The 56451-nt window shown below is 64.5% G+C and carries 53 protein-coding genes (1 of these 53 only partly in view); 23 read left to right on the plus strand and 30 right to left on the minus strand.

The window, feature by feature from the left end; genetic code table 11:
• Positions 1-435: 435 nt before the first annotated feature.
• The gene (locus JQ603_RS21880) at positions 436-753 is read right to left on the minus strand and encodes a hypothetical protein (protein ID WP_245003775.1); all 318 of its coding nucleotides are present in this window, start codon (positions 751-753) and stop codon (positions 436-438) included.
• Positions 754-875: 122 nt separating this feature from the next.
• On the opposite strand from JQ603_RS21880, the gene JQ603_RS21885 reads away from it, so the two are divergent.
• The 4 genes from JQ603_RS21885 (at position 876) to uraD (ending at position 3491) form a co-directional block, all read left to right on the plus strand.
• Positions 876-1157 carry a hypothetical protein gene (locus JQ603_RS21885; RefSeq protein WP_212342474.1) on the plus strand — a complete coding sequence of 94 codons (282 nt, stop codon included), beginning with the start codon at positions 876-878 and terminating at the stop codon, positions 1155-1157.
• An 89-nt stretch (positions 1158-1246) separates the two neighbouring features.
• Positions 1247-1660 carry a DUF3830 family protein gene (locus JQ603_RS21890; RefSeq protein WP_008134648.1) on the plus strand — a complete coding sequence of 138 codons (414 nt, stop codon included), beginning with the start codon at positions 1247-1249 and terminating at the stop codon, positions 1658-1660.
• Complete coding sequence (gene puuE, locus JQ603_RS21895) at positions 1661-2596, plus strand: allantoinase PuuE (protein ID WP_212342476.1); 936 nt, start codon at positions 1661-1663, stop codon at positions 2594-2596.
• Between the two features lie 7 nt (positions 2597-2603).
• Positions 2604-3491, plus strand: coding sequence for a 2-oxo-4-hydroxy-4-carboxy-5-ureidoimidazoline decarboxylase (gene uraD, locus JQ603_RS21900; protein ID WP_212342478.1), 888 nt, complete (start codon positions 2604-2606; stop codon positions 3489-3491).
• Here the strand turns inward: uraD and JQ603_RS21905 are convergent.
• Together JQ603_RS21905 and JQ603_RS21910 are read right to left on the minus strand one after the other, a co-directional pair.
• On the minus strand, positions 3488-6214 hold the full coding sequence (locus JQ603_RS21905; RefSeq protein ID WP_212342480.1) for a molybdopterin-dependent oxidoreductase: 2727 nt from the start codon (positions 6212-6214) through the stop codon (positions 3488-3490). The genes uraD and JQ603_RS21905 overlap by 4 nt on opposite strands.
• Positions 6211-7035, minus strand: coding sequence for an FAD binding domain-containing protein (locus JQ603_RS21910; protein WP_212342482.1), 825 nt, complete (start codon positions 7033-7035; stop codon positions 6211-6213). The genes JQ603_RS21905 and JQ603_RS21910 overlap by 4 nt, the downstream gene beginning before the upstream one ends.
• Positions 7036-7187: 152 nt before the next feature.
• Between JQ603_RS21910 and JQ603_RS21915 the strand changes: the two genes are divergently transcribed.
• Positions 7188-8537 (plus strand): 8-oxoguanine deaminase, encoded by a 1350-nt coding sequence (locus JQ603_RS21915; protein ID WP_212342484.1) that lies wholly within the window; start codon positions 7188-7190, stop codon positions 8535-8537.
• A 110-nt stretch (positions 8538-8647) separates the two neighbouring features.
• Here JQ603_RS21915 and JQ603_RS21920 read toward each other — a convergent pair whose 3' ends face one another.
• The 4 genes from JQ603_RS21920 to JQ603_RS21935 all read right to left on the minus strand — a co-directional run bounded on the left by JQ603_RS21920 (position 8648) and on the right by JQ603_RS21935 (position 13352).
• A complete protein-coding gene (locus tag JQ603_RS21920) occupies positions 8648-9724 on the minus strand; it encodes a BMP family ABC transporter substrate-binding protein (protein WP_212342486.1) in 1077 nt (358 codons plus the stop codon).
• Positions 9725-9801: 77 nt separating this feature from the next.
• Complete coding sequence (locus tag JQ603_RS21925; protein ID WP_212342488.1) at positions 9802-10719, minus strand: ABC transporter permease; 918 nt, start codon at positions 10717-10719, stop codon at positions 9802-9804.
• Entirely contained in the window at positions 10706-11797 is a 1092-nt protein-coding gene (locus JQ603_RS21930; protein WP_212342490.1) for an ABC transporter permease, read from the minus strand. The genes JQ603_RS21925 and JQ603_RS21930 overlap by 14 nt, the downstream gene beginning before the upstream one ends.
• Complete coding sequence (locus JQ603_RS21935; protein WP_212342491.1) at positions 11781-13352, minus strand: ABC transporter ATP-binding protein; 1572 nt, start codon at positions 13350-13352, stop codon at positions 11781-11783. The genes JQ603_RS21930 and JQ603_RS21935 overlap by 17 nt, the downstream gene beginning before the upstream one ends.
• 582 nt (positions 13353-13934) lie before the next feature.
• Between JQ603_RS21935 and JQ603_RS21940 the strand changes: the two genes are divergently transcribed.
• On the plus strand, positions 13935-15041 hold the full coding sequence (locus tag JQ603_RS21940; protein WP_212342492.1) for a hypothetical protein: 1107 nt from the start codon (positions 13935-13937) through the stop codon (positions 15039-15041).
• Positions 15042-15239: 198 nt separating this feature from the next.
• Here JQ603_RS21940 and JQ603_RS21945 read toward each other — a convergent pair whose 3' ends face one another.
• The 6 genes from JQ603_RS21945 to JQ603_RS21970 are packed head-to-tail and all read right to left on the minus strand — an operon-like array spanning position 15240 to position 21118.
• Positions 15240-15725 (minus strand): nucleoside deaminase, encoded by a 486-nt coding sequence (locus JQ603_RS21945; RefSeq protein ID WP_212342493.1) that lies wholly within the window; start codon positions 15723-15725, stop codon positions 15240-15242.
• 13 nt (positions 15726-15738) lie between these two features.
• Positions 15739-17271: an ABC transporter ATP-binding protein gene (locus JQ603_RS21950; RefSeq protein WP_212342494.1), complete on the minus strand. Its 1533-nt coding sequence runs from the start codon at positions 17269-17271 to the stop codon at positions 15739-15741.
• Entirely contained in the window at positions 17268-17951 is a 684-nt protein-coding gene (gene biuH, locus JQ603_RS21955) for a biuret amidohydrolase (RefSeq protein WP_212342495.1), read from the minus strand. The genes JQ603_RS21950 and biuH overlap by 4 nt, the downstream gene beginning before the upstream one ends.
• 17 nt (positions 17952-17968) lie before the next feature.
• Positions 17969-18895, minus strand: a complete 927-nt coding sequence (locus tag JQ603_RS21960; RefSeq protein WP_212342496.1) for an ABC transporter permease — start codon at positions 18893-18895, stop codon at positions 17969-17971.
• 1 nt (position 18896) lies between these two features.
• Positions 18897-20009 (minus strand): ABC transporter permease, encoded by a 1113-nt coding sequence (locus JQ603_RS21965; protein ID WP_212342497.1) that lies wholly within the window; start codon positions 20007-20009, stop codon positions 18897-18899.
• On the minus strand, positions 20006-21118 hold the full coding sequence (locus JQ603_RS21970) for a BMP family ABC transporter substrate-binding protein (RefSeq protein WP_212342499.1): 1113 nt from the start codon (positions 21116-21118) through the stop codon (positions 20006-20008). Before JQ603_RS21970 ends, JQ603_RS21965 begins: the two co-directional genes overlap by 4 nt.
• Positions 21119-21513: 395 nt before the next feature.
• On the opposite strand from JQ603_RS21970, the gene JQ603_RS21975 reads away from it, so the two are divergent.
• Both JQ603_RS21975 and JQ603_RS21980 read left to right on the plus strand, forming a co-directional pair.
• Positions 21514-22785: an allantoate amidohydrolase gene (locus tag JQ603_RS21975; protein ID WP_212342500.1), complete on the plus strand. Its 1272-nt coding sequence runs from the start codon at positions 21514-21516 to the stop codon at positions 22783-22785.
• Between the two features lie 95 nt (positions 22786-22880).
• Positions 22881-24254: a hypothetical protein gene (locus tag JQ603_RS21980; protein ID WP_212342501.1), complete on the plus strand. Its 1374-nt coding sequence runs from the start codon at positions 22881-22883 to the stop codon at positions 24252-24254.
• Positions 24255-24262: 8 nt separating this feature from the next.
• Here the strand turns inward: JQ603_RS21980 and JQ603_RS21985 are convergent, their stop codons facing one another.
• The 4 genes from JQ603_RS21985 to JQ603_RS22000 form a co-directional block, all read right to left on the minus strand.
• Complete coding sequence (locus JQ603_RS21985) at positions 24263-25582, minus strand: dicarboxylate/amino acid:cation symporter (protein WP_212342502.1); 1320 nt, start codon at positions 25580-25582, stop codon at positions 24263-24265.
• 105 nt (positions 25583-25687) lie between these two features.
• Complete coding sequence (acnA, locus tag JQ603_RS21990; protein ID WP_212342503.1) at positions 25688-28348, minus strand: aconitate hydratase AcnA; 2661 nt, start codon at positions 28346-28348, stop codon at positions 25688-25690.
• 21 nt (positions 28349-28369) lie between these two features.
• Positions 28370-29689: an MFS transporter gene (locus tag JQ603_RS21995; protein ID WP_212342504.1), complete on the minus strand. Its 1320-nt coding sequence runs from the start codon at positions 29687-29689 to the stop codon at positions 28370-28372.
• A gap of 131 nt (positions 29690-29820) precedes the next feature.
• Positions 29821-30705 (minus strand): GntR family transcriptional regulator, encoded by an 885-nt coding sequence (locus tag JQ603_RS22000; protein ID WP_212342505.1) that lies wholly within the window; start codon positions 30703-30705, stop codon positions 29821-29823.
• 132 nt (positions 30706-30837) lie between these two features.
• On the opposite strand from JQ603_RS22000, the gene JQ603_RS22005 reads away from it, so the two are divergent.
• Complete coding sequence (locus tag JQ603_RS22005) at positions 30838-32079, plus strand: lactonase family protein (RefSeq protein ID WP_245003776.1); 1242 nt, start codon at positions 30838-30840, stop codon at positions 32077-32079.
• Positions 32080-32104: 25 nt separating this feature from the next.
• Here JQ603_RS22005 and JQ603_RS22010 read toward each other — a convergent pair whose 3' ends face one another.
• On the minus strand, positions 32105-33118 hold the full coding sequence (locus tag JQ603_RS22010; protein WP_212342506.1) for a formamidase: 1014 nt from the start codon (positions 33116-33118) through the stop codon (positions 32105-32107).
• A 220-nt stretch (positions 33119-33338) separates the two neighbouring features.
• On the opposite strand from JQ603_RS22010, the gene JQ603_RS22015 reads away from it, so the two are divergent.
• From JQ603_RS22015 to JQ603_RS22025, 3 genes are read left to right on the plus strand one after another with little or no spacing between them, the layout of a single operon-like run.
• Positions 33339-34007 (plus strand): TetR/AcrR family transcriptional regulator, encoded by a 669-nt coding sequence (locus tag JQ603_RS22015; protein WP_212342507.1) that lies wholly within the window; start codon positions 33339-33341, stop codon positions 34005-34007.
• Between the two features lie 8 nt (positions 34008-34015).
• Complete coding sequence (locus JQ603_RS22020) at positions 34016-35881, plus strand: adenine deaminase (protein ID WP_212342508.1); 1866 nt, start codon at positions 34016-34018, stop codon at positions 35879-35881.
• 11 nt (positions 35882-35892) lie between these two features.
• Positions 35893-37284 carry an NCS2 family permease gene (locus tag JQ603_RS22025; RefSeq protein WP_212342509.1) on the plus strand — a complete coding sequence of 464 codons (1392 nt, stop codon included), beginning with the start codon at positions 35893-35895 and terminating at the stop codon, positions 37282-37284.
• A gap of 8 nt (positions 37285-37292) precedes the next feature.
• Here JQ603_RS22025 and JQ603_RS22030 read toward each other — a convergent pair whose 3' ends face one another.
• Positions 37293-37514, minus strand: coding sequence for a hypothetical protein (locus JQ603_RS22030; RefSeq protein WP_212342510.1), 222 nt, complete (start codon positions 37512-37514; stop codon positions 37293-37295).
• Between the two features lie 348 nt (positions 37515-37862).
• Here JQ603_RS22030 and JQ603_RS22035 point away from each other — a divergent pair, with 348 nt between their 5' ends.
• Positions 37863-38045, plus strand: a complete 183-nt coding sequence (locus JQ603_RS22035; protein ID WP_212342511.1) for a hypothetical protein — start codon at positions 37863-37865, stop codon at positions 38043-38045.
• Positions 38046-38066: 21 nt separating this feature from the next.
• Here the strand turns inward: JQ603_RS22035 and JQ603_RS22040 are convergent, their stop codons facing one another.
• The 3 genes from JQ603_RS22040 to JQ603_RS22050 all read right to left on the minus strand — a co-directional run bounded on the left by JQ603_RS22040 (position 38067) and on the right by JQ603_RS22050 (position 40743).
• On the minus strand, positions 38067-39443 hold the full coding sequence (locus JQ603_RS22040; RefSeq protein WP_212342512.1) for a vWA domain-containing protein: 1377 nt from the start codon (positions 39441-39443) through the stop codon (positions 38067-38069).
• Positions 39444-39448: 5 nt separating this feature from the next.
• Positions 39449-40396, minus strand: a complete 948-nt coding sequence (locus JQ603_RS22045; protein WP_212342513.1) for an AAA family ATPase — start codon at positions 40394-40396, stop codon at positions 39449-39451.
• Between the two features lie 146 nt (positions 40397-40542).
• Positions 40543-40743: a hypothetical protein gene (locus JQ603_RS22050; RefSeq protein ID WP_018319162.1), complete on the minus strand. Its 201-nt coding sequence runs from the start codon at positions 40741-40743 to the stop codon at positions 40543-40545.
• 225 nt (positions 40744-40968) lie between these two features.
• On the opposite strand from JQ603_RS22050, the gene JQ603_RS22055 reads away from it, so the two are divergent.
• Positions 40969-41943, plus strand: coding sequence for a quinone oxidoreductase family protein (locus tag JQ603_RS22055; RefSeq protein WP_212342515.1), 975 nt, complete (start codon positions 40969-40971; stop codon positions 41941-41943).
• Between the two features lie 39 nt (positions 41944-41982).
• Here JQ603_RS22055 and JQ603_RS22060 read toward each other — a convergent pair whose 3' ends face one another.
• Both JQ603_RS22060 and JQ603_RS22065 read right to left on the minus strand, forming a co-directional pair.
• Positions 41983-42258 (minus strand): hypothetical protein, encoded by a 276-nt coding sequence (locus tag JQ603_RS22060; RefSeq protein WP_212342516.1) that lies wholly within the window; start codon positions 42256-42258, stop codon positions 41983-41985.
• Positions 42259-42359: 101 nt separating this feature from the next.
• Positions 42360-42968: a S24 family peptidase gene (locus JQ603_RS22065; RefSeq protein ID WP_035705094.1), complete on the minus strand. Its 609-nt coding sequence runs from the start codon at positions 42966-42968 to the stop codon at positions 42360-42362.
• A 166-nt stretch (positions 42969-43134) separates the two neighbouring features.
• On the opposite strand from JQ603_RS22065, the gene JQ603_RS22070 reads away from it, so the two are divergent.
• A complete protein-coding gene (locus JQ603_RS22070; RefSeq protein ID WP_212342517.1) occupies positions 43135-43668 on the plus strand; it encodes a GcrA family cell cycle regulator in 534 nt (177 codons plus the stop codon).
• Positions 43669-43713: 45 nt separating this feature from the next.
• Complete coding sequence (locus tag JQ603_RS22075) at positions 43714-44283, plus strand: hypothetical protein (protein ID WP_212342518.1); 570 nt, start codon at positions 43714-43716, stop codon at positions 44281-44283.
• Positions 44284-44328: 45 nt separating this feature from the next.
• On the opposite strand, the gene JQ603_RS22080 is transcribed toward JQ603_RS22075, so the two are convergent.
• Positions 44329-44685 carry a hypothetical protein gene (locus JQ603_RS22080; protein ID WP_212343287.1) on the minus strand — a complete coding sequence of 119 codons (357 nt, stop codon included), beginning with the start codon at positions 44683-44685 and terminating at the stop codon, positions 44329-44331.
• 194 nt (positions 44686-44879) lie between these two features.
• On the opposite strand from JQ603_RS22080, the gene JQ603_RS22085 reads away from it, so the two are divergent.
• The 3 genes from JQ603_RS22085 to JQ603_RS22095 all read left to right on the plus strand — a co-directional run bounded on the left by JQ603_RS22085 (position 44880) and on the right by JQ603_RS22095 (position 46386).
• The gene (locus JQ603_RS22085) at positions 44880-45344 is read left to right on the plus strand and encodes a hypothetical protein (protein WP_212342519.1); all 465 of its coding nucleotides are present in this window, start codon (positions 44880-44882) and stop codon (positions 45342-45344) included.
• Positions 45345-45719: 375 nt separating this feature from the next.
• Positions 45720-45905 (plus strand): hypothetical protein, encoded by a 186-nt coding sequence (locus JQ603_RS22090; RefSeq protein ID WP_018644785.1) that lies wholly within the window; start codon positions 45720-45722, stop codon positions 45903-45905.
• 139 nt (positions 45906-46044) lie between these two features.
• Positions 46045-46386, plus strand: a complete 342-nt coding sequence (locus JQ603_RS22095; RefSeq protein ID WP_183239727.1) for a phasin — start codon at positions 46045-46047, stop codon at positions 46384-46386.
• Positions 46387-46577: 191 nt separating this feature from the next.
• On the opposite strand, the gene JQ603_RS22100 is transcribed toward JQ603_RS22095, so the two are convergent.
• The 4 genes from JQ603_RS22100 to JQ603_RS22115 form a co-directional block, all read right to left on the minus strand.
• Positions 46578-46898 carry a c-type cytochrome gene (locus JQ603_RS22100; RefSeq protein ID WP_212342520.1) on the minus strand — a complete coding sequence of 107 codons (321 nt, stop codon included), beginning with the start codon at positions 46896-46898 and terminating at the stop codon, positions 46578-46580.
• Between the two features lie 34 nt (positions 46899-46932).
• Positions 46933-47094, minus strand: a complete 162-nt coding sequence (locus tag JQ603_RS22105) for a hypothetical protein (RefSeq protein WP_158646960.1) — start codon at positions 47092-47094, stop codon at positions 46933-46935.
• A gap of 77 nt (positions 47095-47171) precedes the next feature.
• The gene (locus JQ603_RS22110; protein WP_212342521.1) at positions 47172-48002 is read right to left on the minus strand and encodes an alpha/beta fold hydrolase; all 831 of its coding nucleotides are present in this window, start codon (positions 48000-48002) and stop codon (positions 47172-47174) included.
• Positions 48003-48152: 150 nt separating this feature from the next.
• Positions 48153-49949: a ShlB/FhaC/HecB family hemolysin secretion/activation protein gene (locus tag JQ603_RS22115; RefSeq protein WP_212342523.1), complete on the minus strand. Its 1797-nt coding sequence runs from the start codon at positions 49947-49949 to the stop codon at positions 48153-48155.
• A 130-nt stretch (positions 49950-50079) separates the two neighbouring features.
• Here JQ603_RS22115 and JQ603_RS22120 point away from each other — a divergent pair, with 130 nt between their 5' ends.
• Both JQ603_RS22120 and JQ603_RS22125 read left to right on the plus strand, forming a co-directional pair.
• Positions 50080-51297 carry a FecR family protein gene (locus JQ603_RS22120; RefSeq protein WP_212342525.1) on the plus strand — a complete coding sequence of 406 codons (1218 nt, stop codon included), beginning with the start codon at positions 50080-50082 and terminating at the stop codon, positions 51295-51297.
• Positions 51298-51359: 62 nt separating this feature from the next.
• Positions 51360-54098 carry an EAL domain-containing protein gene (locus tag JQ603_RS22125; RefSeq protein ID WP_212342527.1) on the plus strand — a complete coding sequence of 913 codons (2739 nt, stop codon included), beginning with the start codon at positions 51360-51362 and terminating at the stop codon, positions 54096-54098.
• Positions 54099-54110: 12 nt separating this feature from the next.
• On the opposite strand, the gene JQ603_RS22130 is transcribed toward JQ603_RS22125, so the two are convergent.
• Positions 54111-54371 (minus strand): hypothetical protein, encoded by a 261-nt coding sequence (locus tag JQ603_RS22130; RefSeq protein WP_212342529.1) that lies wholly within the window; start codon positions 54369-54371, stop codon positions 54111-54113.
• 259 nt (positions 54372-54630) lie between these two features.
• Between JQ603_RS22130 and rocF the strand changes: the two genes are divergently transcribed.
• Together rocF and soxC are read left to right on the plus strand one after the other, a co-directional pair.
• Entirely contained in the window at positions 54631-55608 is a 978-nt protein-coding gene (gene rocF / locus JQ603_RS22135) for an arginase (RefSeq protein ID WP_212342530.1), read from the plus strand.
• Between the two features lie 165 nt (positions 55609-55773).
• A protein-coding gene (gene soxC, locus JQ603_RS22140; RefSeq protein ID WP_212342531.1) for a sulfite dehydrogenase crosses the window boundary here: on the plus strand, positions 55774-56451 show its 5' portion. 594 nt of this gene lie beyond the right edge of the window; the window shows 678 of its 1272 coding nt (coding positions 1-678); the start codon lies at positions 55774-55776; its stop codon lies off the right edge, out of view.

Below are 56451 nucleotides of genomic sequence, written 5' to 3' on the forward strand. Positions count from 1 at the left end.
AGCACGGCATAAGCCGTCCGACCATCGCGCAGGGAAGGCCGTGTGTTGGGCTTCACCTGTATGCTGCTGTGCGGTTCCTTTGCGCTACATTTTTGCGCAGCGGACCGCGGGTGCCAGCCGGCACCCGGCCTTCCCTGCGCCCTCTTGGACAAGAGGGTGGAAAGATGAAGCAAAGCTCGGGCGAAATCAGCCGCGAGGATGCGGAGGCGTGTCTCTTGTTCGAGAGTTCAACGCGCCATGAACCGTCACCCTGAGGTGCGCGCTCTGCTGCGCGTAGCGCTGCAGAGCAAGCCTCGAAGGGCGACGGCCCGGCTGCATCTCGGCCGTGCATCCTTCGAGGCTCCCGATGGGGCACTCCGCGCCCCATCACTCGCACCTCAGGATGACGGTCCAGCAATGACGATGTCGAAGCCGTTGTGCTCTACGCTTCGCGTATCACCGTCCCGCCGGTGCCGACATCGCGCCATTGGAATAGCGCGACCAGTCGGGCGCGGTCGGCTGCGACGGCCAGAGTGCGGCATTGGAGTCGCGTACCGATTGAGTGATGGGAGCGGGTTGCGCTTTGCGAGCGTGGTGGCGGTCGCTTGCGGCGGCGGTCTGGACGGTGGCGGCGGCAATCAGTATGGCGCCGAGAAAAGCGAAGGACTTTTGCATCGTTGTTTCTCCCGTGACGACGCTCCGGCTGTGAGAGATGTTGTCGTCGTCGCGGCTGACATGGCGATGTGGTTTGCCGAATATCAGCGGCGCCGCCATCACGTTGGAGCGAGCAAATTTTTTGGTCCCGGCTAAATATTCGGCAGCCGGTCCACGGCGCCGATGGACTTGCCCGCCGCAATCCGGTTCAATGGGGTGAATTGGCTTTCCAGGCGACAACGATGTCGAAATATCTGCTGGTCCTTCTCCTGATCGCCGCGCCGGCGGCGGCGCAGGTCAAACCCTCGCCGAAGAGTTCGGCGGCGCATCCGGATCCCTGCGCTCCGATCGGGCGGACCGCGGACGGCAAGCTGGTCTATTCCATGAAATGCGAGAACCTGCCGGCACCGCCTCCGCCACCGCCTCAGGCGGAACTGAAGGAGGCGCCGCCCGCGGCAGCCGCCGAGCCGGAGCCGGAGGTGCGGCGGAGCGGCATTTTCGGCTGGTCCTACGACCGCAGGTGATGCGGCTTCGCCCTTGCGCGAAGCCCGATGGAGTGCTTTTTGCTGAAAGTTCCCCGCGGGGCGCATCGCCCCCGATCCAGAGAGATGAGATGAGCAAACTCGTTATCCGCGCAGGCGACTACACCTTCGATGCCCGCTTCGAGGAGCAGGCAGCACCCAAGACCGTTGCCGCGTTCCGCAAGGCCATGCCGTTCGAAAGCCACATCATCCATGTGCGCTGGAGCGGCGAGGCGGTCTGGATGCCGCTCGGCGACCTCGATTTCGGCGTCGGCTACGAGAACCACACCAGCTATCCCGCGCCGGGCCAGATCATCCTCTATCCCGGCGGCATCAGCGAGACCGAGATCCTGATGGCCTATGGCGGCGTGAGCTTCGCCAGCAAGATGGGCCAGCTCGCCGGCAACCACTTCATCACCGTGACCTCGGGGCTGGAGAACCTGGCGACGCTGGGCAAGAGCGTGCTGTGGAAGGGCGCGCTGCCGATCCGCTTCGAGGAAGTCTGAGTGACTGACGCCCGCTACCCGCGCGATCTCCGCGGTTACGGCCGCAACCCGCCGCATCCGCAATGGCCTGATAACGCGCGGGTCGCGGTGCAGTTCGTCGTCAATTTCGAGGAAGGCGGCGAGAACAACATTCTACACGGCGACCGCGCCTCGGAAGCGTTCCTGTCCGACGTGCTCGGCGCACAGCCCTGGCCGGGTCAGCGCCACGCCAACATCGAATCCATGTTCGAATATGGCTCGCGCGCCGGCTTCTGGCGGCTGTGGCGGATGTTCAATGAACGGAAGTGGCCGACCACCGTGTTCGGCGTCGCCACTGCGCTCAAGCGCAATCCGGAAATCGTAGCTGCCATGAAGGAGGCGGGCTGGGACATCGCCAGCCACAGCCTGAAATGGATCGAGCACAAGGACATGACGAAGGCGCAGGAGCGCGCCGAGATCGTCGAGTCCATTCGCGTCCACACCGAAGCGACCGGCGCACGGCCGCTCGGCTGGTACACCGGGCGCTCCTCGATCAACACCAATCGGCTGCTGATGGAGGAAGGCGGCTTCCTCTATCTCTGCGACTCCTATGCCGACGATCTGCCCTATTGGGTCAAGGGTGCGAAGGGCAAGCAGCTCATCATTCCCTATACGCTAGATGCCAACGACATGCGGTTCATCAACCCGCAGGGCTTTGCCGAAGGCGAGCAGTTCTACACCTACCTGAAGGACGCCTTCGACGTGCTCTATGCGGAAGGGCAGACCGCGCCGAAGATGATGTCGGTCGGCCTGCATTGCCGTCTCGCCGGTCGGCCCGGCCGTGCTGCGGGGCTGATCCGCTTCCTGGATTACATCGGCAAGCATGAGCGCGTCTGGGTGCCGACCCGGCTGCAGATCGCGCAGCATTGGCACGACAAGCATGCGCATCTTGCCGCCGATGCGTTCGAGATCGGATGAAGGTGTGATGTCGCAGATTTCGCTCGCCGATCTCAATGCTGCAAGCAAGGCAGATTTCGTCGCCGCCCTCGCCAACGTCGTCGAATACTCGCCGTGGATCGCCGAGAAAATCGCGGCGCAGCGACCGTTCACCGGCATCAATCAATTGCACGCCGCGCTGATGGCGGCGATCCAGGCTGCCGAGCCCGACGTGCAGCTCGCGCTGATCCGCGCGCATCCGGATCTCGCCAACAAGACCCAGCGCGCGGCGGGCCTCACGGCGGAATCGACCGACGAGCAGAACAGCGCCGGCCTCGACCGGCTGTCGGATGCCGAATACGCCGCGTTCGAGCGCGTCAACAACGCGTACCGCGAGAAGTTCGGCTTCCCCTATATCGTCTGCGTGCGGCGTCACACCAAGGATTCCGTGCTGCGCGATTTCGAGACGCGGCTCCTCAACATCGCCAAGACCGAGACGCGTCGCGCGATCGAGGAGATTGGCCGTATCTCGGCGCTGCGGCTCGATCAGCTCGTCGTCGCCGACGACAGGCTGAAGGTGCACGGGCGCCTCTCCACGCATGTGCTGGACAACCACGCCGGCAAGCCCGCGCCCGGCATCCCGGTGGAGCTCGTCGAGCTCTCCGCGCTCGGCGAAAACCGCATCATCGCGCGGACCGTCACGAACGCAGACGGTCGCACCGACCAGCCGCTGATCGGCGGGCGTCCATTGCCGATCGGCCGCTACGAGCTTCGCTTCAGCGTCGCCAAATATTACGCCGAGCGCAACGTGCCGCTGTCGGACCCGCCGTTCCTCGACGAGATCCCGCTGCGCTTCGCCGTCAGCGAGCCGGAAAATCACTACCACGTGCCGCTGCTGGTGACGCCCTGGAGCTACGCGACCTATCGCGGCAGCTAGCTGCCGAACTTCTCGTGTAGCGCCGGAAACAACCGGTCCGGCTTGAAGGGCGGCGCGGTGAAGCGGATGCCGGTGGCGTCCGCGATCGCATTGCCGAGTGCCGCAGCGACCGGATTGTACGGACTCTCGCTCATCGACTTGGCGCCAAGCGGGCCGATCGTATCCGACGTCTCCGCGAACAGCACTTCGGTGCGCGGCACGTCGGCGAAGGAGGGAAGGTGGTAGTCGCGGAACTTCGGATTGGTGACGCGGCCGGTCGCGTCGATCACCATCTCCTCATAGAGCGCAGCACCAAGGGCCTGTGCGACGCCGCCTTCGACCTGACCGCGACATTGCATGGGGTTGGCGACGATTCCGGCGTCCGCGGCCTGCACGCTCCTGAGAATCCTCAGCTCGCCGGTGCCCTTGTTCACCGCGACGCGAAAGCCCTGCACGTTGAAGCCGACCGAACGCGGCGTGCCGCCGGAATTGCCGCTGCCTGCGAACGGCTGGCCGCTCTCGCGGGCAAGCTTGGCCAGTTCAACAAAGGACATGCGTCGCACGCCGCTGACGACTGTCTCGCCCTCGAGTGCGCAACCACCGACGTCGCACAGCCAGGCCTCTGCGGCGGCCGCCTTCAGCTCGGTTGCAAGCTGCGTGGCGGCGGCCTGCGTCGCCTTGCCGGCGACGAAGGTGCCGGCGCTGCCATAGGCGCCGGTGTCGTGGCCGCCATGGGCGGTGTCGGACTGGCGGAGGCGAATCCTGTCGACGGTGGTCGCCAGAATCGTCGCCGCGATCTGGCGGTGGACGGTGCTGGTGCCGTTGCCGAACTCGGCGGTGCCGACGGTGAGATCAAAGCCGCCGTCGTCGTTGAGGGCGATCATGGCGTCCGCGATGTGGCCGGCCGGGGGCACGGTGTCGATCATGGTCAGCGCGACGCCGTCGCCGATCAGCCATTCCGGCGACAGCTCCGGCTGCGGGCCATCCGCCTGCATCGCGCGCTCGACGAGGTCGATGCATTGGTCGAGCCCATAGGAGCCATAGAGCACGTCGTGAAATTCGGACGGCGGCGGCGACAGCATGGGATCGCCCAGCCTGACGATGTTGCGTCGGCGCATCTCGTAGGGGGTGATGCCGAGCTGCTTCGCCAGCTCGTCGATCGCGGCCTCGATCGCGATCAGCGTCTGCGGCAGGCCATAGCCGCGAAACGCGCCGGCCGGCACCGTGTTGGTGTAGACGGCGTAGCCGTCCACCCGCTTGTTCGGGCAATTGTAGACTGCGATGGATTCGGACAGCGAGTGGAACATGACCGGACCGGCGTGATTGCCGTAAGCGCCGGTGTTGGAGAGCACGTCGAGCTGAAGCGCGGTGAGCTTGCCGTCGGCATCGGCGCCGGCCTTGATGTGGACCCGCATCGGATGTCGCGTCGAGGTCGCGATGAACTGCTCCTCGCGGGTGAGCTCCAGCTTCACCGCCCGCCCGGTCCTGAGCGCGGCGAGCGCAAGGATGTCCTCGACGAACATCTCCTGCTTGCCTCCAAACCCGCCGCCGACGCGTTCGCAGAACACGCGGACCTTGTCCATCGGAAGCTCGAAGATGTCGGACAGCGCGCGCCGGGTCAGGAACGGCACCTGTGTCGAGGTACGGACATTGAGAATGCCGGCGTCGTCGAGCCAGGCGAGACCGCCATGGGTCTCCAGCGCGGCATGCTGCACGCGATGGCTGTGGAAGGTGGCCTCAAAGGTGACGGCGGATGTCGCGAGCGCCGCCGCGACATCGCCGTACTCGCCGTGTGTCTCGGCCGCCAGATTGCGCTGGGCGTCGGCGATGCGGTTCGCCGTGGTGCGGTCGGGATGAATGATCGGCGCACCCGGCGCCATCGCCTGCTCCGGATCGATCAGCGCAGGTAGGATCTCGTACTCGACCTTGAGCCGGCGGCAAGCTTCCTCGGCCGCGCCCTCGCTCTCGGCCACGACCGCGGCGACTCTCTGTCCGATGAAGCGCACGACGTCGTCGAGGACGCGGGTGTCCTCGGGGTCCATCCAGTCCTTCTCGTGTCGCGCGGTCGAGATCAGGACGGACGGCGCGTCCTCATGCGTCAGCACCGCGTGCACACCGGGAACGCTCAGGGCCGCAGACTTGTCGATCGCGACGATTCTCGCGTGCGCGTGAGGCGAGCGCAGCAGCTTGATATGCAGCAGTCCATCGATCTGCGTGTCGAACGTGTAGCGCGCTTTGCCGCGCACGACATCCGGACCTGCGGGAGCCGGCAGGCTGCGGCCGAAGGCGGCGCCGGCCTCGACACTCTCCTCGACATTGGACTTGCCGAGCAGCGCGTCCTCGATCGAGCGATAGCCGGTGCAGCGGCAGATATTGCCCTTCAGCGCCGCGCCGAGGTCGGTGCGTTGTGCCTGGTTCAGCGAGGCGCAGGTCAGGATCATGCCGGCGGTGCAAAAGCCGCATTGAAAGCCCTGCGCGTCGAGGAAAGCCTGCTGCATCGGATGCGCGCCATGGTCGCCGGCGAGGCCTTCGATCGTGGTCACGGCGCGGCCCTCGGCGCGGAAGGCCGGGATCAGGCAGCTATGCACCGGCTCGCCGTCGAGCAGAACGGTGCAGGCGCCGCAATCGCCGGCGTCGCAGCCCTTTTTCACGCCGAAATGGCCGAGCTCGCGCAGGAACGTGCGCAGGCACTGACCGGCGCGCGGCTCCTGCGCGAACCTCGTTCCATTGACCTCGAAGCTCATGATGTTGCCCCCAGGAGCTCGCCGCGGATCTCCTCGGCGAGCCGCAACGTCATGTGCTTGCGCCAGAGCGGCTTGCCGTGGATGTCGGTGTGGTAGAGGTCATCGGTGATCTGCTGCATGATCGAATCGCGCAGCGCGTTCGCATCGGGCGGCGTGGGGAACGACAATCGGATCGGTCGCACCGTCGATGCGGTGACCGTTAGCGCCAGCGTGCCATCGCCATCGAGGCTGCCGATGAGGAGCACCGCCGAGCGGCCGACCGGCGCCAGCGAGATCTGGCGAAACGCCGTGCGGCGCCTCAAGGCCGCGATCGGGATGTCGATCTGCCTGAGCAGGTCGCCCGGCGTCAGGCGATTGCGCTGGTTGCCGGTGACGAAATCGATGACCGGAATCTTCTGCTCGCCGCCGCCGGCCTTCCAGATGGTGCAGACGCCGTCGAGCGCGGAGGTGAGGGAAATCATCGGTCCAGCCGGCAACGACATGCAGAGATTGCCGCCGACGGTCGCCGTCTTCCAGATCTTGAACGATGCAAGGAAGGCGCGGCAGCACTGGTTGATCAGCGGCGCAGCGAGCCAGTCGGGCGGACAGGTGAGCCCATCGATCTGCGCGACGGTGCAGGTGGCGGCGATGGAGAGGTGGCTATCCGTGATCGTCAGCGCAGGCCATTTCAGATCGGCGAGATCAATGAGCCGCGTGAGGTGCGCTTGCGGCTCCGAGAACAGCCAGGTGCCGCCTGCGAGCCAAGCATCACCTGGCGTCCAAACGGGCAGCTGCGCGCGCGTTTGCGGATGGGCGACCGCTGTGATGGTATTCAAATCCATGGCTGCGCCAAGAGCTTCCGCCGGTGAATCGTGCGATAGAGTCTTGCAAGACCGGAGCCAAGTCGCAACAAGCAAAGTCGTAGTATGAACGCGTTCGGACTGGCGTCTAGCTTGCAGGCTTGTCGTCAGCAGATGTGAGGAGAAGCAGGCTCATGAGCGATGCAAAGCCAATCTGGATCAGGGATCCGCTGGCCATCCTCGCCGACGGCGCCGAGCGCGGAGTTGTGGTCAGGGATGGGCGGATCGTCGAGCTCGTGCCGGCCGGCGGCACGCCTGCAACCACGGATGTCGCGGTGTTCGGCGCGGGCGAGCACGTCGTCCTGCCGGGCCTCATCAACACCCATCATCACTTCTACCAGACGCTGACGCGGGCGCTGCCGGCGGCGATGGACCGCGAGCTGTTTCCCTGGCTCCAGGCGCTCTATCCGGTGTGGGCGACGCTGACGCCGGAGCGGCTGGAACTCGGCGTCACCGTGGCGATGTCCGAGCTGCTGCTGTCGGGCTGCACCACCACGACCGATCATCACTATGTCTTCCCGGCGGGGCTCGAGGAGTCCGTCGATATCGAGGTCGGCGTCGCAAAGCGGCTCGGCATGCGCGTGCTGCTCACGCGCGGCTCGATGAACCTGTCGCAGCGCGACGGCGGGCTGCCGCCCGATAGCGTCGTGCAGGACGAGGACACCATCCTCGCCGACAGCGCGCGCGTGGTCGCAAAACATCACCAGCGCGGCGCGGATGCGATGGTGCAGATCGCGCTGGCGCCGTGCTCGCCGTTCTCGGTGACGACGTCGTTGATGCGCGCCACCGCCGATCTCGCCGACAAGCTCGACGTGCGCCTGCACACCCATCTCGCGGAGACCGAGGACGAGAACAGATTCTGTCAAGAGATGTATGGCTGCCGTCCGCTCGACTATCTCGAGCAATGCGGCTGGCTCAATGCGCGGACCTGGCTCGCTCACGGAATCTTCTTCAATCCGGACGAGATGAGGCGGCTCGGCAAGGCCGGGACGACCGTCAGCCATTGTGCCTGCAGCAACCAGCTGCTGGCGTCCGGCTGCTGCCCGGTGTGCGAGATGGAGGAGGCCGGCGTCGGCATCGGCATCGGGGTCGACGGCTCGGCCTCGAACGACGGATCGAACCTGATGCAGGAGGTGCGTGCGGCCTTCCTGCTGCAGCGGGCGCGCTACGGGGTGACGAAAGTCAGCCACAAGGATGCGCTGCGCTGGGCGACCAGGGGCTCGGCAGCCTGCGTCGGCCGTCCCGAGCTCGGCGAGATCGCGGTCGGCAAGGCAGCGGACCTGGCGCTGTTCAAGCTCGACGAGCTGCGCTTCTCCGGCCATGGCGATCCCCTGGCCGCGCTGGTGCTGTGCGGGGCGCATCGGGCCGACCGGGTCATGGTGGCGGGGCAATGGGCGGTGATCGACGGCGCGATCCCGGGCCTGGATGTCGCAAATCTCATCCGCCGCCACAGTTCGGCGGCGCGGGCCATGCAGGCGGGATAATCGGACCGAAAATTGAAAGAGGGGGCGACCACAAGTGCCGGGTGCTTCTGGCCACCCCCTCCGAACCTCCTCCGGGAGGAGCAGGTGATTTAGGCAATGCAAGAAGCGTGCTACTTGCCAGCTAGCTTGTCGTCGATGCCCTTGACGTAGAAATTCATCCCGAGGATCTGGCCGTCGGCGAGATTGGCGCCGCCCTTGCACTCGATCTCCTTGCCGTCCTGCCCAATGACCGGGCACTTGAACGGATGCAGCTTGCCCGCGGTGATCGCGGCCTGGGCATCCTCGGCCATCTTTTTCACGTCGTCAGGCATGTTGGTGTAGGGCGCCATCGCGAACATGTGGCTGTCGAGGCCGCCCCAGGTGTCCTCGGACTTCCAGGTTCCGGCGAGCTCGGCCTTGACGCGTTCGATGTAGTAGGGGCCCCAGGTGTCGAGGATCGAGGTCAGCTGGGTCTTGGGCCCGAACTTGATCATCTCGGAATCCTGGCCGAAGGCGAGCTTGCCGCGCTCGCTGGCGATCTGCATCGCTGCCGGCGAGTCCGTGTGCTGCATGATGACGTCGGCGCCCTGGTCGATCAGCGCCTTGGCGGCGTCGGCCTCCTTGCCCGGGTCGAACCAGGTGTTGGCCCAGATGATCTTGACCTTGATGTTCGGGTTGATGGTCTGCGCCGCCAGGATCGTCGCGTTGATGCCGGAGACCACCTCGGGGATCGGGAACGAGCCGATATAGCCGAGCACGCCCGACTTCGACATCTTGGCCGCGATCAGGCCCTGGATGTAGCGGCCCTGGTACCATTTGGCCGAGTAGGTCGACATGTTCTTGTCGCGCTTGTAGCCGGTGGCGTGCTCGAAATGCACGTTCGGATACTTCTTGGCGACCTTCAGCGTCGGGTCCATGTAGCCGAACGACGTCGTGAAGATCAGCTTGTTGCCGGCGCGGACGAGCTGCTCGATGGCGCGCTCGGCGTCGGGGCCTTCGGGCACGTTCTCGAGATAGGTGGTCTCGATCTTGTCGCCCAATTCCTTCACCAGCGCCTGGCGGCCGACGTCATGCTGGTAGGTCCAGCCGAGGTCTCCGATCGGGCCCAGGTAAATGAAGCCGACCTTCAGCTTGTCGGCGGCGGAGGCTGCGCTGATGCTCCCGGCAAGCAAAAGGCCGGAAGCCAGCGCAAGAAGTGATTTCCTCATCATCAATCTCCAAACATCAGGGGAAAGCCACGATCCGCAACGTGCGCGCCCCATCGCACACGCCGCGGAAATGAAACTCAGCGGTCAGGCACGAACACGGTGCCGAGCGCGGCCGGCGCGGTCGAGCCGCCGGTGCGCGCGCGGGAGAGCAGAACCAGCACGATGACGGTCGCGAGGTAAGGCAGCGCCGACATGAATTGCGAGGGAATGCCGACGCCCCAGCCCTGCGCGTGCAGTTGCAGGATTGTCACCGCACCGAACAGATAGGCGCCGACCACGAGCCGGCCCGGCCGCCAGGACGCGAACACCACCAGCGCCAGCGCGATCCAGCCGCGGCCGGCAGTCATGCCGGGAATGAAGAACGGCGTATAGGCGAGCGGCAGATAAGCGCCGGCAAGGCCAGCGCAGGCGCCGCCGAACATCACGGCGAAAGTGCGGATGCGCAGCACGGGATAGCCGAGCGCATGCGCGGAGACGTGGTTGTCACCGCAGGCACGCAGGATCAAACCCGCTCGCGTGCGGTACAGAAACCACCAGACGCCGATGATCAGCGCGACGGAGAAATAGACGAAGCCGTCCTCGCCGAACAGCACGCGGCCGATCAGCGGAATGTCGGTGAGGCCAGGAATATAAAGGTGCACGGCCGGCGTGATGCGCTCGCCGACGAACCCGGCGCCGATCAAACCCGACAGTCCGATGCCGAGGATGGTCAGCGCGAGACCCGTCGCGACCTGGTTCACGGCGAGCCCGAGCGCCATCAGCGCGAAGACCAGCGACATCAGCGTGCCCGCGATGATGCCGAACAGTGCGCCGATGAAGATCGATCCGGTCAGCCACGCACCGGCGAAGCCACAGGCCGCCCCGACGATCATCATGCCTTCGACGCCGAGATTGAGCACGCCGGAGCGCTCGGTCACGAGCTCGCCGGTCGCGGCGATCAAGAGCGGCGTCGACGCGGCGAGCACCGCGAGGATGATGGCTTCAACCAGCTCCACGGGTCACCTGTCGGTTCGGGAACACCAGCTTGAAGCGGTAGAGAATGAGGGAGTCGCAGGCGAGCACGTAGAACAGCAGAATGCCCTGAAACACCTTGGTGACATCCAACGGGATCTTCATCGCGATCTGCGCCTGCTCGCCGCCGATAAAGGTCAGTGCGAGAAAAAGGCCTGCAATTAATATTCCAAGCGGGTTCAGCCGGCCGAGAAACGCGACGATGATCGCGGTGAAGCCGTAGCCCGGCGAAATGCCGGGCTGGAGATGCCCGACGGGACCGGCGACCTCGATGATGCCGGCAAGGCCCGCCAGCGCGCCGGAAACCGCGAAGGTCAGGATGATCAGCTGGTTGGCATTGAAGCCGCCGAACCGCGCTGCGCGCGGGGCGGCGCCGACCACGCGGATCTCGAAACCCTTGATGGTGCGCCCGAGCAGGATCGCGGCCGCCGCGACGACGAGCAGCGCGATGATCGAGCCGAGATGTAGCCGCCCGCCTTCGATCAGCAGCGGAACGGTTGCGACCGGATCGAACTCCGCGGTGGTCGGGAAATTGAAGCCGTGCGGATCGCGCCAGGGGCCGCGCACGAGATAGTCGAGAAAGAGATCGGCGACATAGACCAGCATTAGGCTGGTCAGGATCTCACTGGCGCCGAACTTCACCTTGCAGATCGCAGGGATCAGCGCATAGAGCGCGCCTGCGGCGGCTGCGAGTACGAGCATCGCCGGCAGCACCCAGGCGCCGGCATCGGTGCCTTGCGTCTTCACGGCGATCCAGCTTCCGGCGACCGCGCCGATCAGGAATTGCCCTTCGGCGCCGATGTTCCAGGCGTTGGCGAGATAACAGAGTGACAGGCCGATCGCGATCATCACCAGCGGCGTCGCCTTCACAGCGATCTCCTGCAGCGAATAGCCGTCGGTCAAGGGCGCGACGAAATAGGCATGCAGCGCGAGCAGCGGATTCTTGCCGAGGATCGAGAACAGGATGGTCATGGTGACGATCGTCAGGCCGATCGCGATCAGCGGCGAGACCAGCGCGATCGTGCCAGAGCGCTCGGCGCGCTTCTCAAGCACCAACTGCATGCGCGGCCTCCTTCGGCTCCAGGCTGCTACCGCCCATGAGAAGGCCGAGCTTTTCGCGGGTCGCTTCACTCGTTGCGAGCGGGGCCGAGAGCCGGCCGTGGAACATCACAGCGATGCGGTCGGCGATCTCGGCGAGCTCGTCGAGATCCTGGCTGGTCACCAGCACGGCGGCGCCCGCGGTGGCGAGATCGAGCAGCGCCTGGCGGATCACCGCGGCGGCGCCCGCATCGACGCCCCAGGTCGGCTGGCTTACCACCAGCACCGCCGGATTGCGCAGGATTTCGCGTCCCACGATGAATTTTTGCAGATTGCCGCCGGACAGGCTCGCGGCCTCGGGATCGCGCTTGGCCTTGCGTACATCAAAGGTTTCGGTCGCGCGGTCGACGGTCTTCAGCGTCGCCGCGGTGTCGATGAAGCCGTGATGGACCATGCCGCTCGCTGCGTGCCCCGTGAGCAGAGCGTTCTCCGAGAGCTTCATGCGCGGCGCGGTACCGTGGCCGAGCCGCTCCTCAGGCACGAAAGCCGCGCCCAGCTTGCGCCGCTGCGTGATCGAGAGATGGCCGGCAGCGATGCCTTCGATCACCACGGTGCCGGGATCCTTGGACAGCCGCTCGCCGGAGAGCGCGGCAAAGAGCTCGTCCTGGCCGTTGCCGGCGACGCCGGCGATGCCGAGGATCTCGCCGCCCTTCAGCTCGAACGAGATGTGCTCGAGCCGCACGCCGTGCGCTTCGCCCGGCGCAAGCGAGAGATCGTTGACGACGAGGCGCGGCACGGTGGTCTTTCGACCGGCCGGCGCCTTCACTTCCTTGATCTCGCCGCCGACCATCATGCGGGCGAGCGAAGCTGCGGTCTCCAGCCTGGGATTGCAGGTCTCGACCTTCTTGCCGCCACGCAGGATCGTCGCAGTGTCGCAGAGGCGCTTCACCTCTTCCAGCTTGTGGCTGATATAGAGGATGGCGCGGCCTTCGGCCTTGAGGCGCTCCAGCACGATGAAGAGCTGGTCGGCCTCCTGCGGCGTCAGCACCGCGGTGGGCTCGTCCAGGATCAGGAATTTCGGGTCCTGCATCAGGGCGCGGACGATCTCGATGCGCTGGCGCTCGCCGACCGACAATTGCCAGACCTCGCGCCTGGGATCGAGCGGCAGACCGTAGGTCTTCGACACCTGCTCCAGCCGCGCCGACATGTCCTTGAAGGATTCTCGTCCGTCGAGGCCGAGCGCGACGTTCTCGGCGACGGTGAGGTTGTCGAACAGCGAGAAGTGCTGGAACACCATGCCGATACCGCGGCTGCGCGCTTCGGACGGGCCTGACAGTACGATTCGCTCGCCCTGCCAGCGGATCTCGCCGGCGCTGGGCTGGATCAGCCCGTAGATCGCCTTGACTAGCGTCGACTTGCCGGCGCCGTTCTCGCCGAGCAGGGCGTGGATCTCCTTGGGCCAGATGTCGATGTCGATGGAATCGTTGGCGAGGAAATCGCCATAGCGCTTGGTGAGCCCGATCGTCGTCAGCAACGGGGACTCGCCGGAATGCAGGCCGTTAGGCGTCGGATCTAACATTCGCTGATGCGCTTGCATGGGGTGAAGTGCCTCAATAGTGGGCTAGTTTGAACCGCCGCGTAAGGTGTGAAAAAGCGTCATCCCTTGCTCAACGCTTCGGCAGGCGCGTGGTGTCGGCGAGTCGTGGCTCTCGCCAGGCGCGGATGGCGCTCGCGCGCTCCAGGGTCGTCCTTGCGGGTACCGCTCGGGCGCGGCGCCTGTTGTAAATTTGTGACGGTTCAAACCAAATCGGAACCCACTGTGCAGCCTCGACCTGAAGCTGAGCAAAATCGCGCCAAGACGCGTATGCAATGTCGGATCGCGGCATCATGCGCCCTCGGCAATCCTGGCTGCCTCGTTCGTTCGACGCGAAATGCGAACAAAATCAAACGGGAATGTCTGGCAATGGCCAGCCTCTCATCGCCGCGTGACAAGGCGCACGCCCCGCAAATGCACTCAAAATCTCGAAGGGAGACGTCGCCTGCTGCCAAAACAAGCGGCATGCCTTGAAAAAAGTTGAGGCTTCTCACTCCGGGAGATCGGCGCAAGTGTCGCACCCAAGGGACGTTCATTTTTACGTGTCCAAACTTGGGGGTATTCAGGATGTCGTTTCGTTTCAAGGCAGTTGCAGCCGCTGCGCTGTCACTTGCTACGCTTGCCACAAGTGGCCTGGCTCAGGCGGCGGACTTGCCGGTCAAGGCCGCCAAGAAGGCGCCTGACCTCCCGTTCTTCCTGGTGATCGACAACCGCGTGTCGTTCTCCTACATGCCCAAGGGCACCGATCCCGGCATGTGGAGCGTCCGTCCCGACGGCAGCATCAACGGCACCACCGCCAAGCAGGTCTACTCCTTCACCCACTTCGACCTCTGGGCCTACGGCACCAACTTCTTCACCATCTCGATGTTCAAGTCGGGGAAGAACGACCCTGCCAATCCCTGCACCGCGCCGGGCGTGACCATCACCGGCGGCGCCGCCGACTGCGCCGGCGCAACCGAGATTTACGGCCTGTTCCGTTCGACCTTCGGCTGGAACGAACTGTTCAACACCAAGGCCTTCACCATGGGGCCGCTGCATAACATCTCGTTCGAAGTCGGTATGGACGCCAACACCGAGAACAACTTCCTCGCGCCGGCCAAGCGCGACGTCGTTGCCGGTCTCCAGTTCGCCTTCGACCTTCCCTACAAGGGCTATTTCAACGTCGCGCCCTTGATGTACTACGAGTTCCTGAACCACAACGCCTTCACCCAGTGCGGTCTGTTCGGACCGGGGGTGGCGGGCGTGACCTGTAACTCGGACGGCAATGTCAGCTATCGTCCGACCTGGGCCGTCGAAATCAACTACTACATGGATCTCGGCTTCCTGCCGCCGAGCATGCAGTACTTCTCGATTAGCGGCCGCGCCGGCTGGTATGGCCCGAAGGGCGACTCCAACGGCCTGCCTGCGCTCTCGGGCGTCGGCCGTTTCTCCACCGCTTCGAAGACGGAGCTGAACAGCGAGCCGATCCGCCTGACCTTCGATGCCTCGAAGGCGGTCTGGGGTGACAAGTACTCGCACTTCGTCGATCTCTGGGTCGCCTACCGCTACTGGCAGAACAAGTTCGGCCTCGACCACAACGCCATGCCCGGCGTCTGCACCGTCGCCGCGACCGGCCAGAGCACCAACAGCTGCACCGAGTCGACGGTCTATGGTGGCGTCACTGTGAAGTTCTGATCGGTTGACGATCTCCAGGTTCGGATGGCGCCGCGCAGGTATGCGCGGCGTCATTCCGTTTTCGTAGGGTGGGTTAGCCGAAGATGTAACCCACCAACTTCGTTTGGCGAGCGCGGAAGCGCGTGGTGGGTTACGCCAGCGGATGCGCTTCGCGCATCCGCCAACTAACCCACCCTACGGATCGGAGTTTGGGGCGGCCTATTTCGTCCACACGCCGGCGTGCAGCGATTCGGCTTCGTCTTCGAGCAGCGGCCCGACGACCTCCGTCGGTCGCTGGCCGCTGGCAAACACCTCACGGCAGGGCAGGTCCAGCGTCGGGTTCTCCGGATGGTTGCCGGTGACGCCGCGCAGGCGCTCCTCACTGAGGCCATAGACGACGCGGCCGATGCCGGCCCAATAAATTGCGCCGGCGCACATCGCGCACGGCTCGGCCGAGGAATAGAGCGTGGCCCTCGCCAGCACCTCGCGGCTGAACGTGCGGCAGGCCTGGGTGGCCGCGAGGCGCTCGGCATGGGCGGTGCCGTCGCGGTCCGGCATGTAGCCGTTCTCGCTCTCGATCAGCACTTTGCCGTCCGCATCGACGACGATGCAGCCGAAGGGGTGGTTGCCATGGGTGAGCGAGCGCCGGGCAATTGCGAAGGACAAACGCAAGAACTGCTTGTCGCGTTCGGTTGCCTCGCTCATCGCTCCTCCGCGGTCAGTGCCCCGCCATGTGCCGGCCGACCACGGTGAGATCGGCTTCGCTGGTCCGTGCTTCATACACGAATTCGCCGTGGAACATCACCACCAGACGGTCCGACAGTTCGAGCAATTCGTCGAGGTCCTCGCTGACGAGCAGCACCGCGGCGCCGCGATTGCGGGCCGCCATGATCTCGGCGTGGATCTGCGCCACCGCCGCGAAGTCGAGGCCGAAGCAGGGATTGGCCGCGATCAGCACCTCGACGTCGCCCGCAAGCTCGCGGGCGAGCACGGCGCGCTGCACGTTGCCGCCTGACAGCGACGAGATCGGCGTGTCCGGCGTGCGGGTTTTGATCTTGTATTGCCCGATCTTCTTCCTGGCGTCGTCGCGGAAGGCGCCGCGATTGAGCCACCAGCCGCCGCTTGCGAAGGGCGTGCGGTCGAATTCGCGGAAGGCGATGTTGTCGGCGACGCTCATGCCGCCGACGCAGGCGTTCTTCAGCGGCTCCTCGGGCAGCAGCGACATCCTGTGGCGCCGCATCTCCTCGCGGCTGGCGTGATAGGGATCGCCGGCGACGCGGATATCGCCGCTCTCGGCCTCGCGCTGGCCGGCCAAGACTTCGACGAGCTGGCGCTGGCCGTTGCCGGAGACGCCGGCGATGCCGACGATCTCGCCGGCGCGCACCGTCAGGGAAACGTCGTGCACGGCAACGGCGCCGGCGTCGTCGAGGGCGCGGAGCTTCTGCAGTTCGAGCCTCGGCTGACCGGCTTCGCCGGTGCGCGGCGGCTGCACGGTCAGTTCCTCGGCTCCGATCATGGTGCGGGCCATCGCGTCGGGCGTCAGCTCGGTGACCTTGCCGGCTCCGGCGAGCTTGCCGCGGCGCAGGATCGTGACCTCGTCGGCGAAGGCCATGACTTCGCGAAACTTGTGCGTGATCATCAGGATGGTCAGCTCGCCCCTGACGACCATGTCGCGGAGCATGCCGAGCACCTCGTCCGCTTCCGCCGGCGTCAGCACCGAGGTCGGCTCGTCCAGGATCAGGAAGCGGCGCTTCAGATAGAGCTGCTTGAGGATCTCGCACTTTTGGCGCTCGCCGGCGGAGATGTCGGAGACCTTTGCGCCGAGCGGCACCTTGAAAGGCATCCGAGCAAGGAACGTCTCCAGCTCCTTCATCTCCTTTGGCCAGTTCACCACGGCCGGCACGTCGTCGCGCGCCAGCACGAGGTTTTCGGCAACCGTCATGGCCGGCACCAGCGTAAAGTGCTGGTACACCATGCCGAGGCCGAGCGCGTGAGCGTCCTTCGGGTTGGCGATGGCCTGCTCGCGACCTCCGACGAGGATGTCGCCTTCGGTCGCGTGATAGTAGCCCATGATGCATTTGACGAGTGTCGACTTGCCGGCGCCATTCTCGCCGAGCAGCGCATGGAACGAGCCCGGCCGCACCTTCAACTCGACATTGTCGAGCGCCAGGAAGTCGCCGAAGCGCATGGTCATGGCGATGGCATCGACGCCGAAGGCGCCCGACGGCGGAGGCGTTTCGCCGATGATCACGAAATGGCTCCGATGAAGGCGTCGGAGGTCGAGACCGCGCCGAACACGCCGCCTTGCATCTTGATCATCTTCAGCGCGTGGTCGTGGTTGCTCTTGTCGGTGGCGCCGCAGCAATCATGCAGCAGCACGCATTCGAAGCCGCGGTCGTTGGCCTCGCGCATGGTGGTGTGGACGCAGACGTCGGTGGTGATGCCGGTCAGCACGATGTTCTCGATGCCACGTACGCGCAGGATCAGCTCCAGATCGGTGGCGCAGAACGAACCCTTGCCGGGCTTGTCGATGATCGGCTCGCCCGGCAGCGGCGCCAGTTCCTCGATGATGTCCCAGCCGGGCTCGCCGCGTACCAGGATGCGGCCGCAGGGGCCGGGATCGCCGATGCCGGCGCCGATTTGGCGCGAGCGCCAGCGCTTGTTGGCGGGCAGGTCGGAGAGATCGGGGCGGTGGCCCTCGCGGGTATGGATGATGTGAAAGCCTTGGGCACGCATCGCGGCGAGCAGCCTCTTGATCGGCTCGATCGGCGCCCGCGTCAGGGAGAGGTCGTAGCCCATCTTGTCGACATAGCCGCCGACGCCGCAGAAATCGGTCTGCATGTCGATGATGATCAGCGCCGTATTCTCGGGGCGGAGATCACCATTGTAGGGCCAGGCATAGGGCTCGGACTTGATGTAGCGCTCGGGCATGGACGACCTCGTGCGTGTTACCGTGTGATCGAGAGTTCGGCGGGCGCGCCGGTCAGGGTTCGCTTCGGCGAGCAGGTGATGATCATGATCGCCAGCGTCAGGATGTAGGGCGCAGCGTTGAAGAGGTGATAGCCGGAGGTGACGCCGACCGATTGCAGCGCAGGTCCCAGCGCCGCGGCGCCGCCGAAGGCGAGTGAGGCCCACAGGCAGAGCAGGGGATCCCAGCGCGCGAAGATCACGAGCGCCACGGCAGTGATGCCCTGGCCCGAGGAAAGGCCCTCGTTCCAGCTGCCGGGATAGAACAGCGACAGGAACGAGCCGCCGATGCCGGCGAGGAAGCCGCCGACCATGGTGGCGCGCAGGCGGATCAGCAGCACGGAATGGCCCATCGCGCGCGCGGCATCCGAGCTCTCGCCGGCGGTGCGGATGAGAAGGCCCCAGCGCGTGGTGCGGAAGGCCCAATAGAGGATCGGCGCCAGCGCGACTCCGATCAGGAACAGCACGTTGATGCGCAGCGCGGCGCGCACCTGAGGGATGTCGCTCCACCAGCCGAAATCGATCGCGGGCAGCCGCGGCGCGGTGGGTTCGATCAATGGCTTGCCGAGATAGAAGGCAAGGCCGGTGCCGAACAGCATCAAGGCGATACCGACGGCAACGTCGTTGACGCGCGGCAGCGAGCAGATGCCGGCATGCAGCGCGCCCAGCAGCGCACCAGTGATGCCGGCGGCAAGCACGCCGAGCCACGGGGAGCCGGTGACATAGGAGATGCCATAGGCGCTCATCGCGCCCATCACCAGCGTGCCTTCGAGGCCGAGATTGATGCGGCCCGAGCGCTCGGTGATGCATTCGCCCAGGCTTACGAACAGGAACGGGGTGGAGACGCGAATGGCGCCGCCGAGCACGGCGAGCGGGACGGTCCAGAGGCCGATCGATCCGTCTGCCATCTCAGGATTTTCCCTTCAGGAATCCGATGCGGCCGTAGAGCGCATCGCTGGCGAGCACGAAGACGAAGATGATGCCCTGAAGCACCAGCACGGACGCATCGGGTAGTCCCAGTCGGCGTTGCAGCAGGCCGCCGCTGGCACTGATGCCGCCGAGCAGGATCGCGACCGGAATGATCGCGAGCGGATTTTGCCGTGCGAGGAAGGCGACGAGGATGCCGGTGAAGCCGTAGCCGGCCGCGAGATTGGCGTTGGTGCGACCCTGCACGGCGGCGACCTCGACCATGCCGGCAAGACCCGCCGCGCCGCCGGCGAGGAAGCAGACGGTCAGGATCAGCTTGCTGACGCCGAGGCCGACGATCTTCGCAGCACGGATGTTGCCGCCCGCGACACGCGCGGCGAAGCCGAACACGGTGTGATAGATCAGAATGTAAGAGGCGATCGCGGCGATCAGGCCGAAGACGAGGCCCCAATGCACGTCGGTGCCCGGAATGGAACCGATCATGTTGGCGGCGCCGATCTCGCGGGTCGACGGTTTGTTGAGGCTGGCGGGATCGCGCATCAGCCCCTCGACGAGATGGTTGAGGATCGCGAGCGCGATGTAGACCAGCAGCAAGCTCGAGATGGTCTCGTTGACGCCGCGATATTGCCGGAGCGCGCCGGAGAGCATGATCCACAGGCCGCCGCCGATCACGCCGGCGCAGACCATGGCGATCTGCACGACGAGCGGCGGCATGCCCTGAAGCACGAGCGCGGCGCTGGTCGCCGACAGCGCGCCGATCAGCAGCGCGCCTTCGCCGCCGATGATGACCATGCCGAGCTGCGCCGGCAGCGCCGTGCAGAGTGCGGTGAGGATCAGGGGGGCTGCGCGCGTCAGCGTGTTCTGCCAGGAGAACCAGGTGCCGAACGCGCCGTAGTACATGTAGAAATAGAGGTCGAGCGGGTTCTTGCCGAACATCGCGACGAAGATGCCGAATACCGCGAGCGCGCCGACGAGCGCCGCGCCCGGGATCAGGACATATTCGATCGTGCCGCCGTAACGCTGGAGGAAGCCGGAATCGGCGGCCGGGGCAACTGTCCCGGCCGCGTCAGTGGATTCCGCCGTTTCCGCGGTCACGAAGTGGCTCCGATCACGCCCTCGACCAGATAGTCCATCTTTTCCAGTTCAGGATCCTTCTGGCCTCGGTCGGTACCGGCGGGGATCACCGTCTTGCCCTTGTTGTCGACGAGGCCGCCCTTGAAGATGGCGTAGCCTTCTGCCGACAGGAATTTTGCCTTGGCCTCGTCGGCCGCCTTGCGCGCTTCGACCGAGACCGCTTCGCCATAGGGCGAGACCTTCACGATCTCTTCCTTCAGGCCGCCGCGGTAGAAATTCGGGATGCCTTCGCCGGCGGCGATCATCTTCACGAACTTCGGATAGAGCGCTTCCCAGTTCCACTCGGCGCCGGTGAGATAGGCCTTGGGTGCCAGTGCCGACTGGTTGGTGTGATAGCCGCAGACGAAGGCGCCGCGCCGCGCGGCGTTCTCGACCATGGTCTTGGGGCCATCGACGTGACAGGTGAGCACGTCCACGCCCTGATCGATCAGGCTGTTGGTGGCTTCGGCCTCCTTGACCGGCATCGACCAGTCGCCGGTGAAGATCACCTGCGTGGTGGCCTTTGGATTGACGGACTTGGCGCCGAGCGTGAAGGCGTTGATGTTGCGCAGCACTTGCGGGATCGGCTTGGCCGCGACGAAGCCGAGCTTGCCGCTCTTCGACGTCAGGCCGGCAACGATGCCCGAGATGTACTGGGCTTCGTCGATGTAGCCGAAATAGCTGCCGGCGTTCTTGGGATCCTTGTCGCTCCAGAGGCCGCCGCAGTGCTCGAAGCGCAGCTTCGGGTACTTGTTGGCCATCTTGATCATGTGCGGATTGTAGTAGCCGAACGAGGTCGGGAAGAGCAGGGTGGCGCCGTCGAGATTGATCATGGACTCGATCGTCTTCTCGACCGCGTCGGTCTCCGGCACCTTCTCCTCCTCGACCACCTTGAGGCCTGGAATCTTCTTCAGCGCCGCCGCGCCCTGCGCGTGGGCCTGGTTGTAGCCATAGTCGTCGCGCGAGCCGACATAGATGAAGCCGATGGTGGTCTCGGCCGCGAAGGCCGGGCGGAGGCCCGCTGCCGCGCCGAGGGTGAGGGCCGCGCCGCCCTGCAACAAATGACGTCGTGAAATCCTGCCAGAATCCATTGCTCGCTCCCCTTGGCGGATGCCCCGCCTTGATCTCGCGGCTGCGCCAGCCTGGCGGAGCCGGGATCAAGTGTCGCAAGCTTCGTGCCAGAGATTATGAAGAGTGCAACATCAACTAAGTATCTGTAATATAATGGATATAATAATTATCGAGAACTTGGCGAGGAAAGTGGCAGATTAATTTATGGGCAATATTCCGTCATTGTATGCAGTGGAGTTAAGCAGTCTTAACCGGCTCCAGATGTGCATGACCAGCTTCGGACGGTCGGCCGACAAGGCGCATTCATGCTAACCACGCGCTGACTGGACGGTGCCGGAGGATTTTCGCTGGCACCGAACTTGTATCGATTGTCGTCAGGACCGCCGGGTCCTCAGAAGATGGAAAGCTCGCCGAGATGGGCGCTGGTACCGTTCACGAAGCATCACTCGGCAAGGAGATCGTTCGCCGCATCAACGAGCTCGGCGCGATCTCGGAAGAGCCCGAAAAACTCACCCGCATCTTCCTCAGCAAGGAGCTGCGCAAGGCCGCGGACCTCATCTTGAGCTGGATGCGCGAGGCCGGCATGAGCGCGCATCTCGATGCGATCGGCAATGTCTGCGGCCGGTATGAAGGCGAGCGGCCGGGGGCACCCTGCCTGATGCTCGGCTCGCATTACGACACCGTGCGCGATGCCGGCAAATGGGACGGGCCGCTGGGCGTGATCACCGCGATCTCCTGCGTCGCCGATCTCAACCGCCGCGGCAAGCGCCTGCCGTTTGCGATCGAGGTCATCGGCTTCGCCGACGAGGAGGGAGTGCGCTTCGCCTCGACCCTGCTCGGCAGCCGTGCGGTGGCGGGCACCTTCGACGAGAGCGTGTTGAACACGCGTGACCGTGACGGCGTGTCGATGCGCGATGCGCTCGTGAAATTTGGCCTTGATCCCGATCACATCGGTGCGGCCGCGCGGGCCCGGCGCGAGCTGCTCGCCTATCTCGAACTGCACATCGAGCAGGGCCCGGTGCTGGAGGCTCAGAACTTGCCCGTCGGCGTGGTCACCGCGATTGCAGGCGCGACGCGGCTTGCCGCGCGGCTGACCGGCATGGCCGGTCACGCCGGCACCGTGCCGATGGCGCTCCGGCGCGACGCACTCACTGGCGCGGCCGAATGCATCGGCGCGATCGAGCAGTTCTGCCGAACCGACGAGGCCGGCCTCGTCGGCACCGTTGGCTACATCCAGGCGAGGCCCGGCGCGACCAACGTCATTCCGGGCGAAGTGTCGTTCACCATCGACATGCGCGCGCCGACCGACATGCACCGCAAGCGCGCGGTTGCCGACGTCGTTCGTCAGATCGAGGCGATCGCAAAGCGCAGGCAATTGACGCTCCAGCTCGATGTCACCCATGAGAATCGCACCGCGCCCTGCGCACCCGGGCTGAAGCAGCAGATCGCGCAGGCGATCGCTGCGGAAGGTCTCTCCGTGTTCGAGCTGCCGAGCGGGGCCGGGCACGACGGCATGGCCATGATCGATATCGCCGACGTCGGCATGATCTTCGTCCGCTGCCGCGGCGGTATCAGCCATCACCCGGACGAGCATGTCGAGCTTGCCGATGCCGACGCCGGCGCGCGGGTGCTGCTCAGGGTAATCGAGAATTTCAGGCCGCGGGAGGACCGCGCCGGCGCGAACTGACTGCCGGGGGGCGGACGTCATCGGGGTGAGACACGAATCGGTCATGCTTGGAATGGTGACCGGCCATCGCCGGGATCATGAGACACCAGGGGCATATGAGCGGCGACATTTCCTTGCCATCACACCACGGAAATCGGTTTTACCAGGGCATGGCCGCGACCTTCGTCGCCAACGCCCTTCAGGCGGTCAATTTTCTCGGTGATCGATTTCTGAGGAAGTCGCATCACTCGTTGTCGGCCATCGAGGACCTCTACCGGCACTCGATGGACAGCGCCTTTTCGGTGACCGAGGCCTTCCTCGTCACCGGCGCACCGCACGCATCTGCCTATTACCCCCGCGACTTCGCCTGGTTCTACCCCGATGTCCTCGACCCCGAGACCATCATGGATGCACAGGACGCGGTTCGACGGGCTCGTTTGCTCGAGAAGAGCGTTCGCCTGTTGCTGGAGGCGGTTCGCGCCGACGTCGTCACGACGACCATCGTGCCGGCGGGACGCGGCCGGTATCTCGGCGTGAATTATTTCTCGCGGCCCTCGGACACGCTGCTCGGTATTATCGCCGGCCTCCGACAGATGCTCTCTGCCGAGGAGAGGACGTCGTCCTATCTGGCGATGTCGCAATGCGCGCATGCCGGCCGTTTGTTGCTGAGCGAGTATGGCGGGGACCTCAAGCGTGCGATCGTGAAGCTCGCGAGCGAGCTGGAGTCATTCGACGCTGACGGCACCAGATATTTGCTGTGCGACGCCAGCGGGCCTCGCTCCGCAGCAACGGATACCCGTGCCGAGCGCCGGCGTTTCGTCACCAATGCCTGTGTCTACACGACCTTCGTGTGGGGCGTGCAGCTTGGGATCGTCGACGAGAACGAGCTGAAACGGCTGCTCGGGCGCAACCTCGCGCAGTACAAGAGAGATCTGCTTCGCCTGTTCGGGAAGGACGGCTATATCAGGCATTCCCTGGATGGTCCCGCGTGCTCGCCGGCGTCCTCGGTGGCGCTGGATTTCGTCAGCGTGCATCGCGGCTTCTGGGATATGAGCGAGACGAGCGAACGCGCGTTGTTCGCGGCTACGACGGATCTGATCATCGCCGAACCACGGTTTCGCATCCCCAGCACGTTCCACTTCCTGGTGTCGGCGGATAATCCGCGCAACAAGATGATCCACAAGATCGCAGCGCCAGCCTATCAGGGGCGTTCGTCCTGGCCGACGTTCAACGTCGAGTTTGCGGATCGCATGCTGGACTTTGATGAGGCCTCAGGCAGCGATACCTACCGGGCCTGCGCGCAAGGGATATTGAAGGACATTCGCACCGCGACCGAGGTCCACGGCGGCTATCAGGAGCTGATCTCGGAGCAGGGGCTGAAATATCGCACCTGGGCCTACAAGGGCGCGGTGGCCCACTCCTGGTTTCCGCGCTTCCTGTCGGTCTGGAGGAGGGCGTACGGAACGCCGCTCCTCCAGTGGAATGACTGATCCGCGGGTTATCCCGCCGTCACGTCCACGAGTTCGCCGCCTTCGAGCACCTTGGCCGCCTTGGCGCGGTCGAGATCGCCTTCCCATGCGGCGACCACGACGGTCGCGACGCAGTTGCCGACGAGGTTGCCGAGCGCGCGGGCCATGCCGATGAACCAGTCGACCGAGAGAACCAGCACGAGGCCGATTGCAGGGATGCTCGGCACCGCGTTCAAGGTCGCGGCCAGGATCACGATGGCCGAGCCGGGCACGCCGTGCGCGCCCTTCGATGTGATGAGCGAGACACCGAGCACCAGCAGGAGATCCCCGAACGATAGCGGCGTGTTGGTGGCCTGCGCGATGAAGACGACGGCAAGGGTCAGGTAGATCGAGAAGGCGTCGAGATTGAAGGAATAGCCGGTCGGGATGACGAGGCCGACCACGGAATCCTTCACGCCCATACGCTCCAGCTTCTTCATGATCTGGGGCAGCACGGCGTCCGAGGACGCCGTTGCGAGCACGATCGTCAGTTCCTCGCGCAGGTAGGCGAGGAATTTGAGGATGTTGATGCCCGCGAGCGCCATGACGCCGCCGAGCACGCCCAGCACGAAGATGCCGACCGAGACGTAGAACAGCATCACCAGCGATACGAGCTGCTTCAAGGAGCCGACGCCGTATTTGCCGACGGTGTAGGCGACCGCGCCGAGCACGCCAAGCGGCGCGACTCGGACGATCAGCCCCATGACACGGAACAGCACCGTGGAAGCCGCATCGATGATGGAGGTGACGAGCACACCCTTCTCGCCGCCGACGAGCGCGAGGCCGACGCCGAACAGCACCGCGAAGAACAGCACCTGGAGCACGTCGTTGCGCGACAGCGCATCGAAGGAGGTGGTCGGGATCACGTTCATCAGGAAGGCGCCGATGCCGCCGCCGGACAGCTTGTGGGCGTTGTCGGCATAGGTGTTGAGCGCCTTGGCATCGAGCGTCGACGGATCGATGTTCATGCCGTGGCCGGGGCCGAAGAGATAGGCGAGCAGCAGGCCGACCACGAGCGCCACGGTCGTCATGACCTCGAAATAGACCAGCGCCTTGACGCCGACGCGGCCGACCTTCTTGAGGTCGCCGGCACCGGCAATGCCGTGGACGACGACGCAGAACACGATCGGCGCCACGATCATCGAGATCAGCTTCAGGAAGGCGTCGCTGAGGATCTTGAGCGCGATCGCGAAGTCCGGGACGGCCATTCCCAGGATGACGCCAAGCACCAGCGCAGCCAGGACCTGGACGAACAGCGAGGTGTAAAGCGGCTTGGGCTCGACGGCGGGTGCCGCGGCAATTGTCGACATGAGAACTCCCCTTTGGGCGCGTCTTGGACGTCAAAAAGGGAGCAACAACCGTGCCAGAATGTCGCGGTTACTCCTTGGAAACCGGGAATTTGCCCTTCAGGCGGCCTAAACCGGCGCGCCAGCGGGCCGTAAGGAAGCCGGTTTGCGAGTCTGCCCGGTAGGCTCAGTCGAATGCCGACGCAGGATCAGCGGCAGCAGTCCGCCGACCCGCAACGTCTCGCATTCCAGATTGGTTTCGACCGCGGCGACCGCCGTGAAGCGGTCGATCTCGGTGCCGTCCCGCAGGATCCGAACGTCGATCGCGGCGCGCGGCGCGAGAGCTTCGGCGGAGGCGTCGATCTCGATCCTGTCGTCCGCTTTGAGCCCGAGCGATTGCGGCCGACGATCCGCGGGCAGGCGCAGCGGCAGGATGCCCATGCCGATCAGATTGGAACGATGAATGCGCTCGAAGCTGAGCGCCAGTACCGCGCGCGCGCCGAGCAGGGCGACGCCCTTCGCTGCCCAATCGCGCGAGGAGCCCATGCCGTAGCGTTCACCGGCCACGATGACGACCGGACGTCCCTCCTGTGCATAGCGGTCGGCCGCGAGACGTAGCGGCAGGCGTTCGCCGGAGCTTGCGAGAATCGTCTGTCCCGGCGGCAGGCCGGGATCAAGCAGGTTGCGCACACTCTTGTTGGTGAAGAGCCCGCGCAGCATCACCTCCCAGTTGCCGCGGCGCGAGGCGAAGACGTTGAGGTCTTGCGGATCCTCGCCACGCGCGACGAGATAACGGGCCGCCTCGCTGTTCGCTCCGATCGCGCCCGCCGGGGAGATGTGGTCTGTCGTGATGTCGTCGCCGAGCACAAGCAGCGGCGTTGCCGCATAATGTCCGAGGCGCGTGCCCTGGCCGAAATCAGCGAAGGGTGGGCGGCGAATGTAGGTGGAGGCCTCATCCCAAGGGAACAGCGCCGTGCCGGGGGCCTCGAAGGCGGCCCAGTCGGCGCTCGCTTCGGCCGCATCATAGGCGCGGCTGCAATCGCTTGTTTCGCGGGCGCGGGCAAGTGCAGCATCGATCTCAGGGCCGGTCGGCCAGAGATCGGCAAGGCGCACGTCCGCGCCGGCATCATCACGCGCGATCGGGTCTTGCATGATGTTGCGGTTGACGTCGCCGGCGAGCGCAAAGGCGATGACGAGCGGGGGCGATGCGAGAAAGGCGAGCTCGATCTGCGAATGCACCCGGCCCGGAAAGTTGCGGTTTCCCGACAGCGCGGCCACTGGCCTTACTTGCTTCGCGGCGACCGGGCCTGCCATGGCCGGCGCCAGCGGTCCCGAATTGCCGATGCAGGTCGTGCAGCCATAGCCGACGATGCCAAAGCCCAACGCTTCGAGATCGTCGAGCAGACCGGCGCGCTTCAGATAGCGCTCAGCCGTCGGCGAGCCCGGCGCGAGCGAGGTCTTGACCCAGCAAGGCGGCTTGAGCCCGTGCTGGCGCGCTTTGCGGGCAAGGAGGCCGGCGGCAATCAAGAGGCGTGTGTCGGACGTGTTGGTGCAGCTCGTGATCGCGGCGATCGCGACCGCGCCGTCGGGCGGTGGGCTCGCGCGATCCGTGTCTGCGGTTGCAGCGGGGCGCTCCAGGCCGAGTGTCTCGGCCGTCCTGCCGGCCGCAATGCGATCCTGCGGGCGGCGCGGGCCGGCGAGACTCACCTCGACCTCATCGAGGTCGATGGTGATCGTCTCGGTGTAGCGGGGCTCGGCGGCCGGGTCGAACCAGAGCTGTTGGCGGCGCGCATAGGCTTCGACCAGGGCGAGCTGCTCGCGCGACCGGCCGGTCTGCCCGAGATAGTCGAGCGTCCGGGCGTCGATGGGGAAGTAGCCGGAATTGCCGCCGAACTCCGGCGTCATATTGGCGACGACGGCACGGTCGCCGGCCGAGAGCGCGGAGACTCCGGGGCCGAAGAACTCGACGAAGCGGTCCGCGAGATCGATCCGGCGCAAGCGTTCGGTGACGGTCAGTGCGAGATCGGTTGCCAGCACGCCCTCGCGCAAGCGTCCCGTCAGTCGGACGCCGACCACGTCGGGGACCCGCATCGTCACGGGCATGCCGAACATCACGCTTTCGGCCTCGAGCCCGCCGACGCCCCAGGCGAGCACACCGATGCCGTTGATCATGGGCGTGTGGCTGTCGGTGCCGATCAGCGTGTCGGGCACGGCCCAGAGCTGGCTGTCGCGGGGCATGATCGTCACGACGCTCGCGAGGCGCTCGAGGTTCAGCGTGTGCATGATGCCGGTGCCCGGCGGATGCACGCGCACGCCGTCGAGCGCCTGGCTCGCCCATTTCATGAAGCGATAGCGCTCGCCGTTGCGCTTGAGCTCGTGCGCCATGTTCATTGCCATCGCATCCGGGCGGGCGAACACGTCGACGCCAAGCGAGTGATCGGTCGAGACGTCGACGGGAAGGACCGGATTGAGGCGGTTGGGATCGCCGCCTGCTTCCGCGAGCGAAGCGCGCAGGCCCGCGATATCGACCAGTGCCGGGCCGCAGGTGGTGTCGTGCATGAGAACGCGTGAGGGCTGGAACGCGATCTCGCGGTCGCTGCGCCCGTCGGCGAGCCAGCCGAGAATGGCAGCGACCGATGCATCCTGTTCTTGGCCGCCGTTACGCAACACGTTCTCGAGCAGGATCCGCAGGATCATGGGCAGGCGAAGCAGGTTCTCGCCTGCCACGGCCGTGATATCGGCGATGCGGTAGGTCTGCGATCCACTGAGAAGCATTGCGAAGGCGGTCATCGTTCCATCCTGGCTGCGAGATCAGGCGTGCTGTTCGGCCGGTTGCCTTTGGGTCTCGTCCGCGTTCTCCATCCGCGCGAACCAGGTCATCAGGAACGACACGAACAGCAAGCCGCTGAGGAACAGGAGCCCGCCATAGGTGCTGCCGGTCCAGTCCTTGATGGCGCCGATGGCGTAGGGGCCGACGAAACCGCCGAGATTGCCGATCGAATTGATCGCCGCGATAGACACCGCCGCCGTCGAGCGCGTCAGGAACAGGCCGGGCAACGACCAAAATGGTGACTTGAAGGCGTAGATGCCGGCGAGCGACAGCGAGATTAGCGTCATGGCGATCGCGGGCTGAACCACGAGCCCCGTGAGCGCGAGCGCGGCTGCGCCCCAGAGCAGCGGGATCGCCGAATGCTTCTGCCGCTCGCCGGTGCGATCGGAGTTGCGCGACCACAGCACCATGACCACGGTCGCAAAGGCGTAGGGCAGCATGGCAATGAGCCCGACCTCGAAATTCGTCAGCGTGGACGACAGGCTCTTGATGATCTGCGGCATCCACAATCCGATGCCGAGATTGCCGACCTGGTAGATGAAGTAAATCACCGACAGGAACAGCACTTTCGGGTTGGTGATGGCGGCGATGATTCCGAGATGTTGCACATTGCGCCGGCCGGCCTGGTCCTTGCGCAGCTCGTCAACAAGCCAGTCGCGCTCCTGCGGCGTCAGCCACTTCGCCTGCTCGGGACGATCGGTCATGATGAAATAGTTGAGGATGCCGGCGATGATGGCGGGACCGCCTTCGAGCAGCAGCATCCAGCGCCAGCCGCTGAGGCCCAGGCCTCCGACATGGTCCATGATCCAGGTGCTGAGGGGCGCGCCGATCAGGTAGGAGACTGGAATGGCGGCGGTGAACAGGGCCACCGTCGTGGCCTGCTCCTTGGCGCGGAACCAGTAGGTCAGATAGATGATGATGCCGGGGAAGAAGCCTGCTTCAGCGACGCCGAGCAGGAAGCGCAGGATGTAGAGCTGCATCGGGCTCTGCACGAAAGCGGTTGCGGTGGCGACGATGCCCCAGCTGATCAGGATGCGGGATATCCAGATGCGCGCGCCGTATTTGTTGAGCGCGACGTTGCTTGGCACCTCGAACAGGAAATAGCCGATGAAGAAGATGCCGGCGGCAAAGCCGAAGGCTTCGCTCGTCAGTGCAAGCTCCTTGTTCATCTGGAGCGCTGCATAGCCGATATTGGCGCGGTCGAGATAGGAGATGACGTAGAGCCCAAAGCAATAGGGCACGATGCGCCAAAGCACTTTGCGCATGGTGGATTGCTCGATGGTCGCTGTGGTGGCGGTCATTGGCGCGTTCCCTGGCTGCGTTTCTGGGGCTTGTCGGGCAACGCCAACCTTCCCCGCAGGCGGGCGCCTTGCAGGGCACTAATGCATTTTATAATATAAAATGCAATAGCGTCTGGATCAGACCTTCCGGATCAGACCTTGGGGACCTTGATCAGGCCGGCGCCCTCGATGTGGACGCGGAGGAAATCGGACGCCTCCTGTCGCAGCCCTTTTTCCAGCAAAGTCAGGATGTTGATGTGCTCGCGGCACTGGAGCGGAAGACGGCTGCGGTCCACCGTGATGCGGTACTCCACCAGCCGGCGCAGCCGGTTCACCCGCTTGACCGCGTCGAGGAAGAACGGATTGCGCGCGCAGCCGACCAGCATCTCGTGGAACTCGGCGTTGGCGGCGAAGATCTCCGAGCGCGATGCACGCTTATAGGCGCCATCGAGCAGCCATTGCTGCTGCTCCCGTGCGGCCGCGAAGGCCCCGCGATCGATCTCGAAGCTCGGCAGCAGCAATGCCTGTGGCTCGAGCGCGACGCGCAGTTGATAGCCTTGCTGGTAGCTCTCGCGTGAGGTGAGGAGAGGGCCGAATGCCCAGCCATTGCCGGGCAGGCGTTCGATCCAGCCTTCATCGGCGATTTTCGTGAGAATCTTCAGCAGGCGGGTGCGCGAGAGGCCGTAGCGGCGCATCAGCTCGTTCTCGCTGACCTTGTCCGGAAGCTTTCCCGCAAGGCGATCCTCTGCGATCGCGAAATACCATTCGTCCTCGCGCTCAGGCTCGGTATCCTCCACATCGGGCAGATCGGGAAGCTCGCCGGCACCCTTGACCAGGAAGAAGCCGCGGTTGGGCTCGGATCGCACGACCTTCATGTCTTCGAGGATCTGGAGCGCCGCGTTGATCGGCGCGCGCGACACCCGCAGCGCGTCCGCGAGCGTCTGGCTCGGCAGATGCTGTTCGGCCTGCAAGCCGTTGGTGCGGATGTAATCGAGAATCCGCGCGGTCATCTGGGTCGCGAGATTGGGGCGGGGCATTGGCGACTCGGGCTGGTCCTGATTGACGAGATGTCGCCTAACCGCAGGCGAGGCACAAGCGGCCGCGGAGGTCCTCCTTGCGCCTTCGGAATAATTGTGTTTTAAAAAATAAAAAGCAATACGGGGAGGGCCATGACGCCTGGACATTCTGTTGTACGCGACGCCTCGTCTGTCGGCCCCGATGGGGCGACCCTGTCGCGGCGCGTGTTCACCCAGCTCATTGCCGCCGGCGCCGTGACCTCTGCATTGACCGCTGCACATGCGCAAACACTGGGAGCCCACACGGAGGACACCATGCTCGAAGGCTCTCGCTCATTCGTCTATGTCGGCGCGCGCACCACGAAGGAGCGCAATGCCCGCGGCGACGGGCTCAACGTCTATGCGATGGACAATGCGACCGGAGCCTGGCGCCACGTCCAATTGCTCGGTGATCTCGTCAATCCCTCGTTCCTCGCCTTCGACAGGACGCGTCGGTTTCTCTACACGGTGCATGGCGATCTCAGTGACATCACCGCGATGGCGATCGACCCTGCGAGCGGCAAGCTCAGCGTGATCAACCGCCAGAGTACGGAGGGAAAGAACCCCGTCCATCTCGCAGTTGACCCGGGCAACCGGTTCGTCGTGGTCGCCAATCACATTACCTCCACCCTCGCGCTATTGCCGCGCGGGGACGACGGCTCGCTCGGTGCCGTCATCGATCTCGTCAAGCTGGAGGGCAAGATCGGGCCCCACCGGGTCGAGCAGCCCTTCGCCAAGCCGCATCAGGTCGAGTTCGATCCGTCGGGCGCATTCATTGTCGTGCCGGACAAGGGGCTGGATCTGGTTTTCACCTATCGGATCGAAGCCGGCACCGGAAAGCTCGTGCAGGCGACTAAGCCGGTGCAGACGCGCGAGGGCGCGGGACCGCGCCACGTCGCGTTTCATCCGGGCGGCAAGCTTGCTTATGTCGTCAACGAATTGGACTCGACCGTTACGGCTTACCATTTTGATCCGGCGACCGGCGCGCTTGCCCCGTTCCAGATCGTCTCTGCGGTTCCGGATGCCTTCACGGGCAATAGCCGCGCCGCCGAGATCGCCGTGTCAGCGGACGGACGCTTCGTCTATGCCTCGAATCGCGGCGACGACAGCATCGCGACCTTTGCCGTCGATGCCGCGACCGGACGATTGAGGCCCGTTGACTGGACCGCGAGTGGCGGCAAGACGCCGCGCTTCTTCGCGCTGGATGCTTCAGGCAGATTCCTGTTTGCGGCGAATGAAGACAGCGACACGGCCGTTCTCTTCAGCCGCAACTCCGACACCGGCCGCCTCGTTCGGACGGATCAGACCGTGAAAGTCGGAAGCCCCGTTTGTATCGTCTTCAGGCCGGCTGCCTAGGACGCGCGGTCCGTTGGGACCGGAGTCATTCCGCCGCCTTCGCCGTCTTGCCGAACATCCGCGTCGGGGCGAGGAAGCCGCAGGAGGTGCCGTCGGTCACCTTGACCTGGTCTTCCCATGGCAGGCGGAAGGTGCCGGCGACCATGTCCTGCATGAAGGTGTAGGGGCAGTCCATCGCGCCGCCCTTCACCGCGACATAGCCGCGGTGCCAGAGCTGGTAGATGTTGTTCTCGACGCCCCAGTTGATGCGGGCCTCGCGCACGAGGTCCGGCCGGACCTCGGCGGTGATGATCTCGTCGGCGCGGCCGGTGGTGCCGTGCGCCAGCACGGTGCCGTCGAAATTGACGATCATGCCTTCGCCCATGGAATCGAACGAGCCGTCCGAGCCGCACATGCACACATTCGCTGTGACCATCAGGTTCTGGAACGAATTGGCCTGGTTGGTGAAGCGCCAGGCGTCTCTGATCGGTGCGGTGTAGCCGGCGGTGCGGATCATGATCTCGGCGCCCTTGTAGGCGCATTCCCGCGCCATCTCCGGGAACATGCCGTCATGGCAGATGATGAGCGCGATTCTGGCGCCCTTCGGCCCTTCGATCACCGGGATGCCGATATCGCCGGGCTCCCATGGCTCGACCGGAATCCAGGGATGGAGTTTTCGGTAATAGAGCTTGATCTCGCCGTGATCGTCGATGATCAGGCCGGAATTGTAGGGATTGCCATGCGGGTTGTACTCCATGATGGAGAAGCAGCCCCAGATCTTGTTGTCGACGCAGGCCTTCTTGAAGGCTGCGACTTCCGGTCCGTCGAGCCGGCACATGATCTCGGGATTGGTGTCCATCGAGAGACCGTGCAGCGAGTATTCGGGGAAAACCACCAGATCCATGGTGGAGAGATTGCGGCGCGCCTTGCCGACCATCCAGACGATGCGCTCGGTCTGCCTGGCCAGATCGGCCTTGGTCACGACGTTCGGCAGCTGCAATTGAATCAGTCCGATGACCACGCCGTTGGGAGATTTGTTCAACCCGCCAAGCCCGTTCATGATCAGCTCCCTTGCCGTCCGCGCGGCGCCGTTGCGCGCAGTTCTCGGCTGAGCAAATCCGATTTTGGCGGCGCGCAAAAGTCCATTTTTCAGGCGGCGGGCGATCGATGTGCTCGCGTGGGGCGCGGCCCCCACGCGCAGGCCGACGCCCATTGTTGCGGCGCGGCCTGCCTCAACTCTCGGCTTGACCCTCCAATTTGCCTGATGTCAGACTTATGACATGAGTACAGCAAAGCGACATATTGCCAGCCTTCGCGACGAATATGCCGAGATGACGCGGCAGCGTATCGTCGCCGCCTTTGTCGAGACGCTGGAGGACGAGGCGGCCGACGACGTTTCCATGGCCGCGGTGGCCAAGCGCGCGAAGGTGGCCGAGCGAACCATCTATCGCCACTTCAAGACCCGCGCGGAGCTGTTCGCGGCGGCCGGCGAGTGGATCGAGGACAACGTCTTCAGCTATATTCCCTTCACCTCGCCCGACGAATTGCCGGATATTTTTCGCAAGCTGTGCAAGCGGTTCGACCGTCATCCGCATCTGGCGCGTGCCATTGCGATGACGCGGGCGGGCCGGAGGGTGCGCGCCGGCTTCCGGCGGCACCTGATCGACCAGCATCGCAAGGCGATGGCGCCGCTGGTGCGGCATCTTCCCGCCAAGGAAGTCCGCCAGGCCGAGGCACTCGCGTCTTATCTCAACAACGTGCTGGCCTGGAATGCGATGCGCGAGGACTTCGGCATGTCCAGCGCCGAGATCGCCGACGCGATCGAATGGGCGCTTACGACGCTTTTGAAGGATGTCCGTCAGCGCGATGCAGCCGCGGCGCGCGCCGGCAAGGCCGTAAAATCGCCGCGCAAGCGCACCGCGGCGCGCGAAAGCACCGGCGTAGAGTGAGGCAGGCCATGAATGCGATACCCGACGATCTCCTGATCAACGCGCCCGACGAGGTTCGCATCCGCCAGGACCTGGTGCTGACGGCGCTCGGTCGCCGCCCGGCCGATCGCGCCTTGCGGGTCGGCAAATTGCTCGACGTGCACAGCCGCACCTGGAGCGAGGATCAGGAGATCGTTTTCAAGGGTCGGCGTATCGCCTGGGTCGGGCCTGCGGGCGGCTACCCCGGCGAGGTGCGCGAGCGCGTGCATCGGCCGGATCTTGCGGCCGTGCCCGGCTTCGGCGAGGTACACAAGCATATCGAAAGCTCGCATCTGACGCCGGAATGGGAGGCGGCGCTGGTGCTGCCGCATGGCAATACCTGGACCTGCGAGGCGAGCCACGAATTCTCGAATGTCAACGGCGCGCGCAATCTCGAATTCTGGTTCGAGGCACGCCGCCGCGGCTCGCCGCTCAAGATATTTCCGCAGCCGGGTTCGGCCGTGCCGCCGACAGCCTATGAGTGGGGCGGCGGCTGGTATGGCCACGACGAGCAGGCGCGCTTCATGGGCGAGAGCCTGATGGTCACCGGGCTCGACGAAGTCATGGACTGGCCGGCGGTGTGGAATCCCGACAATCCCTCCTACAAGCGGCTCTGGGGCATGATCGAGGCGACGTTTGCGGCGCGCGGCGTCGTTGAAGGTCATGCCTCCGGCTTGCGCGATCTGCCCTCCATCAACGCCTTTGCTGCGGCCGGGCTTGCCTCCGACCACGAAGTGCAGACTCCGGAGGAAACCTGGGACAAGCTCACCCGCGGCCTGTTCGTCGAGCTGCGCGTCTACGCTATGGACGAGATCGTCAAATGGCTGCTCGCGAAGGGCCTTCAGGACTGGTCGCAGATCGCGTTCACCACGGACGACCGCAGCGCCAGCCACACGCTCGAGCTCGGCGCCAGCGATCACAATGCGCGGGTCGCGATCGAGGCCGGCCTTGCGCCCGAGATCGCAATCCAATGCCTCACCATCAATCCGGCGCGGCACATGCGTCTTACGCCGTTCGTCGGCAGCCTGGCGCCGGGGCGTTTCGGCGACGTCGTGTTGCTCTCGGATGTGTCCAAGCTCACGATCGCCGAGGTGTGGGCCGATGGCGCGCAGGTTTCCGACGGCAAGCGCTATCTCGGCAGGGTGCCTGAAATCCAGTGGCCGGAGTGGGCCACGAAGACCGTCAACATCAAGCGCACGATCAAGCCTCAGGATTTCGAACTGCGGGCCGAGCCCGGCCGCAGCTCGATGAACGCGGCCGTGATCCGTCCGTTCCATTGGCATCCCGAGTTCTACACGCTCGAGCTGCCGGTGCGCGACGGCGCCGTGCAGCGCGACGAGAGCGAGGCGATCACCAAATTTGCCATCGTCGATCGCTTCTCCGGCGACGGGCGCGTGGCCAAGATGTTTTGGCGCGGCTGCGGACCGCGTACCCCGGAGACGGCAGTTGCCTGTTCGGTGGCGCACGACAAGCACAATATCTGGGTGGTCGGCTCGTCCGACGCGGCGATGGCAAAGGCAGTCAACGCGCTGATCGAGCTTCAGGGCGGATGGGCGCTGGTGCGCGAGGGTGAGCTCGTTGCCACCGTACGCTTCGAGGTCGGTGGACTGATGAGCTGTCGTTCCGCGCAAGCGCTCGATGCCGAGATGCAGGCACTCTATGCGGAAGGCAGCAAGGTCGACTGGATGTACGAGCCGACGTTCCGTCCGCGCTGGTATCCGGGATTCCCGGAGCGGCTCATGTTTGCAACGCTGACCTGTGCGCCCTGGAGCTGGGTGCTGGTGGCGCCGTGCGAGCAGGCGCCGCTCGGCTTCATCAACGTGCAGACCGGCGAAGCGCATCCGGTGGTCTGGTAGGGGAGACTGCGATGAACGAGATGACGAAGCCGCAAGCCGCTCCCGCCGAGCCGGCACCGCGTGCAGCCTCGGGGCTGCTCGATCGCACCTTTGGCCTCACCGAACGAGGCACGAGCATTGGCCGCGAGGTGATGGCCGGAGCAACGACGTTCGCAGCCATGGCCTATATCATCGCCGTCAACCCGGCGATCATGTCCAACGCCGGGATGGATCGCGCCGATCTCGTCAGCGCCACAGCGCTCGCCGCGATCTTCGGCTCTGTCATGATGGGGCTGTGGGCCAACCTGCCGCTCGCGGTTGCGCCCGCGATGGGATCGAACGTCATCTTCACCTATGTCATCGTCAAGCAGATGGGCATGCCCTGGCAGGGCGCGCTCGCGATGGTCGCTTTCACCGGCGTTCTGTTCCTGATCCTCAGCCTGTCGAAGCTGCGCGAGAAAGTCGCCAAGGACGTGCCGGAAGCGCTGAAGATCGGCATCCAGGCGGCGGTCGGCACGCTGATCGTCTTCATTGCACTACGGGGCGCTGGCTTCGTCGTCCAGAACCCGTCGACCTACATTGCCATGGGATCCTTGCGCAGCCCGCCGGTGCTGCTGACGCTGTTCGGCCTCCTGCTCACGCCGGTACTGGTGGCGCGCCGGGTGCCGGCAGCGCTGATCCTTTCGATCGCAGTGCTGACCCTGATCGGCTTCTTCGTTCCGGGTGCCAACGGCAAGATGGTGACGTCGGTGCCATCAGCCATCATGGCGTGGCCGCGCTGGCCGACCAGCACTTTCATGGCGCTCGACATCGGCTATCTCTTCAGCCACTTCGTCGTGGCGCTGCCGCTGCTGTTCTATTTCCTGTGCGCCGAATTCTTTTCGACACTGGGCACGCTGATCGGCGTGACGGGGGCCGCCAATCTGCGCAAGCCCGACGGCTCGATCCCGAACGCCACCGCCGCATTTGCGACCGATGCGACGGCTTCGGTGGTGGGACCGCTGCTCGGGACGTCCGTTGTCACGGCCTATATCGAATCCATCACCGGCGTGCAGGCCGGCGGCCGCACCGGCCTGACCTCGCTGACGGTCGCGGGGTTCTTTTTCCTCGCGCTGTTCTTCTGGCCGATCTTCGTCATCATCCCGCCGCAAGCGACCGCGCCCGCGCTGGTGCTCGTGGGCGTGCTGATGATGCAGGGGCTCGCCCGCATCGACATGACCGATCTCGTCAATGCGGTTCCGATCGTGCTGACGCTACTCGTCACCGTGCTGACCAACAACCTTATCAACGGAATGGCCTTGGGCATGCTGAGCTACATCGCCCTGGAAGTGGCCGTCGGCCGGCGGGCGCAGATTACGGCGATGGTGTGGGGACTTGGAGTCGTGTTCGTTGCTTACGCGATAGTGATCGCACAGATCTTTTGACGTGTGCGTCAGGCCGCGAGGTCCAGCAGCCTGCAAGATCCGCGCACTAGCGCCTTGCGCCCGGCTGGTGTCATTGCAGGCACGCCGTCCTTGACCACGACAAGGCCGAGCTCGACCAGTCTTCCGACGACATAGGCCTTCGCGAGGCGACCGTTCGACACCGGGTTGCGAAGCGCCTTCAGTGCTTCCCACTGGTCGGATGAAAGATCGAAGTCGAAATCGTTGCTCATGTTGCCTCGGGCGATAGTCCGGTTCGCGTGCCCCTGTTAGCGGCGCCGCATGAAGACCGTGCGACGACAATGAGTCGGGAATTCGGTCAGCTGTTTAGAACGCCTCTTCACAAATTGCGGCACTTCGTTGCGGCCACAGGAGTTAAGATCGTTTGCGCACGAATATCGTCCAGACGATCACTAATTGATGATCCGCATTTGATGTTGCGCTGCGAATTGTCGCGGTGCACGGGAAGCATCGCTGTCCCATTCTGCGTCGCGATATGCACAGAAATCATGAGGCGAGGGGTTCAGGACTCTGTTACGTTGATTCTCCGGGAATGGCTTCACACGGCAGGAGTGGAGTGCATGAACAGGCTGGTGGAAATTCGCAGTCAGGAATCCCTGTGCCGGGAGCGCGCTGCGCTGGACTCGGAGCGTCGGATGTTTTGGCTTGCGCAGGCCCAGGAGTGGGAGCAGCGCGCGCTCGACGAAATTGCGCATCACTTTCGCGAGTGCAACCTCGTTCCGGCCGAGTTGACCGCCGCCTGACGCCAGAGAGGGCGTGGCCGCCTACTGATAGGTCGCCACGATGTCGGACACCGCGCGCTCGAGCTGTTGTGCGGTGGCGCATTGGCGCACGACGCTGCAAAAGGTCGCGTAGCGCGGCATCTCGGAATCGCCAAAGCCCCAGGCAAGCCGCCCCTCGGGATTGAGCCAGACCAGCCGCTTTGAGCGCTCGGAGATGCGGCGCAGGATGTCGGCGCGCGGGTCGAGGTTGTTGCTGCGGGCATCGCCGAGCACGATCACCGTGGTCTGCGGTGTCAGCGTGCTCATGAAGTCCTTCTCGAAATCGACCAGCGAAGAGCCGTAGTCGGACGAGCCGAAGCCGACCTTGGACATGATCTCGGCCATCGCCTCTTCCGGTGACTTCGATTCCAGAATTTCGCTGACCTCGATGAGATGCGAGGAGAAGGCGAAGGAGCGGACGTCGTCGACGACCTCGTGCAGGGAGTGGATCAGCAGCAGGAAGAAATCGGACACCTGTGCAACCGAGCCCGAGACGTCGCAGAGCGCCACGATCTTCGGCCGGTCGCGGTGCTTGCGCTTCCACGCCGTGAGGAAGGGCACGCCGCCCCAGGCCGCGTTGCGGCGCAGCGTGCGGCGGACGTCGAGATGGCCGCGGCGCTGGCGTTTGCGCGGCTTGGAATAGCGCTCGCGCAGCCGGCGCGCGATCTGGCGGATCAGCGCGCGCATTTCGGCGACCTGGCGCCGCTCGATACGGGCAAGCGGCGCGTTGCGCAGGATCTCGTTGCGGAGGTTTTCGGCCTCCTCGCGGGCATAGAGCGCAAGCCCCTGCGAGACCGTGTCGCGCACCGCCTCGCGCAAGGCGTCCAGCGCGGCGCGAAGGCGCTCGGCCAGTGACGGGTTGTTTGCGGTCAGCTGGTCGAGATCGTCGCGCAGCCGCTGGAGGCCCATGGCGTCGAGGATGCGGCTGGAGAAGATGCCGCGCTGGGTCGAGTAGCGGATGTCGGACAGGGAGGCGGCGCCGGCCGCGCTGGCAATCGCGGCTGCGATGGCATTACGATCCTGCGACAGCAGCATCTGCGCCAGCGGCCCGAGTTCCTGCTGCGGCGAACCGCTACCGGCATCACTGGGTGCGCCGGAAGAGGGCGCTTGATCTGCGTCCTGTGCGGTGTCCTGGTCGGCGCCCTCGGGCTGCTCCTGTCGCGGTTCCGGCTGGCTGAAGAACAGATCAAAGCAGTCGCCGAGCGCGAGCTTCTCGTCCTGCGATTTGGCAAGCGTCAGCAGCAGCGCGTCGCGCAGGACGGCCCGGTCGGCAAAGCCGACCTGCGACACGGCGCGCATCGCATCGATGCTTTCGGCAGGCGAGACGTGGACGCCCACACCGCGCGCCGCCCGAAAGAAACGATGAAGATTCTCGCGCATCGGCGTCAACCGAAGACGTTGGACCGGGCTGCCTTGGCAATGAAGGTCGTCACCTGCGGCGCTGCCGCCTCGATGTCGGCCTCGTATTTCAGGAGCACGTTGAGGGTGTCCTTGACGATGTCGGTGTCGAGCTCGGAAGCCTGGAGCAGCACCAGCACGCGTGCCCAGTCGATGGTCTCGCTGACGGAAGGAAGCTTCTTCAGATCCAGCGAGCGGATTTCGTGGATGAAGCCGACCATCTGCCGGCGCAGCGTCTGCGAGATGCCGGGCACGCGGCTTTCGACGATGCGCTCCTCCAGCCGCTGCTCGGGGAAGCCGATGTGCAGATGCAGGCAGCGCCGCTTCAAGGCATCGCCCAGGTCGCGTTCGCTATTGGACGTGAGGATCACCGTCGGCGGCGTGATCGCAGAGACGGTGCCGAGCTCGGGAATGGTGACCTGGAAGTCGGACAGGATTTCCAGCAGCAGCGATTCGAATTCCGCGTCCGACTTGTCGATCTCGTCGATCAGCAGGACGCAGCCGCCCGGCTGCTCCAGCGCCTGGAGCAGCGGCCGCGGTTCGACGAACTCCTTGGAGAAGAACACGTCGCCGAAATCATGCAACTGGTCGAGCGCGGCGGGCAGCGTCTGCGCGCCGCCGAGCACTTCGCCGAGCTTGTCCTTGAGGATCTGCGTGTAGAGAAGCTGCTTGGCGTACTTCCATTCATAGAGCGCCTTGGCTTCGTCGAGACCCTCATAGCATTGCAGACGGATCATCTTCATGCCGCGCCAGGCCGCGATCGCCTTGGCGAGTTCGGTCTTGCCGACGCCCGCCGGGCCCTCGACCAGGATCGGCTTCTCGATCTGTTGCGACAAATAGACGGCGGTCGCGATCTGCCGGCTCGCGATATAGCCCTGCGCGGCGAGGCCGCTCTCCACTGCCTCGATCGATGTCGAGGCCTTCTGTTCTGCCACGAAATGGCGCTCCCAAGGATCCTGCTTTGAGGCTTGTTCTGCCTGCGTTCCCGGCAAAGAACAAGCCTCGTTTGGGAGACATCAGATCCGCGTGAACGGCGTTTTTTCCGTTCAGCGCAAATAGTTGAGCGGTTCTTCGATGGCGCTCAGTGGCGCAGCAGCTCCGGCTTGCGGATGGTCTGCCGGACCTCGGCGCCGCAATCGGCGCATTCGTAGACGAAGTCGATCTTGGCAAGGCTCCAGTGCGGCTCGACCTCGCGCACATACATTGGCAGGAACCCCATGCACGTCGGGCAATTTACAGGCGCGATTTCGATATCCTGATGATGCTGTACATAAGCTGGCATCTCGGCTCTCCTTCGCAGGCGACCACCAATCCCCGCGCAAAGGCTACTGCCGGTTGCCCCGGAGCCGTCATCAACTCTTTCGAACAGAGGCGGAACGGCGGGCGTTTGTCGTTTGCTGTGACATTCTTGTTACGCATCTGTACTGTAACGGGCGGACCAAATGCCTATTTCTCCGGCCGATCCGCTTTTCACGGACCTCACTGCAACGATAAGGGAGCAACGCCCATGACGCACGCCATTCGTTTTCACAAGACAGGCGGACCGGAAGTCCTGGTCTGGGAAGAGGTCAGTGTCGGCAAGCCCGGACCAGGCGAGGCGCGCATTCGCCACACGGCCGTCGGCCTCAACTTCGTCGACATCTACAACCGTTCAGGTCTCTATCCCGCGCAATTGCCGAGCGGGCTCGGCAGCGAGGCCGCCGGAGTTGTCGAGGAGGTCGGTCCAGGTGTCACCGATCTGAAGCCGGGCGATCGCGTCGCTTATGGCGCTTCGCCGCTCGGTGCCTATTCCGAGGCGCGGCTGATTCCCGCCGACCGTCTCTTGAAGCTGCCCGATGGCGTCGATGACAAGACCGCGGCGGCGATGATGCTGAAGGGACTGACGACGCAGTACTTGATCCGGCAGACCTACCGGGTGAAGGCCGGTGACACCATCCTGCTCCATGCCGCGGCCGGCGGTGTCGGCCTGATCCTCAGCCAGTGGGCCAAGCATCTCGGCGCGACCGTGATCGGCACGGTCAGCAACGACGAGAAGGCGAAGCTCGCCAAGGCACATGGCTGCGACCATGTGATCATCTACACCCGCGAGGATTTCGCGAAGCGGGTCGACGAGATCACCGGCGGCAAGAAGGTGCCGGTTGTGTACGATTCCGTCGGCAAGGACACCTTCCTGAAATCGCTGGATTGCCTCGCGCCGCTCGGCGTCGCTGCGCTGTTCGGCCAGTCCTCGGGCGCGGTCGAGCCACTCAATCTCGGCCTGCTCGCCCAGAAGGGCTCGCTCTACGTCACCCGGCCGACGCTGTTCACCTACGCTGCCAAGCGCGAGAACCTGGTGACGATGGCGGGCGAGTTGTTCGACGTCGTCAAGTCCGGTGCGGTGAAGATCGAGGTTCACCAAACCTATCCGCTGAAGGACGCGGCCAAGGCGCATGCCGATCTCGCCGCGCGCAAGACGACGGGATCGACCGTTCTGCTGGTGTAACATTCGTCCGGACGCGGATGCAGGCGGCCGCGGCCTGCATCACGTCCGTTCGTGCTTGCGCAGGTCACGGACGTGATCGAGGCGGATCGCCTGGAGATCGACGTCCTCGGGCTCGATCTGTGGGAGGGCTGCCTCGGCCAGGATGGCCTCGGTGACGTCTTCGACCGAGCTGTCCACGATCTCGTGGATGAACGAGACGTTCCGATACTCACCCGAGGCGAGGCGGGAGATGACCTCGCGCCTGGTGATGTCGGGATCGACGACCGCCTCGCGGCCGCGCCGCCCGTAGTCGATCATCACGACGAAATACTGCATGAAATGATCCTGCCGCGCCCATGGTCGGGGCGCGGCAGAGTATTTCTGAAAAACGGAACTAAGTCAAGCTTGATTTCCAAAAATCGGAAATCCTCGGGCGCCTACTTGCCCTTCTTGCGGGGACGCGCCGACTTGGCACGCAGCCGCTCGAGCTGCCCCTTGGGCATGGACAGGCAGATCTCACCGACCCAGTCGAGCTTGACGCCGACGATCGGCTTGGCGTTGAAGCTGGTGAGATTGACGACGGAGGGGGATTTGCCCCGCTCGATGGTCTTCAGATAGCGTTCGCCGGTCTTGAGCCGGACCACCGCCTCTTCACCGTAAAAGCTCGACAGCGGATGGCGCTGGTCCTTGTAGACCACGATCACGTCGCCGCTTTCGTATTTGGGCAGCATCGAATCGCCGACGATCTCGAAGGCGACGGTCTCTTCCATGATCGGGAAGGGCAGCGTGATGTCACCGAGACCTTCCGGCGGAACCTGCTCATAGTCAGGTTCGATCACAGCGCCGGCCCCGACGCGGCCCATGATCGGCGCGAGATTGAGCTCGAGATATTCCATGATCGGAATGATTTCCGACGCCTTCACCAAGCGCTCGCCGCCAAGGATCTCCGACACTGCGCCGGGTCGCACGCCCATGGCAGCTGCCAGGCCGCCCTTGCTCTTGCCCGTCTTCTCCAGGCCCCGCTCGATCATTGCAACGTCCAACATGGTGATTCCCTCGATTGCCCATCGTGCCCTCTCTTGTAATCCGAAATTCGGAATTGATGCAATTATGAATATCAGAATTTCCGCTTGACACTCGCTTCGGAATACCGGAATGTGTGTCCCGCCTCCGGATCGTGCGGTCGGAGGAGGCGCATCACAGGACAGCATCATGGAACCGGGCCATTGGCCGTCGGAGCACTCCGACGCGCTTCGCGACTATTTTCTCAAGGGAATGTCTTATGCGGAGATCGGAAGGCAGATTAACGCAAGATTTGGAACGGCTTACACGCGCAACGCGGTGGTCGGTCGCGCCAAGCGGCTCGGGCTTGTCGTACCGGAATGGATGACGAGCCCGTCGATCGCGCCGGTTTTGCCGGGCGAGGCCGGTCTGCTTTCGCCGCGCCGGTCGGCATTGCCGAACCTGAATCTGCCGCCGAAGTCGGCAATGAAGCCCGCTGCGCTGGTCAAGCTGCGCTGCGTCGGCGTCCAGCCGCGCCTGATCGAGCTGGTCGAACTCGAGGCGGCCGACTGCCGCTATCCCTACGGCGGCGACAAGGACGGGGAGGAAATCACCTTCTGCGGCCATCCGCGTCAGCCGGGCTCCAGCTATTGCGCACCGCATGCGCGCCTGACGCGCCGTTCCGGGCCTGCGTCCGCCCGCATTGCAGCTCCTGTCGTGCTGAGGCTGGTCTCCCCGGCCTGAAGCTTCGCCGTCCGTTCAATGGTCAGTCTCGCAAGGAGCATCCGAGTGGCACATGCCCGACGTAACAAATCCTACAAATTGGCGCAGATCTACGACCGGCGGTCGCGGGAGGTGCCGTTCAATGCCGAGGTCGCGGAGGTGGAGGTCGACAATCCGCTCGCGCTCGATTCCGGCGAGAAGATCCTGGCCATCCGGTCGGTTCGCAGCGATCCGCTCGGCCGGCTGCACGCGCACCACCAGATCGACGAGGCGCAATACCGCGGTGGGCGCGCCTTTCAAAACGATTGGGAGCGGGCTGAGCGAGGCCCTCAAGCGGTGGATACGACCCGTGAATATGTCGATGGGACCGGCACGCGCGAGCCTGTCACCGAGAGCCAGCGACAGGCGGTGCTGCGGTTGAACCGGGTCGAGCGCGAACTCGGCACCGACGGCGCCGCGCTGGTGCACGACGTGCTGGTGCTGGGTCTGACCATGGATCAGGTCGGGGAGCGTCGTGCCGTCCGTACGCAGCGCTGGAACGATTATTTCGCGCGGCGGTTTCGCGAATGCCTGGATCGCCTGGCGCTGGTCTACGGCTTTGCGACGGAGACGGGGCGTGCGGAGCGGCGCAGATGACTGCGGCGCGCCGGCGGTTCGACCGCTGACGCGCCGTTGCGTTCGTTAAGGATGGGGAACAATCTGGTAGGGCGTGGTGTAGGGCTCGACACGCAGTGAGGCGTTGGCCAGAAGCCCGATTTTGGCGGTCGGCGCCTGCTGCAATTCACCGTTCGGGCCGCGATGCACGTTGTATTGCCAGACGGTGAGGTCGCCCTTCTGTGCCAGCGCATGCGCAACGGCGCTCGCATCGGTGCCGCCGAGCGCCTGCAGCTCCTCGGTCGACAATCCGACGACGATTTCGTCCTTGATGGTGATGATCTTGAACAGGTTCATCCTGGTCTCCTGCGCCCATGCGCCTTGTATCGAGAGGGTGAGAAGCGCGACCGCGGCGCCCTTGATGAGATCGCAGCGAGAAAGCATGCCGTCGTCCTTGTGCTGAGGCGCGCCCGAATCGATCAGTTCATCAGCCATGGCGCCCGTGATCTGCGTGGCCGTTTCGCAAACGCTTGGTCGCTCGATCTTGAACAACGGTTCACGGGCGGAGACATCATCGGAAGCGATGAACCTTGAAGCGAAAAGGCGAGTCCAAGCCGAAGACTCGAGGGGATACTTGGATGAAATTCGCCGGAACTGTTTGCCTTCTCGTCTCTGTCGGCGCCGCGGACACTGCTGCGGCCGCAGATCCCTTCTACATCGGCACCTGGACACTCACGGCCGCCGTGGTCGCGCCGTGGGCCGATTCGCAGCGCAAGCCCGACGGCACCGAGCGGGAGCGGCTGATGGGCAAGGCAGTCGTCCTGAAGCCGAAAGAGATCTCGGGGCCGCGCCCCTTTGCCTGCGCCAGGCCGCAGTACAAGGTGGCCGATTATGGCCCCGACATGATCTTCCAGGGCGCATTCGACGAGATGCAACGTGTCGACAAGAAGGCCGATCCGAAGACGCTTGCCGCCTCGCTCGGCTTTGCCGGCGCGTCAATCAAGACCCTGGAAACCGGCTGTGAGATCGACGTTCATTTCGTCGATGATACAACCGCCGAGGTGGGACTCAACAATTACGTGTATACGCTGAAGAAGCGCTAGGCATCTCCATCAATGCCCATTCACACCTGAAACAAGGCGAAATGCAGTGCGGGTTGACAGCAATCGGTGCTGCGTGCGTGATTTAATGCAGCTTCTTGACGCAGGTGGGTGACGACGGCTCATATTCCTGTTATCCGGAATTGCGGTGGAGCGATGCAGGCGAAGCATCGCCAAGCCGGTGGTCGGGCTTGCCGGATGGGTTGTTCCTTGGCATAATTGCAACCTCTTCGGTTGAGCCCCGGATGTGTCGTTGAGGGTGCTAACCTGCCGGGCCCTCCGGCCGAGAGTTCGTGCTCGCCATGGTGTCCGGTTGTGGTGTTCGGCTCTCGCGTGGACCCCGATGTCAGGAAGGCCGATGCTTGTCATAGGTGCGAGATGAAGAACCTCAACTTCGCGGCTGAACTGCACCTCAAGCTCGGGGCGCCTGCGACCGGAACTGTCGAAAGCCTGCGCCTGCTCCGCGCTTTTCTGAAGCTCGCGCCTCGACAGCGTTTCGAGGTGATCAAGCTCGTTGAAGACCTCGCCACCGAAGAAGCCCTTCCCGAGCACCCCCTGTCCTGAGCCGGACCGCGCGTTTCGCGCCTTTTTCCCTCCCTTTCCGCCCAAGCCCGCCTCCCGCGGGGTTTTGCCCCGGCGTTCGCTGCTGGAAGGCGGTCGGGCAAGTGTGGTATTCAGTCAGGAAAAAGGGAGGAGTGCGACCATGATCGAACCGAAGCTCGAAGTTCCGGCCGAACTGCGCGACCTGGCCGAAAAGACAATTGACCAGGCAGAAAAAGCATTCGGAATGTTTTTCGAAGCCGCCACGAAATCCATGACGACCGTTCCGGGAGCCGGGACGGAGGTGTCGAAGCAGGCGCTCGCTTTCACCGAGCAGAACATGAAGTCGGCATTCGAGCATGCACGCAAGCTCGTGCATGCCACCGATCTTCAGGAAGCGATGCGGATCCAGTCCGATTTCCTGCGCAGCCAGTTCACCAGCGCGGGAGATCACATGCGCCAGATGACCGGCAGTCTCATGCAGTCGGGCAAGGGCAAATCGTGATTCCTGGCCTGTGTGCCAGCTGCCTACAAATTGATCTTGCGCGGCATGAAGATCCGCATTTCGATGCTGGCGCAGGTCCATGATGGGCCACCGAATGATGTCTCATTCGCCGTCCATCATCCTTTCTGCTGATCCCTGTCGGTCCTCCGGCAGGGATTTGCATTTGTGGCAGGTTTCGCGATCGGCCGCCTCTAAGGACGCAGTGATCCGATATAGGCCGCGATGTCGCCGGCTTCGCTCCGGCTCAAGGGAAAGTTCGGCATCTTCGGATGCGGGTCGAGCAGGAAGAAGGCGAGCTTCTCCGAACTGAAATCCGGCCGCCGCGCAATGGATGCAAAGGAGGGGACATCGGCGCTGGCTGCCGTCTGGCCATTGGCCACGACGTGGCAGCTTGCGCACCAGCGCTTGGCGAGGTCGGCACCGTGACCGGCATCGGCGGCCAGAGCAGAGGACGTGCCTGCGCCCGAGGTCACTACGAGCAGCAGGCAAATTCGTCTCAAATGCTGGTGCATGGGGCAACCTTGATGCGTTCGCCTGCGGCCATGCTCATCCACAGCACGATCCCGGAAATTGCGAGAGATCGATGCGGGCGATGATCGACCGCAGCAGCCTGCGGGTCGCACGATAGAGGTGCCGCACGAACGACGGCGTTCTCGTCGCGGGCAGGCCGAGGCCTTTCGTATCAAGACTTTCAGTATAGTGCGACACGTGCCTCTCCGGCGCTACATGGCCTTTCTAGCCTGTCGGCCCGGAGCTGCCTTGATCTGCCGCAAAGGTGCTTCCGGCTAATAGTCGCCGGGGTTCATGATCATCGGGCTTCCTGTATCGGCCGGGGCGAGCGCGCTGCTGGCGCTGTCGCGCAGGAATCGATCGAGCGTCGCCTGGATCTTCTCCTTGACCGCGTCGGGACCGCGGTCGCTCATTTCGTTATGCTGCGCACCGGTGTGGACGATGTCGATGCCGCGTGCCTTGGCCTCTTCCGCGGTCGGCAGCACGCCCGAGTCGGCGAGGAAATGCGGATCCTTCGAGCGGAACGACAGGATCTTCATGTTGTCGCTGAGGACGAAAGGCACCCGCAGATTATCGAGCGTGATGACTCTCGACACCAGCTCCGGGTGCTGATGGGCGACATACATCGAGACATCGCCGCCGTTGGAATGTCCAACGAGGGTGATGTGGTCGTAGTCCGCGTTCTCCTGCCGCCGCTTCAGCTCGCCCAGCGTGAAGAGGATATTCGCCTCGCAGCGGATGTAGACTTCACGTCGGCCGACATATTGCTGGCCGACATGGGTCATCAGCGGCGGGTCGCTCGGCAGGTCCTGCTGGATGCTGGCAACGAGATAGCCACGCGCTGCGAGCACGTTGGCGAGGAAGGAATACTCGGTGGCCTTGACGGTGTTGCCGTTGCTGATGATGGCAAGCGGCAGCTTCCAGAGACCGAGATTGGCCTTGGTCTCGTAATCGCGTCGCACCGCGATCTCGACCGAGATCGGCCGCTGGCGCGAGGCGTCGAACAGGGTCAAAGTCTCGTGGCGGATCGCGAACCGGCTGACGATGAAATATTCGCCGATCCCGAGCACGCAAAAAAACGCCAGGATCGCAAGCACCCTCTTCATGATTCCGTCCCAATCACTTTCGGCTGAAAAATGGTCATTGGAAGCCCCCCGATCGAGCGATCGTGAGCAGGTTAAGGGATTAAATTTAGGCAAGTCTGTGCGCAAGACCGCAAAACGGCCGCATGCCGGGTCCGCTACGAAGGAAATGAGCTACAGGCAGCCGCCCCGGCCGTGCTCGGGGCAGAGCCGAAACGCGCTCGACAGCGTGAAGAGGAAGAGCGGGCTGCGGCGTTCATTGTCCGGCGCCCGGTAGCTCAAGGGGACGGCCACGCCGAGATCCGCCTGCAGGTCGTCCCACAGGAAGAAGCGCACGCCGGCTCCGGCCGACGTCAGCGACAGGCCATCGGTCAGCTTGTAGCCGTCGTTCCAGACTGCGCCGGCGTCGCCGAAGGCGTAGAGCTGATAGCCGCTCCAGTAGCGGAAATTGAGCTTCTGGTCGAACCGCAGCTCGAGCGAGCCGGCAAGACCGTTGTCGCCGCTGATCTCGGCTGCGCCATAGCCCCGGCCGAAGGCAACGCCGCCCAGGTAGAATTGCTGCGAGGTGAATAGCGGCCGCGATGCCGTCTGGCTCGCTGCGGAGAGCTTGAGCGACCAGGCGTCGTTGAGCGCCTGGTAGCGCGTGAACCAGAGGTTCAGCACCGAGAAGTTCGACGAGGCGCCGTCGCGCGACAGCAAATCGTCGTCGAAATGTGAGGCGCCGAAGACGTCGAGGCCCTGGCGGTAGGTCAGCGTCGCGAAGTTGGTGCCGCCGAAGCGATCCTGGAGCCGGTAGTCGGCGGTCAGGCTCGCGGTCCTGATGTGGTCGTTGTACCAGGGGCCATACAGGTCGTGCTCCGAAACGTTGCTGAAGGTCCCTGCCACAGTCAGTGTCAGCGCGGAGGATTGCGACATGAAGGGGACCGTGCTCGCCCGCACCTCGAAAGCCTCGGTCGTGGTGATGTCGCTGTCGAGGCGGCGGGCGTCGCCTGGCCGGACCGCGCTGTAGAGGACGGACGCGCCGAGCCGCATACCGTCGACGCCGATGGGCGCATCATAGGATAGCCGGGCAAAGCCGAGCTGGCGCGGGTCGTTGGCAATGGTCGACAGGTTGACCGCCAGCGTATCGCCAGGCGTGAGGTAGGAGTTGAACGCGCCCGTTGCGTAGGTCTGCCACGGGCCGACCGAGGACGAGCCGAGATTGTCCAGACCGAACGACGTGAAGACGTGCCAGGTCTTCAAATAAACGATGAGGCGGAAACGGCCGGTCGTACCGCCGATCTCCTCCAGCGCGGTGTCGGCGATCCGGACGCCGGGCCTGCCGTTGATGAGGAAGAGCTGGCGTTCGAGCGTTGCCAGCCGCGACGGCTGCTCGGCCAGAACCGGCCCAAGCATCGGCCTCACGCCGAACTGCTCGGCGCCGTCGCCTTTCAGCTCGGCCTGCACGATGGCGCCTTCGATCACCTGGATCCGAACGCGGCCATCGGCAATGTCCTGCGGCGGCACGATGGCCCGGCTCAGATGGAAACCGTCGGCGCGGTAGAGGTCGCTGATCGCGCCGGCGATCGCGGCGAGATCCGCCTGTGAGACCTTCTTGCCGAGATAGGGTTGATAGAGCGCGGTGATACGATCGCGAGGGACGGCTTGAGCACCGGTGACGTTAATGCCGCGCAGCACGAATTGAGGCTTGGTGTCGCCGCCGGTGTTGGGCTGGCCGACGGTCGGAAGCTTGACCGGGGGACGGTTCAGCGTTTCCCGCTCGGTTTGGTTTTCAAAGTATTTCTCGGGCTGGCGCGGATCAAAGCCTGGCTGGTTCGCCTGTTGTGCGAATGTCTGCGGGATTCCCGCAAAAATCGGTACCAACAGCGCCAATGCGGTAACGAGATGCCGTTTCTCAACGCGCGCAACAAACCTGTCTCCGTAGTTTGACGGAGCGATGGCCGCGGCGCGGTAAGGGATCGTTAGCTGCATGATTTTTCATAGGTTTTTATGGTCAACGATTGGTTAATGCGCCCGCTTCACCATCGGGTTCCCGCTAATCCTCTCTTGAGTGATTTCGGATACGCCTCAGGTCCGGACGTAACGCGGACTGAGGATCGTCATGCGCGGCAGAATTGGAATGCGGTGTGCCTTCGTGGCGGCGCTGACCCTGGGAACGGTTTCCGGCGCGTTCGCGGCGGACGATGGCGTCTGGTCGGTGAGCAAGGCCAGCGGCGAGGTCTGGGTCGCGACCGATGGCGCCCAACAGGTCTCGCTGAACCAGGAAGAGACCCTCAAGCCCGGCAATACCATTCGCACCGGACGCAATGGCCGGGTGCTGCTCGTCCGCGGTGAGGAGACGATCCTGATCTCCCCCAATTCGGTGGTCGGCTTGCCGGCCGAGAAGAAGGACGGGCTTTCGACCACCATCATCCAGCAGGCGGGCTCGATCCTGCTCGAGGTCGAGAAGCGCAACGTCAAGCATTTCGAGGTCGAGACGCCCTATCTCGCAGCCGTGGTCAAGGGAACGCAGTTCAGCGTCACGGTGGGCGCGGGCAGCACCAAGGTCGGCGTGCTGCGCGGCCAGGTCGAGGTCTCCGATTTCAAGACCGGCCAGATCGCCCAGGTCATGCCGGGACAAGCGGCCGCCGCCTTCGAGCACGGCAAGCCTGGCCTCAGCCTGAGCGGCACCGGCACCTTCAGTCCGATCGAGCAGGGCAAACCACGTGCCTCGACGATCGAGCGTGTCCCCGTGCCGAAGTCCGGCCTGTCCGCGCCGCGCAATGCAGCAAACGGCCATGCGATCCATGCGCTTGGTCCGATCGATAGGGGCAACAAGGTCGCCGGTGCGCTGAAGCAAGCTCAGCAGGTGGGCGGAGCTCATGCGCCCAAGGCCGGCGTCGTGCGCATCTCGATCTCGCTCGGCGAGGTCAAGCTGAATGTCCACAAGGTGACGAATGGCCTCGCTCACGGAGCCGTGGCAACGGGACGCGTGCGCAACGCGAATGCCAGCACAGGTATCGGCGCAGCTACGGTGTGGAGCGATAGCTCGACGACCACCACCACCACAGCCTCCAACAGCTCCACCGTGACGGCGGTCGCCGCGAGCAGCAGCGCATCAACGGCTAGCGCCGCATCGACGTCGTCGAGTGCGACGACGACCGTTGCGACCACCGCCGGGTCGAGCAGCAATGTGTCCACCGGAACTTCCGGGACCGGAAGCAGTGGGACGGGTGCGACCGGCAACGGAAGCGGCGGCACCGGTAACAATGGTAACAGCGGCAATAATGGCAACAACGGCCACCACTACGGTTGGTACTGGGGCAGAGGCCACCATTAGGACCATGCAGTCGGCATAGGGGGAGCACTCGGCGGCAAGCACCGCCGGTGCAGGGGAGCAAAGTGAAACGCTATCGGCCGCATATTCTTGTCGCGATCGCGCTTGCGGTCGTGCTGTCCACGGGGTGGCATGCTTCGCTTCGCAATGCGCTCACCGATCTGAGGTTCGCCTGGCAGTCGCGTGCGGCCAGCGGCAATGTCGTCGTCGTCGCCATCGACGCGCCCTCGATCGAGCAGATCGGAGTGTGGCCCTGGCCGCGCCGGCTCCACGCCGAACTATTGCACAGGCTCGAAGCGGCCGGTGCGCAGGACGTCGCCTTCGACGTCGATTTCAGCACGCCGTCGGATCCGGTCTCCGACGAGGCCTTCGTCAAGGCACTTCGGGACGTCGGCGGCTCCACGATCCTGCCGTCCTTCAGGCAACCGACGCCGAATGGTGGTGCGATTCACGTCAATCGGCCGCTGAAGCCGTTCAGTAACCAGTCATGGCCAGCCCTCGTCAATGTCGGGGTCGAAGCCGATGGACTTGTTCGTCGTTATCCCTTCAGTGAGAAACTCGGCGATGCCACGATCCCGTCCATGGCCGTCGTGCTCGCCGGACAGGACGCCAGCCGGCGGCCGCCTTTCCTGATCGACTTCAGCATCCGGGCGGCGTCCATACAGCGCGTCTCCTATGTCGACGTGCTGCGCGGCGACACTTCGACTCTCGACAAGCTCAGGGACAAGAAGATCATCGTCGGCGCCACGGCGCTCGAACTCGGCGACCGGTTCAGCGTTCCGAACGGCGGCATCGTTTCGGGGCCCGTTCTTCAGGCATTGGCGGCAGAATCGATCCTGCAAAATCGGACGCTGCGCTGGACCTCTGACATCGGCATGATCCTGGGCCTCGGTGCAATCTGCCTGATGATGATGTATTCGTGGCGCCGCTCCGCACCGGGCGTTCGCGTCGCGATCCTCGTCGCAGCCGGCGCGGCGGTCGAACTGATCGCGGTTCTCATGCAGACAAGATGGCCCCTGGTCATCGACACGTCGCTGTTCCACATCGCGATCGTCGCCTACCTGACCGCGATTGCGCTCGACGAGATCGATTTCCGCAGCCTGTTGGGACGCATCGCCGAAAGCCGCTTTCATCGCATCGCGATGTCGCTCGGCGACGGTCTCGTCTGCACCGATGCGGACCACCGGATCACGGTCTGGAATCCCGGCGCGAGCGCGATCTTCGGCTACATGCCTGCCGAGATCATCGGTCGTCCCTTCGAAACACTCTGTGCCGCGCCGGCGGACGGCGCCGCGAGACCGTCCATGGGCGACGCCGCCCGCCAGGCGCTGCTGGTCCCCGGCGGGGCCGTCGTCGTCGAGTTCGAAGGCCGGCGCAAGAATGGTGAGACCTTCCCGGTCGAGGCGAGCTTCTCCGGCTGGCAGGGAGCGGACGGCTTCCAGTATGGCGCGATCCTGCGCGACATCTCGGTCCGCAAGCGCGAGGCCGAACGTGTCAGGTATCTGGCCGAGCATGACGCGCTGACGGGGCTTGCCAATCGCAACATGCTGCACTCGGGCCTCACCGGCCTGATCACCGCGGCGGAGCGGCGGTCTTCCGACGTCGCGCTGCTCGTGCTCGGGCTCGATGGCTTCCAGCAGATCAACGACATGCTCGGACATTCGGCCGGCGACCTCGTGCTGCGGGCCGTTGCCGAGCGTCTCCGCAACGAAGTCGATGGCAAGGCGATCGTCGCCCGTCTGAGCGGTGACGAATTCGCCATCGCGCTCGACTGTGCGGAAGTCGGCGAGCCGATTGCAGAATTCGCCGAGCGGATCGCGCGCGCGTTCGAAGCGCCGCTCGTCACGGGCACGCGTCAGCATCGCGTTCGGATCAGCATCGGCGTTGCCGTCTATCCCGACGGTGGACACACCGCGGACGACCTCCTGGGCAACGGCCATCTGGCGCTGAGCCGCGCGAAGGCGACGCGGCGCGGCAGCCACGTGATCTTCGAGGGCGCAATCAGGCAGGAACTGGAGAACCGGCTGACGCTGGAGAGCGAATTGGCACTTGCCGCGGATCGCGGCGAGTTCGAGCTGTTCTATCAGCCCCAGGTCCGGCTGGTCGACGGCAGCCTGCTCGGAGCCGAAGCGCTCATCCGTTGGCGGCATCCCGTACGCGGTTACGTTTCGCCCGGCGAGTTCATGCCGGTGGTCAATACCTCGGCGCTATCAGAGCGGATCGCGAACTGGGTGATGGAAACCGCCTGTCGGCAGGCGCGTACGTGGGAATTGTCGGGCAACAGCGTGCGTGTTGCTATCAACCTCTCGCCCTCTCAGCTCGAGGCCGGCGATCTCGCGCATTCGGTTGCGGAGCTGCTCGAGGCGACGGGGCTCACGCCCTCGCTGCTCGAGCTCGAGGTCACCGAAGATATCCTGCTGCACGACGAACGCCGCGTGCTCGACATGTTCAAGCGGATCCAACAGCTCGGCGTCCGCGTGCTGTTCGACGATTTCGGCACCGGTTACGCGAGCCTGAGCTATCTGAAGAAGTTTCCGCTCGACGGGCTCAAGATCGACCGTTCATTCGTGCTCGATCTGCTTGCTGATTCCGACGATGCCGCGATCGTCGGCTCGACCATCGGCCTCAGCAAGCAGCTCGGGCTCACGGTCGTGGCCGAAGGCATCGAAAATCGGGCTACAGCCGATTTCCTCGTTAGCATGGGGTGCGAGGAAGGGCAGGGGTATTTCTTCGGCCGCCCGATGCCTGTTGAGGCATTCGAGAAGCAATTCCAGCCTGGGTACGAAGCCGTCAGCGCTGCCTGAACGGGCTCTTGTCTAACGCCGGCGCGCGACAGCGATGCCAAACAGGAAAGCGACGAACAGGCTTGCTAACGGTGCCTCGCGCGTGATGGCCGCAACCGTCGCGAGGGGCCGGCCGGGCTTTCGAGCTTCGTCGATTGTGGCGGTGAGGCGATCGACCGCGGCGTGCAGGCCGCCTGCGACCTCGCCGATCGTGCGGGATACGTCGGTCGCGGCATCGATAGCGCGCTCGGCCACGCCGGGCTGGGGATCGGGGTGCGGTATCTCCGTGCTCAAGCTTGCGACCTCCAAAACCCGACGAAGCGATGGAGGCCGGCACCTTTGGCTATCCTCGCGAGCGCTCGTTTTGAACAGCGGGTCTGACGACCTTTGGCTATCCGCGACAGGCGCCGTAACTGACGGCGGGCACCGGCCTTGGAAGGGCAATTCGGCGCGCGGGGTTTTGTTCCGGCCGGGAGGCGGACGATCCCCGTGAAACGACGGGTACGAATCTCTGTTAGGCTGACGGCAGCCTTGCTGATCACAGGAGATCGCCGTGACCGATCGGACCATGACGGATCGAGCCCGGCACATCGCCTTGCTCGGTGCTCCCATCGACATGGGAGCTTCGCAGCGTGGCACCCTGATGGGCCCCGCTGCGCTGCGCACCGCGGGCCTTGCGACAGTGCTCGAGAGCCTGGATCTTGAAGTCGTCGATTACGGCGATCTCTCCGTGACCGAGGTGGGGGATCTCAGCGACAAACCGCCCGAAAAAGCCAACCACTACCGCGAAATCCAGCGCTGGACTCGCGTGCTGAGCCGCAGAGGCTATGAGATCGCGAACACCGGTGCGCTGCCGATCTTCCTCGGCGGCGATCACACGCTGTCGATGGGCTCCGTCAATGCCATGGCACGCCACTGGCAGGAGCGCGGACGCGAGCTTTTCGTGCTCTGGCTCGACGCGCATGCCGACTACAATACGCCGGAGACGACGATCACGGCGAACATGCACGGCATGTCGGCGGCGTTCCTGTGCGGTGAGCCGGGTCTCGACGGCCTGCTCGGCAATGACCCCCGTGCGTCAATCGACCCCGATAGACTTGACCTGTTCGGCGCGCGTTCGATCGACAAGCTTGAAAAGGAGCTGATGCGCTCGCGCCGGATCAGGGTTGTCGACATGCGCCAGATCGACGAATTCGGTGTCGCCGTGCTGATCCGGCGTGTCATCGAGCGCGTCAAGGCGTGCAACGGCGTGCTGCATGTCAGCTTCGACGTCGACTTCCTCGACCCCTGCGTGGCGCCGGGCGTCGGGACCACAGTGCCGGGCGGGGCGACCTATCGTGAGGCACATCTGATTATGGAGCTCCTGCACGATTCCGGCGTGGTTGGATCGGTCGACATCGTCGAGCTCAATCCTTTCCTCGACGAACGTGGCCGGACCGCGCGCACCGCGGTCGAACTGATCGGCAGCCTGTTCGGCCAGCAGATCACCGATCGACCGACTCCAAGCAACGCGATCGCTCCGGGGGAGTGAATCGGTGCTAGCGATGTTTGTGCGCTGCAAGGAAAGGAACTGCTCTCGCAGCCGGCCGATTTAGATCAGCCCTGATCGAAATCGCCTGCTTTTGAAACGGCTGCGAATTGCAAATGCCGCCGTCGGACTGTTTCATGCAGGCTCAGAGCCAGCCGAGGGGCCGCAATGAGCAGTACGACAGATATCGACGATGATTCCGTGGGAACCACACGCCGTCGCTTCCTGACTGCCGGCACCGCAGCGGTGGGAGGCGCGGTTCTCGGCACGGGCGCTTCCGCTGCCGTAGAGGCGGACAACCTCCCGCCCAACGTTCCTGAATGGATGAAGGTGCCGGGCGAGCCGACCGGAGGCCAGCCCTATGGCACGCCATCACCGTTCGAGAAGGGCGTCGTCAGGAACATCTCGAAAACTCTCAAGCAATACATCTCCGCGTCGAGCCGAACGCCCTTGCAGGAGCTCGACGGCATCATCACGCCGAACGGGCTGTTCTACGAGCGACATCATGGCGGTGTTCCGGCCATCGATCCCGCGCAGCACCGGCTGATGCTGCATGGGCTGGTCGAACGCCCCTTGGTCTTCACGATGGACGATCTCCGGCGCTTCCCGTCGGAGTCGCGTATCCACTTCCTCGAATGCTCCGGCAACCCCGGTTACGCCAAACCCTATGGCAAGACGGCATCTGACCTCGTCGGTCTTGTGAGTTGTGCCGAATGGACCGGCGTGAGCCTGAAGTTGGTGCTTCAGGAAGCGGGGCTGAAGCCCGAAGCCAAATGGGTGGTCGCGGAAGGGGCCGACGCGGCCGCGCTGACGCGAAGCATTCCGATCGCGAAATGTCTCGAGGAT

Origin of the sequence: Bradyrhizobium liaoningense (assembly GCF_018130825.1) — a bacterium.
In the GTDB taxonomy this organism is placed as follows: domain Bacteria; phylum Pseudomonadota; class Alphaproteobacteria; order Rhizobiales; family Xanthobacteraceae; genus Bradyrhizobium; species Bradyrhizobium liaoningense_B.

What these genes read in the sequence shown, in the direction of transcription:
- JQ603_RS21885 (WP_212342474.1), top strand. Translation starts at nt 876, where the DNA reads ATGTCGAAATATCTGCTGGTCCTTCTCCTGATCGCCGCGCCGGCGGCG.
- JQ603_RS22090 (WP_018644785.1), top strand. Translation starts at nt 45,720, where the DNA reads ATGAAGAACCTCAACTTCGCGGCTGAACTGCACCTCAAGCTCGGGGCG.
- JQ603_RS21935 (WP_212342491.1), bottom strand. Translation starts at nt 13,352, where the DNA reads ATGTTAGATCCGACGCCTAACGGCCTGCATTCCGGCGAGTCCCCGTTG.
- JQ603_RS22035 (WP_212342511.1), top strand. Translation starts at nt 37,863, where the DNA reads ATGAACAGGCTGGTGGAAATTCGCAGTCAGGAATCCCTGTGCCGGGAG.
- JQ603_RS21890 (WP_008134648.1), top strand. Translation starts at nt 1,247, where the DNA reads ATGAGCAAACTCGTTATCCGCGCAGGCGACTACACCTTCGATGCCCGC.
- JQ603_RS21905 (WP_212342480.1), bottom strand. Translation starts at nt 6,214, where the DNA reads ATGAGCTTCGAGGTCAATGGAACGAGGTTCGCGCAGGAGCCGCGCGCC.
- JQ603_RS22050 (WP_018319162.1), bottom strand. Translation starts at nt 40,743, where the DNA reads ATGCCAGCTTATGTACAGCATCATCAGGATATCGAAATCGCGCCTGTA.
- JQ603_RS21975 (WP_212342500.1), top strand. Translation starts at nt 21,514, where the DNA reads ATGGGCGCTGGTACCGTTCACGAAGCATCACTCGGCAAGGAGATCGTT.
- uraD (WP_212342478.1), top strand. Translation starts at nt 2,604, where the DNA reads ATGTCGCAGATTTCGCTCGCCGATCTCAATGCTGCAAGCAAGGCAGAT.
- JQ603_RS21920 (WP_212342486.1), bottom strand. Translation starts at nt 9,724, where the DNA reads ATGAGGAAATCACTTCTTGCGCTGGCTTCCGGCCTTTTGCTTGCCGGG.
- JQ603_RS22065 (WP_035705094.1), bottom strand. Translation starts at nt 42,968, where the DNA reads ATGTTGGACGTTGCAATGATCGAGCGGGGCCTGGAGAAGACGGGCAAG.
- JQ603_RS22095 (WP_183239727.1), top strand. Translation starts at nt 46,045, where the DNA reads ATGATCGAACCGAAGCTCGAAGTTCCGGCCGAACTGCGCGACCTGGCC.
- JQ603_RS22055 (WP_212342515.1), top strand. Translation starts at nt 40,969, where the DNA reads ATGACGCACGCCATTCGTTTTCACAAGACAGGCGGACCGGAAGTCCTG.
- JQ603_RS22030 (WP_212342510.1), bottom strand. Translation starts at nt 37,514, where the DNA reads ATGAGCAACGATTTCGACTTCGATCTTTCATCCGACCAGTGGGAAGCA.
- JQ603_RS22110 (WP_212342521.1), bottom strand. Translation starts at nt 48,002, where the DNA reads ATGAAGAGGGTGCTTGCGATCCTGGCGTTTTTTTGCGTGCTCGGGATC.
- JQ603_RS21880 (WP_245003775.1), bottom strand. Translation starts at nt 753, where the DNA reads ATGGCGGCGCCGCTGATATTCGGCAAACCACATCGCCATGTCAGCCGC.
- JQ603_RS21940 (WP_212342492.1), top strand. Translation starts at nt 13,935, where the DNA reads ATGTCGTTTCGTTTCAAGGCAGTTGCAGCCGCTGCGCTGTCACTTGCT.
- JQ603_RS21980 (WP_212342501.1), top strand. Translation starts at nt 22,881, where the DNA reads ATGAGCGGCGACATTTCCTTGCCATCACACCACGGAAATCGGTTTTAC.
- JQ603_RS22070 (WP_212342517.1), top strand. Translation starts at nt 43,135, where the DNA reads ATGGAACCGGGCCATTGGCCGTCGGAGCACTCCGACGCGCTTCGCGAC.
- acnA (WP_212342503.1), bottom strand. Translation starts at nt 28,348, where the DNA reads ATGACCGCCTTCGCAATGCTTCTCAGTGGATCGCAGACCTACCGCATC.
- JQ603_RS21930 (WP_212342490.1), bottom strand. Translation starts at nt 11,797, where the DNA reads ATGCAGTTGGTGCTTGAGAAGCGCGCCGAGCGCTCTGGCACGATCGCG.
- JQ603_RS22025 (WP_212342509.1), top strand. Translation starts at nt 35,893, where the DNA reads ATGAACGAGATGACGAAGCCGCAAGCCGCTCCCGCCGAGCCGGCACCG.
- JQ603_RS21970 (WP_212342499.1), bottom strand. Translation starts at nt 21,118, where the DNA reads ATGGATTCTGGCAGGATTTCACGACGTCATTTGTTGCAGGGCGGCGCG.
- JQ603_RS22085 (WP_212342519.1), top strand. Translation starts at nt 44,880, where the DNA reads ATGAAATTCGCCGGAACTGTTTGCCTTCTCGTCTCTGTCGGCGCCGCG.
- JQ603_RS21915 (WP_212342484.1), top strand. Translation starts at nt 7,188, where the DNA reads ATGAGCGATGCAAAGCCAATCTGGATCAGGGATCCGCTGGCCATCCTC.
- JQ603_RS21945 (WP_212342493.1), bottom strand. Translation starts at nt 15,725, where the DNA reads ATGAGCGAGGCAACCGAACGCGACAAGCAGTTCTTGCGTTTGTCCTTC.
- JQ603_RS22040 (WP_212342512.1), bottom strand. Translation starts at nt 39,443, where the DNA reads ATGCGCGAGAATCTTCATCGTTTCTTTCGGGCGGCGCGCGGTGTGGGC.
- JQ603_RS22060 (WP_212342516.1), bottom strand. Translation starts at nt 42,258, where the DNA reads ATGCAGTATTTCGTCGTGATGATCGACTACGGGCGGCGCGGCCGCGAG.
- JQ603_RS22020 (WP_212342508.1), top strand. Translation starts at nt 34,016, where the DNA reads ATGAATGCGATACCCGACGATCTCCTGATCAACGCGCCCGACGAGGTT.
- JQ603_RS22120 (WP_212342525.1), top strand. Translation starts at nt 50,080, where the DNA reads ATGCGCGGCAGAATTGGAATGCGGTGTGCCTTCGTGGCGGCGCTGACC.
- JQ603_RS22115 (WP_212342523.1), bottom strand. Translation starts at nt 49,949, where the DNA reads ATGCAGCTAACGATCCCTTACCGCGCCGCGGCCATCGCTCCGTCAAAC.
- JQ603_RS21960 (WP_212342496.1), bottom strand. Translation starts at nt 18,895, where the DNA reads ATGGCAGACGGATCGATCGGCCTCTGGACCGTCCCGCTCGCCGTGCTC.
- JQ603_RS22015 (WP_212342507.1), top strand. Translation starts at nt 33,339, where the DNA reads ATGAGTACAGCAAAGCGACATATTGCCAGCCTTCGCGACGAATATGCC.
- JQ603_RS22080 (WP_212343287.1), bottom strand. Translation starts at nt 44,685, where the DNA reads ATGCTTTCTCGCTGCGATCTCATCAAGGGCGCCGCGGTCGCGCTTCTC.
- biuH (WP_212342495.1), bottom strand. Translation starts at nt 17,951, where the DNA reads ATGCCCGAGCGCTACATCAAGTCCGAGCCCTATGCCTGGCCCTACAAT.
- JQ603_RS21910 (WP_212342482.1), bottom strand. Translation starts at nt 7,035, where the DNA reads ATGGATTTGAATACCATCACAGCGGTCGCCCATCCGCAAACGCGCGCG.
- JQ603_RS22005 (WP_245003776.1), top strand. Translation starts at nt 30,838, where the DNA reads ATGACGCCTGGACATTCTGTTGTACGCGACGCCTCGTCTGTCGGCCCC.
- JQ603_RS22100 (WP_212342520.1), bottom strand. Translation starts at nt 46,898, where the DNA reads ATGCACCAGCATTTGAGACGAATTTGCCTGCTGCTCGTAGTGACCTCG.
- JQ603_RS22000 (WP_212342505.1), bottom strand. Translation starts at nt 30,705, where the DNA reads ATGCCCCGCCCCAATCTCGCGACCCAGATGACCGCGCGGATTCTCGAT.
- JQ603_RS21985 (WP_212342502.1), bottom strand. Translation starts at nt 25,582, where the DNA reads ATGTCGACAATTGCCGCGGCACCCGCCGTCGAGCCCAAGCCGCTTTAC.
- JQ603_RS22010 (WP_212342506.1), bottom strand. Translation starts at nt 33,118, where the DNA reads ATGAACGGGCTTGGCGGGTTGAACAAATCTCCCAACGGCGTGGTCATC.
- JQ603_RS21995 (WP_212342504.1), bottom strand. Translation starts at nt 29,689, where the DNA reads ATGACCGCCACCACAGCGACCATCGAGCAATCCACCATGCGCAAAGTG.